The organism is Duganella dendranthematis (assembly GCF_012849375.1).
Lineage (GTDB): Bacteria > Pseudomonadota > Gammaproteobacteria > Burkholderiales > Burkholderiaceae_D > Rugamonas > Rugamonas dendranthematis.
This window is the reverse complement of the sequence record NZ_CP051684.1, coordinates 5943548-6000285: the sequence shown is the minus strand read 5'-3', so window position 1 is coordinate 6000285 and position 56738 is coordinate 5943548. Positions and strand designations below refer to the sequence as shown.

The window sequence follows — 56738 nt, the reverse complement described above, 5'->3', positions numbered from 1 at the left end:
ATAGACGCGGCAGCACGGTCAGAAAGGCGACCACCGCCCAGATGTCGTCATCGGCCAGATGATATTCCCACGCCGGCATGCCGCTCATCTTGATGCCGTGGCGCGTGATCCAATAAAGTTCATTCGGATTCCAGCGGCGCGCGGCGTCGGCCAGCGGGCCGGGAATCGGCTGCATGCTTTTGCCGATGTCGCCTTGCGCCACGCCGGGCGCGCCGTGGCACACCACGCAATTGTCGCGATACATGCCGGCGCCGCGCAGCGCCAGGCCGGAGTTGGCGTCGGCGTTTGTATTGGCGTTGGCGTTGGCGTTGGCCGCGGCGGTGACGGCGGCAGGCACGGTGACGTCGCGCGCATGGTGGCGCACCGACTGCTGCAAGCCCAGTTCCAGCAGGCTGTGGACCCACTGAAAGTGCGAACGCGTGGCGGCGACGTTGTAGTAGCCGCCATACAGCACCAGCGTGCCGCCGGCTGCGCCGAGCACCGCCAGCGCCGCCATGGTGGCGACGACCGTAAGGGCGATCTGCTGGCGGCGGGGCGTGGTCATACCTGCGTCCTGTTGAAACGACAAGAAGATTGCAATTCTTTTATTATATCGAGACGACAGGCAAAAGCAGGTTCCAATCGTGCGCATCCTTCTTCTCGTTCCACTGGCATGGCTGGCCGCTTGCGATAGCGGCGGGCCGGCGCCCGCGCGCGTGGCGGGCGGCGAGGCGTTGCGCGGCAAGCTGCTGCTGGCGCAATACCAATGCGGCGCCTGTCATCAGATCGAGGGCGTGGCGGCGGCACGTGGCCGCAACGGGCCGCCCCTCGACAGTTTTGGCCGTCGCAGCTACATCGCCGGCAGTGTGCCCAATACGCCGGAGACGCTGGTGCGCTGGATCGTCGATCCGGCCGTCGTCAAGCCCGGAACGCCGATGCCGGCCATGGGCGTGTCGGCGGACGATGCGCGCCATATGGCCGCTTATCTCTATTCTTTGCCATGACGGCGCCGCAGCAGTCCGCGTTGCACCCGGCCGGCCAGGATGCAGAGGTCATTCATCAACTGACGTGGATACTGAGCGGCGGCGCGGCGCTGGTGTTTGTTGGCGTGATGGTGTTGTGCGTGATGGGCCTGCGCGCACGGCGCGAGGTGAACATCCGCACGTGGCTGCTGGGCGGCGGCGTGCTGCTGCCGGTGCTGGTGCTGTCCGCGCTGCTGGCGTTTTCCACCTGGCGCAGCGCGCAACTGAGTACGCTGTCGTCGCAGCACGCGGTGAAGATCGCGGTGGTCGCGCACTTGTGGTGGTGGGAGGTGCGCTATACCGACCCTGCCGGCGGGCCGGATATCGTGCTGGCCAATGAGATACGTCTGCCGGTCGGGCAAACCGTGTATCTGGGCTTGAGCAGTGCGGATGTGATTCACAGTTTCTGGGTGCCGGCGCTGGCGGGCAAGGTGGATATGGTGCCCGGCCGGCTTCACGGTCTGACGGTGCGGGCGGACAAGCCGGGCGTGTATCGCGGGCAGTGCGCCGAATACTGCGGCGAGCAGCATGCGCGCATGGCGTTGCACGTGGTGGCGCAGGGGGAAGGGGAATTCAACGCATGGCTGGCGGCGCAGGCCAGGCCGGCCATCGGCGCGAACAGCGCGACCAGCGAGCCCGCCGCGCAGCAGGCGGCGATGGGCGCTGGCGGGGCGGAGCCGATCGCCGTGGGGCGGAAGGCGTTCGCCGCGCAGCGCTGCGCGGCGTGCCATGTGGTGCGCGAAGGCGCGCGCATGGCGGGCGCCGGTGCTGGATCGGGCGGTGTGCCAGGCGAGCAGGCGACGCTCGGGCCGGATCTCACGCATGTCGGTAGCCGCCTGTACATCGGCGCTGGCACGCTGCCGAATAGCCGTGCCGCGCTGGCGGCATGGATCACCAATCCGCACAGCGTCAAGCCGGGCGTGCGCATGCCGGCCGGCGCAGACATGGATGCGGCCACGCTGGACGCGTTGGCGGCCTATCTGGAGCAGCTTAAATGACGGCGCCGCGCAACGACCTGCCAAGCTCCGTGCCGCGCCCGGACGGCGAACTGGAACAACTGGAGCGCGTGTGGCGCACGCCGCGCGGCCTGCGCTTCCTCACCACCGTCAACAACACCAGCATCGGCCTGCTGTACATCGGCACCGCGTTGCTGTTCTTCCTGCTGGCCGGGATACTCGGCCTGATGATCCGCGCGCAACTGGCGCTGCCCGATAGCAGTCTGCTGAGTCCCGGCGTGTACAACCAGGTCTTCACCATGCACGGCACGGTGATGATGTTCCTGTTTGCGATCCCGGTGGTGGAGGCGATTTCGGTGTTCCTGCTACCGGGCATGCTAGGCGCGCGCGACCTGCCGTTTCCACGCCTGTCGGCCTATGCTTTCTGGGCCTACGCGGCCGGCGGCATCGGCTTCTTTGTCAGCCTGTTCGCCGGCCTGGCGCCGGATGGCGGATGGTTCATGTATCCGCCGCTCAGCGGCAAGGAGCATTCCCCCGGCATCAACGCCGACTTCTGGCTGCTGGGGATCGGCTTTATCGAAATTTCGGCCATCGCCGGCGCCATCGAGCTGATTGTCGGCATCCTGTTTACGCGCGCGCCGGGCATGACGCTGCGCCGCATGCCGGTGTATGCCTGGGCCATGCTGGTGATCGCGCTGATGATCGTGTTCGCCTTCCCGGCGATCATCGCCGGCACCGCGCTGCTGGAACTGGAGCGCGCCTATGACTGGCCGTTTTTCATCGCCGCGCGCGGCGGCGATCCTGTCTTGTGGCAGCACCTGTTCTGGTTCTTCGGCCATCCGGAGGTGTATATCATCTTCCTGCCGGCGGCCGGCATGGTGTCGACCATGATTCCGTCGCTGGTCGGCGCGCGGCTGGTCGGCCACAAGGCGGTGGTGATCGCGCTGGGCGCGGTCGGCGTGGTCAGTTTTGCGTTGTGGGCGCACCATATGTTCACGGCGGGCCTGAGCCTGTGGTCGTCGACGCTGGTGTCGGCAGCCAGCATGACTGTCGCGGTGCCAACGGCGGTGCAGGTGTTCGCGTGGATCGCGACCTTGTGGCGTGGCGAAGTAAGGTTTAATGCGCCGATGCTGTTCGTGCTTGGCTTCCTGTTCATCTTTGTGCTGGGCGGGCTGACCGGCGTGATGGTGGCGGTGCTGCCGTTCGACTGGCAGGCGCATGACAGCTACTTCATCGTCGCGCACCTGCACTATGTGTTGATCGGCGGCCTGGTGTTCCCGATGTTCGGCGCGCTGTATTACTGGCTGCCGCTGGTGAACGGCCATCGGCTGTCGGAGCGGCTGGCGCGCTGGGTTTTCGGCCTGATGTTCGCCGGCATGAACCTGGCGTTCTTCCCGATGCATATCAGCGGCTTGCTGGGCATGCCGCGCCGCGTCTATACCTACTCGACCGAAATGGGCTGGGATGCGCTCAACCTGGCTTCCAGCATCGGCGCCTTCATTCTTGCGCTGGGCGTGCTGGTGTTTATGGTCGACGCCGCGCGCACGCTGCGCCGCCCCAAGCGGGCGCACGGCAATCCGTGGCAGGCGCCGACGCTCGAGTGGCTGCCGGCCGAAGACTATGCCACCCGCAGCATTGCCGACGTGCGCTCGCGCGAGCCGCTGTGGGATCAGCCGCAGCTTGCCGGGGAAGTGGTGGCCGGTGCGCACTGGCTGCCTGGCACGGCCACCGGCCGGCGCGAAACCATCGTCACCAGCCCGGTGCAGGCCACGCCGCTGTACGTGCAGGTGCTGCCCGGCGACAGCTGGTGGCCGTTCGCCGGCGCGCTCGGCACCGCCGGCTTCTTCCTGCTGCTGACGGTGCACATGACGCTGGCCGCGTGGCTGTGCGGCGCGGTGGCGATCGCGTCGGTGCTGGCGTGGATGTGGCAGTCCGACAGTCTGCCGGGGCTTGCCGAGTCACGCCAGGCGCGCGTGGCCGATGACGTGGTGCTGCCGGTCGGCGCGACAGGCATGCGGTCGCACTCGTGGTGGGCGACCATCATCATGCTGGTGGTGGACGCGACGATTTTTGCCTCCTTCCTGTTCGCGCATATTCATACGGCGATGCGGCTGGACGTGTGTCCGCCACCCGGCAACAGCCTGCCGGCGACGGTATGGGGCTGGGTAGTGTGCGGCGCGCTGGCGGCGGGATCGATGCTGATGGAATGGGCGCGGCGCCAGTCGGCGCATGGCTGGCAGCGGCTGGCGTTTGCGCTGGCCGCGATCTGCATGCTGGGCGGCGTCAGCGCGGAGGTGGGCAGCCATGTGGCGGCCGGACTCGATCCGGTAACAACGGCCTGGGGCGCGACGGTGGCGGCGATGCTGGCGTATCAGGGCTTGCACGGCGTGCTGCTGGCGATTCTGGCGGTGTATCTGTGGCTGCGCTCCTGGTGCGGGCGGCTGACGGCGACCAATCGCGCCACGCTGGATAACTGCACGCTGGTGTGGCACTACGCCACGCTGCAAGGCGTGGCGCTGGCGGCGGCGCTGCGGATAATCAGTGGGTCTTGAAGAAGTTGCGGGCCACGGCGTCCATTTCGCCGGTGCGCTTCATCAGTGAGATAGCGTTGTCGAACTGTTTGACGAAGTCGTTCTTGTAGGTGTACTTGCCGTTGTCACGGTCGGTAAAGCCGAGGAAGCCTTGCTTCACCGCGATCACCGCCGCTTCGGCGACGCCGGCGTGCACGCCACCTTCATCGTACTTGCCCTGGGCCTTGAGCTGGTTGAGCGTCCACTGGATCGACAGGCGATCGTTGATGTAGCAGTCGATGCGCCGCAGTCCCAGTTTGACGATATTGGTTTCGCTGTCCTTGGCTTCTTCCACGCGTAGCTGGCGCGCGCGGACGGCCTGGTCGAATGCTTCGCCGCCGACGATGAAGCCGGCGTTGTTGCCGATGGTGAGGCCATAGAAATCCTCCGGCCAGCGCTTGCGCGGTTTGGCGGCCAGCACGTCCTTGCGGCACACGGCCACCACATGCTCTTCATACAGCGGCAGCGAATACGGCCAGGTCCACGGTTCGTCCTTGGTGTTCATGTAGGGCGGGTAGAGGGCGAAGCCGGTGCCGGTGCGCAGCAGCGCCATGCCGCGCTTCCAGGGCACCGGCTGGATCTCGACTTTGTAGCCCTGCATGTGGCCGACGGCGGCGCGCACGATGTCGTAATACAGGCCGGCGGGCTTGCCGTTTTTTTCGTAGGCGTAGGGAGGATAGCCGGCGTCGGCGTAGATCGTGACCGGGATGTCGGCCGCCTGCGCGCTCGCGCATAGCACAGAGATCAACGAGGTTAGCCAGAATTTCATGTCAGTCATCCTAACATGATAGTCAGGGATGGAGATAACTTCCTGCCCATTCCATGATCTGGGCACTTGTATATAACACCAGGCCAATCATGCCGCCGACCAGCGTGCCGTTGACGCGGATGAATTGCAGGTCCTTGCCGATATTGAGTTCGATCTGGCGCGACATATCCTGATTGTCCCAGGCCTTGACGGTGTCGCTGATATGGCGCGTGAGGAAGCTGGAGAAGGCCGGTGCCAGCGTGCGCGCCATGCCGGCCATGTGCTGGTTGAGCGAGGCGCGCATGCCGGGATGGCGCAGCAGTTCTTCGCTGAGCCACTGGCTGGCCTGGATCACGCCGTCGTTCAGCTTCGATTCGCCGCTGGCGATATCGGCCTTGATCCAGTCACGCACGCTGCCCCACAGGTCGGCGATGTAGTTGTTGAAGGTGTCGCCGTCGCGCAGGTAGCGCTTGAAGTCTTCGCCGCGGGCGATGAAGGCCGGGTCGGATTCCAGCCGCACCAGGAAGCGCTGCACCATGTCGTCGAACTTGAGGCGCAGCTTGTGATCGCGGTCGGCTGCGATATCGAGCATCAGGTTGTTGAGCGCCCTGGCGATCATCGCCGCGCCGTTTTCGCTGATCCATTCGGTCGGCAGCACCAGCTCCATGGTGGCGTGCTCGCGTTTCAGCCAGGCGACGATCTGGCCGGCGATGGCGTCGCGCGTGGCGGGGCGGTTGATCACGCCCATTAGCGCCACCATGCCGTCGTCCAGCAGTTCCTGGTGGCGGCCGTCCTTGGTCAGCGCCGCCAGCAAAGCGCCGAGGGAGCGCGACATATCGAGCTTGCCGATGGCGGAATTCAGGGCGTCACGCAACAGTAGCTGGATGCGGGCATCGTCCACGGTGGCGAGGATTTCGGGCAGCAGTTGCAGCAGGTGGCTGGCGAGGTAGTTGCGGTTGGCCGGTTCCTTCAGCCATTCGGCGACGCTGGTAGCAGGGTCGGTGCGCAGAATGACGGCCGCCAGCGACTCGGGTTTGAGGAATTTATCTTCGACGAAGCCGGCCAGGTTGTCGGCGATGCGCTCCTTGTTGTTGGGGATGATGGCGGTGTGGCGCGAGATGAACGGAATCGGCACCTTGCGGAACAGCGCCACCACGGCGAACCAGTCGGCCAGCGCGCCGACCATGGCGGCCTCCGACACGGCGCGCAGGCCATCGGTCCACAAGCCGCGCGGCATCAGCGAAGTGACGACAAATACCGCCGCCGCCGCAGTCAGCAACGACAGCGCCAGCCGCTTGGAGCGTTTCAGTTCTTCTTCCTTGGTCATGTCCCGCTACCCCTGAGTCGATCATCAGGGCAGTGTATGCCAAAGATGCCAGGTAGCGGCGCTAGTCTGCCGCGACATCATCGGCGCCGCCGAACAGGCGCGCGATAGCGGCTTTTTGCTTCGCCCTGCAGACGTCGGCCAGCACCCACTGCTCATTACCGGGGAAGCGTAGCCAGACGGCTTTCCATGCATTGCGGTTGCCGCTGCCGTACAGGTTGGCAAAGCCCGAAGGCGTGAGTGCCAGATCGCCGGATTTGATCTCGGTGCCAGTGACGGTGGCGAAGTGGGGTTGGCCGCCAAAGCTGGCGCGTAGCCGGGTGCCATCCGGCAGATAAACCTGTTTCCATTGATAGCCTGCGTCGCTGGTGGTGCTGGTCTGCTCGCGCGCGGGGGCGGCCGGAGGATGCATGTAGCGGCGGATGGCTTCGCAGATGATGGGTTCCAGTTCCCAGCTGTTCCAGCGAATCCCCGTGAGTTCGCCCAGTTCCACCAGCAGGTCAGCCGGCAGGCGCGTGGGGAATTGAAGGGTAGACATGTGGGGGGCTCCTAAAAAGGGTTTTTACTAAAAGCTGCTAGCTCTTACTAAGCGGTGCTAGAGCACCCTAACACTTACTAAAGTTAGAGTGTCGGCACGGCTTTTTAGTTCCCGAAACGGTCCATTAGCACGAATTAGTAAAGGCTACCATCATCTAGCACGGTTTAGGCAATTTTAGTAAAGCGACCAAAAATGACACCCCCTTAGCAAGTCCTCGTGTGCGGCGGGCCAACCGGTGCAGCATTCTTGTTTCCACTGCCAGTGCCCGGTTGGCATATCGGCGTCTCGTCTTCTTCAGGAGCGTTCTATTCTTGCCAGCGCCACGGAGGCGGCGGAGGTGCGGGTCTCCACGCCCAGTTTGACGAAGACGTGTTCCAGGTGCTTGTTGATGGTGCGCGGGCTGGTGCCGAGGATGTCGCCGATGTCGCGGTTGGTCTTGCCCTTGATGACCCAGTTGAGCACTTCCGATTCGCGCTGCGTCAGCTTGAAGGAGGCCATCAGCTTTTCGATTTGCGCGGTGTCGGATTCCTCGCGCAGCACGATCATCCACTGTTCGTTTTCGCTGAACTCCGCCGCCGAGAAGATCAGGCGCCGCGCGCCGCGCGCGAGCGTCAGCGGCGGATGCGACAGGCCCTGGCTATGCGCCAGCTGGGTCGCCTGCAACCAGGCCGGCAGTTCCGCATCGACCATATAACCCTGCATCAGCGTGCGCGCCAACGGCGTTTGCCAGACCACTTTGCCGTCGCGCGGCGTCATGGCGATGACGGCGTTGCCGAAGGCGTCCAGCGCGCTGCGGGCCTGGTCGACCAGCTTCGCGGTCTGCAGGTGGGCGGCGATGCGGGCCAGTACCTCGCTGGTGCGCAGCGGCTTGGTGACGTAGTCGTTGCCGCCGGCGGCAAACGCGGTGACCACGTGTTCGGCCTCGGTCAGCCCGGTCATGAAAATCACCGGAATGTGGCGCGTGGCCAGATTGGCTTTCAGCTGGCGGCAGGTTTCAAAGCCGTCCATGCCGGGCATGATGGCGTCCAGCAGGATGATGTGCGGCTGTGCCTCGGCGGCGCGCAGCAGGGCCGCTTCGCCGTTGTTCGCCACCAGCACCGTGAAGCCCGATTCGTCCAGCGCGTCGTGCAGCACCGCCAGATTCTCCGGGACGTCGTCCACCACCAGCACAATGCCGGCGTCAGTGTTGAAGTTCATCGTTGTTGTTCTCTCTGACAAAGTCCGCCATCGCATCCAATTGGAAGCGGGCGGCAAAGTTGCGCATGGTTTGCGTGAAGTGCTGGTAGCGCGGATCGAGCGCGCCGATTTCGTCCAGCTTGTTCTGGATGCCGCGCACGTAGCCGATGCGTATCAGCTCGCGCAGCGACGTCATGACGGCGGCCGGCGGGAACACCAGCAGCGGCGGCGCGGCCGGGGCAATGGGTGCCGCTGGCGTTTGCGTGATCCACTCCAGCGACAGACGGGCGCCGATCCAGTCCAGCAGCTCGCCCACGTTGACCGGCTTGATGAAGAAGTCCTCGGCGCGGATGCCGGCCGGATTGTCCATGCCCTTGTCGAAGGCGTTGGCCGAGACGATGGCGATCGGCACCGCCGACATCTGCCTGCGGCGCAGGATGTAGCTGGCTTCCCAGCCATCCATGCCCGGCATGGCGAGGTCCATCAGGATCAGGTCCGGCTGGAAGCTGGCATACAGGTCGAGACACTCCAGCCCCGATGCGGCCTGCGCCACTTCAAAGCCCAGTGGTTGCAGGATGTTGTGCAGCAGTTCGCGGTCGACGTTTTCGTTATCGACCACCAGGATGCGGCGGCGCGGACCGCGATAGCCGCTGCGTTGCCGCGCCTCGCCGGCCAGCAGCGCGTCGCGCGCGGCGCGGCCGGACGGCGCGTGTACGCTGGGCAGGAACAGCCGCACCTGGAAGGTGCTGCCTTGCGGCGTGGTGCGGACTTTCAGTTCGCCGCCCATCAACTGCGTCAGCATGCGCGCGATTGGCAAGCCAAGACCGGTGCCGCTGGCGTTGGCCTGGGCACTGGCGCTGCCGCGCGAGAACGGTTCGAAAATGTGATCGATTTCTTCCTGCAGGATACCCGGGCCGCTGTCCTCGATTTCCACCGACGCCATCTCGCGCGCGTATTGCAGCCGCATGACAATGCCGCCATGGCTGGTGAACTTGACCGCGTTGCCGAGGATGTTGATCAGGATCTGGCCGAGCCGCTTGCGGTCGGCGCGCACGCAGGCCGGCAGCACGCCGGTCAGCTCGTAGCGGAAGCTCAGCCCCTTGTTGGCCGCCTGCAGTTCGAACATGCGCACCACCTGGCCGATAAAGTCGGGGAAATCCAGCTCCTTCATGTCGAAGTTGAATTTCCCGCCCTCGATGCGGGCGATATCCAGCGTGCCTTCGATCAGCGACAGCAGGTGCTCGCCGCTGTTGCGGATCACGCGCACGGCCTGCTGCCGGTGCGCCGGAATCGCCGGATCGTTGTCCAGCAGCTGGGCGTAGCCGAGGATGGAATTGAGCGGCGTGCGGATCTCGTGGCTGATGCCGGCAATGTAGCGGCTCTTGGCCTGATTGGCCAGGTCGGCGGCCTGCTTGGCCTGTTGCAGCTGGGCGTCGGTCTGCTGGTGCAGCTCGATCTCGCGCGTCAGCAAACCGGTCTGGCGGTTGGATTCTTCCTGCGCCACGCGGCGGCTCTCGCTGGTCAGCACCAGCCACCAGGCGACAATGCCGCTGGCCAGCAGCATCGCCGCAAAGATCTTGAAGAACACCAGCCGCAATTGCGGCAGCAACGCCTCGGAACCAGGCGGCAGCACCGACTGCTCGTGGTAGTAGATCAGCCCAAGCAGTGCGCCGAGCGACAGCACGGTGACGATCATCAGCAGCAAATAGTGTCCGAGGCCGCTGCTCAGATAGCGCCACAGCGATTGCGGCAGCAGCGCGCGCATCGCTTCCTGCCACTGCACGGCGACGCGCGCGTGCGGCTTGCAGGTGTCGTTGCAGCGCGCGTCCAGGCAGCAGCACAGCGAGCAGATCGAGCCCTGGTAGGCCGGGCAGTGCGCCATGTCTTCGGCTTCGTACTCCTTTTCGCAGATCACGCAGGTCTTGCTGTGGATGTGCTCCGGCTGGCGCGCCATGTAGTACTTGCCGCGCGTGGCGAGCGCGATCAGCGGCGACGCCACCAACGCCGTCAGCAGCGCGATGAAGGCCGAGAAGGCGTGCGCCTGCTGGCCGAACAATCCCATGAAGGCGGCGATTGACAGCGCCGACGCCAGCAGCATGGCGCCGACGCCGACCGGGTTGATGTCGTACAGGTAGGCGCGGCGGAACTCGATGCCTTTCGGGCTCAGGCCCAGCGGCTTGTTGATCACCAGGTCGGCCACCACCGCCGTGATCCACGAGATGGCGATGTTGGAGTACAGACCGAGCACCTGGTCCAGCGCCTGGAACACGTCCAGCTCCATCAGCAGCACGGCAATCAGCGCATTGAACACGGCCCACACCACGCGGCCCGGGTGGCTGTGCGTCAGCCGCGCGAAGAAGTTGGACCACGCCAGCGAGCCGGCGTAGGCGTTGGTCATATTGATTTTCACCTGCGACACCACCACCAGCAGCGCGGTGGCCGCCAGCGCCGCCTGCGGCTGCGAGAACACCAGCCCGAAGCCGACCAGGTACATATGGGTCGGATTGACCGCCTGCTCCAGCGGCACCGCCACGCTGATAGCCAGATACGCCAGCAGCGCGCCGCCCAGCATCTTGGCGATGCCCAGCACGATCCAGCCGGGACCGGCCACCAGCACGCCAAGGTGCCAGCGCAGCCGGTTCGCGCGGGTCTGCTGCGGCATGAAGCGCAGGAAGTCGACCTGCTCGCCGATCTGCGTGATCAGCGCCACGCCGACCGCGGTCGCCGCGCCGAACATCAGCACATTGAACTGGCCGTTGGCGCCATCGCGGCCGGCATAGTGCAGCAGTGCGGCCGGCAGCTCCGGGCGTTTGAGCCAGATGGCGATGAAGGGCAGGGCCATCAGCACCAGCCAGACGGGCTGCGTCAGCATCTGGATGCGGCTGATCAAGGTCACGCCGTGCGTCACCAGCGGGATCACCGCCAGCGCGCTGACCATGTAGCCGAGCCACAGCGGCATGTGGAAATACAGCTCGAGCGCATAGGCCATGATGGCTGCTTCCAGCGCAAACAGGATGAAGGTGAACGAGGCGTAGACGAACGACGAAATGGTCGAGCCGATGTAGCCGAAGCCGGCGCCGCGCGTCAGCAAGTCCATGTCGACGCCGTAGCGCGCGGCGTAGTAGCTGATCGGCAGGCCGGTCAGGAAGATGATCAGGCCGACCGCCATGATGGCCCACAGCGCGTTGATGAAGCCGTAGTTGACGCTGATGGTGCCGCCGATCGCCTCCAGCACCAGGAACGAGATGGCGCCGAAGGCGGTGTTCGAGACGCGGAACACCGACCACTTGCGGAACGCGCGCGGCGTGAAGCGCAACGCGTAATCCTCGATGGTCTCGTTGGCCACCCAAGTGTTGTAATCGCGGCGGATTTTGACGATGCGCTGTGTGGTGGTCATAAAAAAAAGCAGCTAGTGAACTAGCTGCTTTTTAAGCAAGAAACGTGCCGCCGTTAATGCTCAACGGTGGTGCTTGCTGTTCAGTTTTTCGAGCATGCGCCGCAATTCTTCTTCCATGGTCGGCGACAGGTTGGCGAACTGGCAGCCGATCTGCACCTGTTCGCCCAGCAGGAAGGAGCGGAACGTGCGCGCCAGGCGGATCTCCAGGTCGGCGATCATCACCGAATCCGGACCCAGTTCCAGCCGCACGCGCTGCAGCTTGCGGCCGACGTGCAGGCCGACCGCGTCGCGCGGCGAGGCGCGCATGCCGACGCCGCCCGCGGAAAAATCATACAACTGCAATTCATATGGCTTGCCGTTCAGTACAAACGAAGCCATGTAGTAGACGCCCAGCGGGGTTTCCAGCCGCGCCGAGGCGCGCCGGTTCAGCACCAGACACTTGAGCGGGAATTCCAGTGGAATCAGGGTCGGCTCGTTGGGTTTGGAGGCCCAGTCGGCCGAACTGAGGGTGAACTGCAACTTGGCCGAACGCATCCACACCACAAACACCGCGTCGCCCGGCGGCAGGAATTCGCCTTCGTTGAGTTCCAACACAAAATGCGGGTGTTCCGGATCGACCCACTTGATGCGCGCCATCACCACATTGGTGGCGCTTTGCGGATAGACGGACACCGGCTCGCCGCTTTCGGCCAGCAAGGTCAGGGCATCACCGATGTCATGTTCATCGGTCATGTCATGCGGCTTCGAACCCGTCGCGATTGGCTCCACAGCATCTTTTAGGGTGGGAGGCCCGCGACGGAATTCATTGGGTATAGGATCGTTCACGACGGCATATCTCTTTGGCAATGACTTCTCTAATGCGAGGTCGATCTGTGCAGTTTACAGCGGATTGCGGTTTTTGGCTTGCAAAATAGCAAGAAATTTTGTCTGCCTGTGGTCAGAAGCGTTCATCCGGGCGCAAATAACGCCACTGGCCGACCGGCAGATCACCTAGTTTCACCTTGCCGATCCGCACGCGTTTCAAACCGACAACTTTCAAGCCGACCATGTCGCACATGCGGCGGATCTGGCGCTTCTTGCCTTCGCGCAGCGTGAAGCTGAGCTGGTCGTCATTCTGCCAGCGCACCTTGGCCGGCAGCAGCGGCTTGCCGTCCATCCACAAACCGTGATTGAGTTTTTTCAGGTCGCTGTCCGGCAGCTTGCCCGGCTTGGTGTACTCGACCCGCACCAGGTATTCCTTGTCGACATCGGTATGCTCGCCGATCAGCTCCTTGGCCACGCGGCCATCCTGGGTCAGCACCAGCAGCCCGACCGAGTCGATGTCCAGGCGGCCGGCCGGCACCAGCGAGCGCAGTTGCGTCGGATGGAACAGCTCCGGCGACGGATCGTCCGGCCAGCGGTTTTCCGGCTTGATCAGCACCACCGCCGGCTGGTAGCCGTCTTCGGCCTGGCCGCTGACATAGCCCATCGGCTTGTTGATCAGCACCGTCACCCGCTTGGACTGCTCGGCCGCCGCCTGGCGCTCGACCGTCACATGCTGGCTCGGATAAATCTTGGTGCCCAGCTCGGAGATGACTTTGCCGTCAACCCGGACCCAGCCGCGCGCGATCCATTCGTCGGCCTCGCGGCGTGAGCACAGTCCCAGTTCGGACATGCGTTTGGACAGGCGGAGTAATTCTTCAGACATGGGGGACTCTTTGAAAACAGGGTTAAACTTTGATGGCGTCCAGCAGGTCGGTTTCCAGCTGGATCTGGTTGCGGGCGTTGTTCAGCGCCGGGCCGTCGATCAGGAACACGTCCTCCACCCGCTCGCCCAGGGTCATGACCTTGGCCGTGTGCAGGTTGAGCTTGTATTTGGTCAGCACATTGGCGATCGCATACAGCAGGCCGGTGCGGTCGTTGGCCGCCACCGACAGCAGGTAGTACTGGCCGCGCTCATCGGGACGCAGGTCGACCGTCGGCTGGATCGGGAAGGTGCGCGACAGGCGCGACAGCCGGCCCTTGTTCGGCGCCGGCAGCGGCTCCGGACGGGTCAGCAGGCCGCACAGCTCGTGCTCGATCAGGCTGATGATGTCGCGGTAGTTCTTGGCGAAATTCTGCTCGGTGACCAGGAAGGTGTCGAGCGCATAGCCGTGGCGCGTGGTGTGGATCTTGGCGTCGAGGATGGAGAAATTCTTGCGGTCGAAATAGCTGCAAATACGCGCGAACAGGTCCGGCTGATCCTTGATGTAGACCGCGATCTGCAAGCCTTCGCCGATCGGCGCCAGGCGGCACTTGACCACCGGCGACTCGCTGTTGAAACGCTCGTACAGCGCGCGCGTCTGCCAGGCGATGTCGGAGGCGTCGTGGCGCAGGAAATAGGCCACGTCCAGCTGCTTCCAGAACGCTTCGTGCGCGTGGGCGTCCAGGCCGTACAGGCGTAGGGTGGCGAGCGCCTCGTCCTGGCGGTTGCGCAGCTCGTTGGCGGCGCTGTGCGGTTCGCCGCCCAGCACCCGCAGCGTGATCTTGTACAGGTCTTCCAGCAGCTTGGCCTTCCAGGCGTTCCACACTTTCGGGCTGGTGCCGCGAATGTCGGCCACCGTCAGCAGGTACAGGCCGGTCAGGTGGCGCTCGTCGCCGACCAGTCTGGCAAACGCCTGGATCACATCCGGATCGGACAGATCCTGCTTCTGCGCCACCTGCGACATGGTCAGATGGTTCTCGACCAGGAACACCACCAGTTCGGTGTCCTCGTCGCTCATGCCGTGTTCCAGGCAGAACTGTTCGGCGTCGGCCATGCCCAGCTTGGAGTGGTCGCCGCCGCGGCCCTTGGCGATGTCATGGAACAGCGCCGCCAGGAACAGCACCCACGGCTTGGGGAAGTTGGCCATCAGCTGGCTGCAGAACGGGTATTCGTGCGCATGCTCGGCCATCGTGAAGCGGCGCATATTGCGCACCACCATCAGGATGTGCTGGTCCACCGTGTAGACGTGGAACAGGTCGTGCTGCATCTGGCCGACGATCTTGCGGAAGTTGGGCAGGTAGCGGCCCAGGATCGACAGGTCGTTCATGCGGCGCAGCGCGTGGATGATGCCGCGCGGCGCCTGCATGATCTGCAGGAACAGCGAGCGGTTGGCCGGATCGGCGCGGAAGGCGGCGTCGATCTGGAAACGCTCGTGCCACAGCGCGCGGGTGGTGCGCGCCGTCATGCCCTTGATCGCCGGCCGCTCGGTCATCAGCAGGAAGATTTCCAGCATGGCCGACGGCGTCTTCTCGAAGGTGTCGTCCTCGGCGATGTCGATCAGGCCGTTGACATCGTTGAAGCGGGCGTTGATCGGCGCCGCCACGCCGCCCTGCGGGAACAGCCGTTCCTCGATGTTTTGCAGCAGGATGGTGTTGAGCTGGGTGACGGTCTTGGCGGCCCAGTAGTAGCGCTGCATCAGGTACTCGCTGGCGCGGCGCATGCTGGCGCCGCTGCCGGTGGCGGTCAGGCCCAGCGACTCGGCGATCGCGGTCTGGACGTCGAACACCAGCCGGTCTTCGCGGCGGCCGGCGTGCAGGTGCAGGCGCACGCGGATGTCCTTGAAGGCGCGCTCCTTTTCCATCAGCTGGCGCGCCTCGGTCTGCGTGATCAGGCCGCTGGTGGCCAGCGTGCGCCACGAGCTGGCCAGGCCGGCCGCCTTCACCAGCCACAGGATCACCTGCAGGTCGCGCAGGCCGCCCGGGCTTTCCTTGCAGTTCGGCTCCAGGCTGAAGGCGGTGTCCTCGTACTTGGCGTGGCGCTGGTTCATCTCCAGCAGCTTGGCGTGGTAGAAGGCGCGCGGGTCCATCGCCGCGTCGTAGCGGTGCTGCAGTTCGGCGAACAGCTGCTCGTCGCCGCAGATGATGCGCGCTTCCAGCAGGCTGGTTTGCACCGTGATGTCGGCCGCCGATTCGGTCAGGCACTCATCGACCGTGCGGATGCTGTGGCCGATTTCCAGGCCCAGATCCCACAGCAGCTGCACCAGCTCTTCCAGTTTTTCCGTGGTGGCCGCGTCCGGCGCTTGCTGCAGCAGGATCAGCAGGTCGACGTCGGAATAGGGGAACAGCTCGCCGCGGCCATAGCCGCCGACGCCGACCAGCGCGGTCTGCTCCGGCAGGCCGGCCACATGCCAGGCGGTGGTCAGCACCGCGTCGACGCTCTGGCGCAGGCTGCGCAGCAGCTTTTCCGGCTTGCCGTCTTCCTTGAAGGCGGCAATGACGACCTGGCGGTCGGCCTTCAGCTGGCGCTTGAGCTGCTCGCGCAATTGGTTCCGCATCACGGCCGCGTTCACGGGATTACGCTGCCTTGGCAGGGTTGGCCGCACCCTGGCCGGCCATGCCGGTGACGAACGCCGGCGGCGGCGGGCTGCCGGCCGACAGCGTCAGCACCTCGTAACCGGTATCGGTCACCAGCAGCATGTGTTCCCACTGCGCCGACAGGCTGCGGTCCTTGGTTTTGATGGTCCAGCCGTCGCCCATTTCGCGGATTTCGCGGCGGCCGGCGTTGATCATCGGCTCGATGGTGAAGATCATGCCGGCTTCCAGCGTGACGCCGGTGCCGGGCTTGCCGTAGTGCAGCACCTGCGGCTCTTCGTGGAACACCTTGCCGATGCCGTGGCCGCAGAATTCGCGCACCACGCTGTAGCCGGCTTTCTCGGCGTGCTGCTGGATGGCGTGGCCGATGTCGCCCAGCGTGGCGCCCGGCTTGACCTGCTCGATGCCCAGCCACATGCATTCATAGGTGATGTCCGACAGGCGCTTGGCCAGGATCGACGGTTCGCCGATGAAGAACATGCGGCTGTTGTCGCCGTGGTAGCCGTCCTTGATGACGGTGATGTCGAGGTTGACCACGTCGCCGTTTTTCAGCACTTTATCGCCCGGAATGCCGTGGCAGATAACGTCGTTGACCGAGGTGCAGATGGCCTTCGGGTAGGGCGTGTAGCCTGGCGGGCTGTAATTCAGCGGCGCCGGGATCGTGCCCTGGACGTTGACCATGTACTCATGGCACAGGCGGTCCAGCTCGCCGGTGGTGACACCCGGCTTGACGAACGGGGTGATGTAGTCCAGCACTTCGGAGCCGAGGCGGCCGGCGATGCGCATGCCTTCGATATCTTCGGCGGTTTTGATGGTAATAGACATAGTGGATCGCAATCAGCTAGGTAAACGGTGAACGCGCCAGCCGCGCCGGCCGCAACGGAAGCGGGGCGCGTGGCGTGCAATATATGGAAATTATAAACGACGCCGGGGCTGGCGGTGTGGCGCCGGCAGAGGGAAGCTTCAGGTCGCAGCGTTGGCGGCGGCTTTGGCGGCCGCACTGGCGCGGCGGCGGGCCAGCCAGCCCATCATGCCCAGGCCGCTCAGCAGCATGGCCCAGGTCTCGGCTTCCGGCACTGGTGCGGCTACACTGTCGATGCCATCCGCGCCCGCGCCTCCGGGGCCGAAGCGGTGCGCCATGTCGCGGGCCCGCTGGTCGGCGTCAGCCAGAGTGGCGCCTTCGGGCACGAAATCGTCCAGGCCCAGGTCGGACATGGTGCGGGCCAGGCGGCTCGTCACGTCATCGAGATCGGGCGCGTCGGCGTCGACCAGGCTGATGTCGGAAAATTCCTGCGGTTTCTTGGGCGGCTTGGCTTGCGCCACGGCCGGCGCCAGGCGCGTGATGCGGCTGACGTTGCCGCAGATCTTGGGCACCAGGATGCAGTGTTCACCCTCGCAATACACGGCGGCCGGTTCGGCGCGCAGTTCGTCCCACTTGTTGCGGGTCACGGTGCCGCAGACCGACGCGGCGCCGAAATGCATGTCGCGGATGGTGGTGTCGTACTGGCTCTTGCCGGCGATATGGTCGCGGGTGATGCTGACGGTGTCGTCCGGCTGGCGGTCTGCCAGGCGGCGCTTGAGCGTGCTGCGCACGCTTGCCGGAATGTCGGTGTAGCGGTCGATGGCGGCAGCCGGGCTGCCGGTGTACGGATTGCGGCCAGGATGATCCCAGGAGCAACTAGGCTGAATGGCAGCCGCGAGCGCGGTAGCTAAGAGTAACGACATGATGGCGATCTTTCGAAAACGACGCTATCGCATGGGCTGGGCGCAACGAATATTAAATCATCGGAATTAATAACTGCGATGATATTACAGTTTCTGCATCTTTTGAGCATGGAAGGCGAGATTTTTTGATGTTTCGCAACATCTTGGTGCGGTCGCACACATATGGGGCAGGTGCTGTCAGAGTCAGAAATCTTGCGCAAGTGGCTGTTTTTAGGGTAGAATCTCGGGTTGCTTGAATTCGGTTTAAGCAATGTTGTTAATTTCATTTATAAACTCGAATCCGGTCAACAAGGGTGCCAGGCTTAGCCAGGTCACAGATCGGATTCCGGAACTAACCCTGGAGTAATATTATGTCCGTAACTATGCGCGAAATGCTGGAAGCCGGTGTCCACTTCGGTCACCAAACCCGTTTCTGGAACCCAAAGATGGCGCCGTTCATCTTTGGTCACCGTAACAAGATCCATATCATCAACTTGGAAAAGACGATGGGTATGTATCAAGAAGCGATGAAACACGTGAAACAGGTTGCCGCCAACCGTGGCACCATCCTGATGGTAGGCACCAAGCGTCAAGCACGCGATATCATCGCCGCTGAAGCCCAGCGCGCAGGCGTTCCTTTTGTTGACCAGCGTTGGCTGGGCGGCATGCTGACCAACTTCAAAACCATCAAAACCTCGATCAAGCGTCTGAAAGACATGGAAGCGGCGATTGCGGACGGTTCGGCTGAGAAGATGTCGAAAAAAGAAGCGCTGATGTTCCAACGCGAAATCGTCAAGCTGCAAAAATCGATCGGCGGCATCAAAGACATGGGCGGCGTTCCTGACGCTATCTTCGTCGTTGACGTTGGCTACCATAAAGGCGCCATCACCGAAGCCGCAAAACTGGGCATCCCAGTGATCGGCGTGGTCGATACCAACCACTCGCCAGAAGGCGTGCAGTACGTAATTCCAGGTAATGATGACTCGTCGAAAGCCATCACGCTGTACGCCCGCGGCGTGGCAGATGCCATCCTGGAAGGCCGTGCCGCTGCCGGTAACGAAGTAGTTGAAATGGTGAAAGCCGCAGCCGGCGACGAATTCGTCGAAGTCAGCGAACAAGCGTAAGCGTTCCTGATTGGCTGTAAGGAAAAAGGGGTGGCCAACAGCTCCCCCTTTTTTTTAACGTAAATGGTTAGAGCATCTTGCTCACCACCCCGAATACCGATTATCAGATCGAAATACAGGAGAAACACATGGCAGCTATTACCGCAGCAATGGTAGGCGAACTGCGCGCGAAAACCGACGCGCCGATGATGGAATGCAAAAAAGCACTGACCGAAGCCGAAGGCGACATGGGTCGTGCGGAAGAGATCCTGCGCGTCAAGCTGGGTGGCAAGGCTGGTAAAGCCGCCAGCCGCATCACCGCCGAAGGCGTGGTCGCGACCTACATCGCCAACGGCGTCGGCGCCCTGGTGGAAGTGAACTCGGAAACCGACTTCGTGGCGAAAAACGACGATTTCCTGAACCTGGCCAACACCGCCGCCCGTCTGGTGGCTGAAAAGAACCCGGCCGACGTGGCTGCCCTGCTGGCCCTGCCAGCTGGCGACGACGGCAAAACGCTGGACGAAGTGCGCGCTGCCCTGATCGGTAAAATCGGCGAAAACATGTCGATCCGCCGCTTCCAGCGTTTCGAAACCACCGCCAAGCTGGCCTCGTACCTGCACGGCACCCGCATCGGCGTGATGGTCGAATTCGACGGCGCCGACGAGCAAGTCGGTAAAGACGTGGCCATGCACATCGCCGCGATGAAGCCAGTGTCGCTGTCGGCTGACCAGGTTCCTGCCGAACTGATCGAAAAAGAGCGTTCGGTGGCCAAGCTGAAAGCCGACGAAGATGCAGCTGCCGCCGTGGCTGCCGGCAAACCAGTACAGCCTGCCGACATCGTCGCCAAGCGTCTGGAAGGCTCGGTCCAGAAGTACCTGAAAGAAGTATCGCTGCTGAACCAGGCTTTCGTGAAAAACGACAAGCAATCGATCGAGCAGATGCTGAAAGAAAAATCGACCACCGTCAAAGCGTTCGTGATGTACGTGGTGGGCGAGGGCATCGAGAAGAAGGTGGACGACTTCGCCGCTGAAGTGGCTGCGCAAGTAGCCGCTTCCAAAGGAGCGTAATACAGAAAACGGGCCGAGAGGCCCGTTTTTTTAAGCCCGCAGCAGTGCCCGGCGTCGGGCGAGGTATCATAGGCGCCGGCAGACTTACCCCGAACAACCAATCATTAGGAGCCCCGTCTCATGTCCAAACCAGCCTACAAGCGCGTCCTCCTCAAATTGTCCGGCGAAGCCCTGATGGGCGATGATCCTTACGGCATCAATCGCGCCACGATCGAACGGACGGTGGCCGATGTGGCCGAGGTCGCGAAACTGGGCGTGGAACTGGCGATCGTCATTGGCGGCGGCAATATCTTCCGTGGTGTGGCGCCGGGCGCCCAAGGCATGGACCGCGCCACCGCCGACTACATGGGCATGCTGGCCACCGTGATGAACGCGCTGGCCCTGGCCGACGCCATGCGCCATGTTGGTGTCACCGCGCGCGTGATGTCGGCGATCGGCATCGAGCAGGTGGTCGAGCCGTATGTGCGCCCGAAAGCGCTGCAGTACCTGGAAGAAGGCAAGGTCGTGGTGTTCGCGGCCGGCACCGGCAACCCGTTCTTCACCACCGACACCGCCGCGGCCCTGCGCGGTTCGGAAATGAGTGCCGAGATCGTGCTGAAAGCCACCAAGGTCGATGGCGTGTACACTGCCGATCCCAAGAAAGACCCCAACGCCACGCTGTACCACTCGATCAGCTTCGATGAAGCGATTGCCAAGCACTTGCAGGTCATGGACGCCACCGCCTTCGCGCTGTGCCGCGACCAGAAACTGCCGATCAAGGTGTTCTCCATCACCAAGCCGGGTGCGCTGATGCGCGTCATCATGGGCGAGGATGAGGGTACACTGGTTCACGTTTAAATTTAGATATTTCAGATATACAGGAGAGCAGCAATGTCCGCAGCTGACGTTAAAAAGAACGCCCAAGAGCGCATGACCAAATCGCTGGAAACCCTGCGTGGTGACCTGGCCAAAGTCCGTACCGGCCGTGCCCACACCGGCATCCTCGATCACGTGACGGTCGACTACTATGGTAGCCCGACCGCCATCAGCCAGGTGGCCAACCTGACCTTGGTCGACGCCCGCACCATCGGCGTGCAGCCGTTTGAAAAGAAAATGGCCGGCGCAATTGAAAAGGCCATCCGCGACGCCGACCTGGGCCTGAACCCGGCCGCGCAGGGCGACATGATCCGCGTACCGACCCCGCCGCTGACCGAAGAGCGCCGCAAGGAAATGGTCAAGCTGGCCAAAGGCGAAGCGGAAGACGCCAAAGTCGCCGTGCGCAACATCCGCCGCGATGCCAACGAAGGCTTGAAAAAGCTGGTCAAGGACAAGGCGATTTCGGAAGACGACGAGCGCCGTGGCACCGATGAAGTGCAAAAACTGACCGACAAGTTCATTGCCGATATCGACAAGATGGTTGGTGAGAAAGAAAAAGAAATCCTGACGGTATAAAACCCATCGACGCCAGCAGCGGAATCAGCACCTCGGCCGCAGGGTCGGACCCCGAGCGGGGTCCGACCCTGCACCACGCCGCCGTGCGGGTTCGGTTGACTGGCGTCTTGTCTTTTTGTCTCACACCTGCAATACTTTATACTTTGGCATCGACGTTTTCATGAAATATACGAGTTCGACTACCGAGGTTCCAGACGCACCTGCCGTGCCGCGCCATGTGGCCATCATCATGGATGGCAACGGACGCTGGGCAACCAAGCGCTTCCTGCCGCGGGTGGCCGGACACGCCAAGGGCGTGGACGCCGTGCGCACTGCCGTCGAGTCCTGCGCCCGCCGTGGCGTCGACTATCTGACCTTGTTCGCCTTCAGCTCCGAAAACTGGCGCCGCCCGGAAGAAGAAGTGTCCCTGCTGATGCGCCTGTTCGTGACGGCGCTGGAACGCGAAGTCTCCAAACTGCATACCAATAACATCCGCTTGCGCGTCGTGGGCGACCTCAGCCGCGCCGACCAGAAGCTGCAAGGCATGATCGCCGCCGCCGAGCGCAAGACCGCCGCCAACACCGGCATGACCTTGACCGTCTGCTTCAACTACGGCGGCCGCTGGGACATCATGCAGGCCGTCGCGCAGATGGTCAAAGCCCATCCGGGCGCGAGCGACTTCAGCGAAGAACAGCTGGCGCCGCACCTGGTGATGGCCTACGCGCCCGAGCCCGACCTGTTCATCCGCACCGGCGGCGAACAGCGCATTTCCAATTTCCTGCTGTGGCAGCTGGCGTATACCGAGCTGTTCTTCACCGACACGTACTGGCCGGATTTCTCCGCCGCGTGTCTTGACGAGGCGATCGCCTCCTACCAGCACCGAGAGCGGCGATTCGGCCGCACCGGCGCGCAACTGGCTGAAAAGACAAACTGATGCTGAAAACGAGGATTATTACCGCTCTGGTGTTACTGGCGGTGCTGCTGCCGGTCCTGTTCTTCAACTATTTCCCCGCGTTTGCCCTGGTGGTGACGCTGTTTGTCGGCGCCGCCGTGTGGGAAGGCGCCCGCCTGTTCGGCCTGGGCGAAAGCCGCGCGCGCGTGGCCGGCTTCATCGGCGGTGCGCTGTTCATCGCGCTGATGTACTCTGCCAAGCCGGGTGCTGTCAACGCGCTGTATGGCGTGGCCGCCTTGCTGTGGCTGATCCGCTATGCGCCGACGCTGGGCCTCGGCCTGCCGCCGCTGGCCGGCGCCGCCAACTGGTCGCTGGCGATTACCTTCACCTTTGCCGTGTTTGCCGCCTTCTTCGCGCTGGTCGGCCTGTACCTGAAATCGCCGCTGTATTTGCTGTCGGTGATGGTGCTGGTGTGGATCGCCGACATCGGCGCCTACTTCTCCGGCAAGGCCTTCGGCAAGCGCAAGCTGGCGCCTAGCATCTCCCCGGGCAAGTCGTGGGAAGGCGCGATCGGCGGCGCGATCGCGGTGCTGGTGCTGGCCTCGCTGTCAGTTATCCTGGCCAACGGCGCCGCGCCATGGCTGCAGGACACCTTCGCCTGGAAGCTGCAGGCCCGCTTCGGCTGGGTTCCGGCGCTGCTGGTGCTGCTGGTGATCGTGATCTTCTCCGTGATCGGCGACCTGTTCGAATCCCAACTCAAGCGCCGCGCCGGCATCAAGGACAGCAGCAACCTGCTGCCTGGCCACGGCGGCGTGCTGGACCGCGTGGACGCATTGATTCCGGTGCTGCCGATGGCTGCGCTGGTCACGTCCTGGCTCTGAAAGAATTCCCATGCAACGTATTACCGTTTTAGGCGCCACCGGCTCGATCGGCGTATCCACGCTGGACGTGGTGGCGCGCCATCCTGGCCGCTACGCCGTCTACGCGCTGTCAGCGCACAGCCGGGTTGAAGAACTGGCCGCACAGTGCGTGCAGTTTCGTCCGGCGCGCGCGGTGGTCGGCACGGCCGCCGCCGCCGAACGCCTGGCGGCGCTGCTGCGCGCGGCCGGCGTCAAGACCGAAGTGGAGTGGGGCGAGCAAGCCTTGTGCAGCATCGCCAGCGCGCCGGAAGTCGACAGCGTGATGGCCGCCATCGTTGGCGCGGCCGGCCTGGCGCCGACCCTGGCCGCAGCCCGCGCCGGCAAGAAAATCCTGCTGGCCAACAAGGAAGCACTGGTGATGTCCGGCCAGCTGTTCATGGACGCCGTGCACGAATCGGGCGCCGTGCTGCTCCCGATCGACAGCGAACATAACGCCATCTTCCAGTCGATGCCGCAATTCGGCGGCCGCGTGCCGGCGGTGCGCGAGCAGGCGGCCGGCGTCGCCAAGATCCTGCTGACCGCTTCCGGCGGCCCGTTCCTGACGCGCGACGTCGCCACGCTGGACGCGGTGACCCCGGAGCAGGCCTGCAAGCACCCCAACTGGTCGATGGGCCGCAAGATTTCGGTCGACTCCGCGACCATGATGAACAAGGGCCTGGAAGTGATCGAGGCGCACTGGCTGTTTGGCGCGCCGGCCGACCAGATCGAAGTGGTGATCCATCCGCAGTCGGTGATCCACTCGATGGTGTCCTACGTCGATGGCTCGGTGCTGGCGCAGCTGGGCAACCCGGACATGCGCACGCCGATCGCCCACGCGCTGGCCTACCCGGAACGCATCGCTTCCGGCGTGGCCCAGCTGGACCTGACCCAGATCGCCACGCTGCAATTTGAAAAACCGGACTTCACCCGCTTCCCCTGCCTGGCACTGGCATTCGATGCGCTGCGCGCCGGCGGTACCGCGCCGGCGCTGCTGAACGCGGCCAACGAAGTGGCGGTGCAAGCCTTCCTCGACCGCAAGATCGGCTTCCGCCAGATCGACCGCGTGATCGCGCAAGTGGTGGACACGCTGCCGCACGGCGCCGCCCACAGCATCGACGCGGTGCTGGCACAGGACGCCGCCGCGCGCGCCGCTGCCCAAGCCTGCATCGCCGGACTGGCCGCATGATCTTCCTGCAAAAAGTGCTGGCGTTTGTCTTCTGCCTGGGTTCCCTGGTGGTGCTGCACGAGCTGGGACATTACCTGGTGGCGCGCTGGTGCGGCGTCAAGGTGCTGCGCTTTTCGGTCGGCATGGGACCGGTGGTGTGGTCGCGCCGCTTCGGCAAGGACCAGACCGAATGGGCGATTTCCGCGCTGCCGCTGGGCGGCTACGTCAAAATGCTGGACGCCCGCGAAGGCGAGTTGACCGGCTTGCCGGAGGCCGACTTGCAACGCGAATTCACGCGCCAGAACGTGTGGAAGCGCATCGCCATCGTGGCCGCCGGCCCGATCGCCAACTTCCTGGTCGCCATCGCGCTGTACGCCGGCCTGTTCATGCACGGCGTCGAAGAACCCACCAGCAAAATCAGCGTCAAGGCCGAGAGCCAGGCCTGGCAGGCCGGCCTGCGCAGCGGCGACAACGTGGTGTCGATCAACGAACAACCGGTGCACGTCTGGTCCGAGCTGCGCTGGCAGCTGGTGCAGGCGGCCATCGACAAGCAGTCGGTGCGCGTGGCGCTGGAACGCGCAGGGCAGGGCCACGTCAATCTGACGCTGGCCGCCAGCGCGCTGCAAGGCTTGAACCTGGAAGGCGACGTGCCGGGCCAACTGGGCCTGGACGTGGCGCGGCCGTTGCCGGTGGTGCTGCGCGTGCTGCCGGGCGGTCCGGCCGAACGCGCCGGCCTGCAGGCTGGCGATCTGCTGACCGCGGTCGACGGCGTGGCGGTCGACAACAGTCCGGCCTTCATCGAAAAAATCAGCGCCGCGCCAGGCAAGCCGGTACTGCTGGCGATGCAGCGCCACGGCCAGCCGCTGACGGTGAGCGTGGTGCCGGCGGCGGTGGAAGCAAAAACCGCTCAAGGAACTGTAACAGTCGGTAAGATCAACGCCGAGATTGCAAACCGCCCGGATATGATCAAGGTGCCATCATCCCCTCCCGCAGCAGTCGCCAAGGCGGTCGCGCGGGTCTGGGAGACTTGTACGATGACGCTGAAAATGATCGGCAAAATGGTCACCGGCGAGGTCTCGCTGAAGAATGTGACGGGCCCAATCACCATCGCCGATTATGCCGGCCAGACCGCGCAGATGGGCATGGAGTATTACCTGAGCTTCGTCGCCTTCATCAGCATCAGTCTGGGCGTGATGAATTTGCTTCCGATTCCCGTTCTAGACGGGGGGCATTTGCTGTATTATTCGCTGGAAGTTTTAACTGGGCGTTCTGTGCCGGAGCGCGTTGGAGACATCGCGCAGCGTCTCGGCATGGGCTTGTTATTGAGCCTGATGCTGCTGGCGGTGTTTAACGACGTTGCCCGGCTGCTGTAGCTGTACTGTGTAGTTCTCGTTGATTAGCCATTGAAACCGATGAAAAGATATTCTGATCGTATTACCTCTACTTCCTTGCGCCGCAGCCTGATCGGCGCCGCTGTCCTGGCACTGTGCAGCGGCAGCGCGCTTGCCGTCGAGCCCTTCGTCATCAAAGATATCCGCATCGAAGGCATCCAGCGTACGGAAGCCGGTACCGTCTTCAGCTATCTGCCTGTGCGTGTCGGCGAAACCTTCAACGACGACAAATCGGTCACCGCCATCAAGGCGCTGTACGCCACCGGGTTCTTCAAGGACGTCAAGCTGGAACAGGACGGCCAGGTACTGGTGGTGCTGGTCGAAGAACGTCCGGCCATCGCCAAGGTGGACTTCACCGGCACCAAGGAATTTGAAAAAGACACGCTGATCAAGGCGCTGAAAGACATCGGCGTCGGCGAAGCCAAGACCTTCGAAAAAGCCTCGGTCGATCGCGCCGAGCAGGAATTGAAGCGCCAGTATCTGTCGCACGGCCTGTATGGCGTCAAAGTGGAAACCACCGTCACGCCGCTGGAACGCAACCGCGTCAACATCAACTTCGTGGTGGATGAGGGCGAGATCGCCAAGATCAAAGAGATCAACATCGTCGGCAACAAGGTGTTCTCCGACAAGGAGCTGAAAGAAAACCTGGCGCTCAATACCGGCGGCTGGTTCAGCTGGTACACCAAGGCCAACCAGTATTCCAAGACCAAGCTGACCGGCGATATCGAGTCGCTCAAGTCCTTCTATCTGAATCGCGGCTACATCAGCATGAACATCGACTCCACCCAGGTGTCGATCACGCCCGACAAGAAGGACATCTACATCACCATCAACATCACCGAGGGTGAGCAGTACAAGGTCAAGAACATCAAGTTCGAAGGCGAGACCTTCGGCCGCGAAGAAGAACTGCGTTCGCTGGTGCTGCTGCGCAGCGGCCAGACCTACTCGGGCGAGCTGCTGACCGCCACCAACAAGCTGATTTCGGACCGCCTGGGCACCTTCGGCTACGCGTTTGCCAACGTCAACGCGTCGCCCGACATCGATGTCGAGAAACGCGAAGTGTCGTTCACCTTCTTCATCGATCCGGGCAAGCGCGCCTACGTGCGCCACATGAACATCGCCGGCAATACCTCGACCCGCGACGAAGTGATCCGCCGCGAGTTCCGCCAGTTCGAGTCGAGCTGGTACGACGCCAACAAGATCAAGCTGTCGCGCGACCGCGTCGACCGCCTGGGCTACTTCAAGGACGTCACCGTCGATACGCCGGAAGCGCAAGGCACCTCGGACCAGGTGGACGTCAACCTGACCGTGACCGAACGTCCGACCGGTAACTTCCAGATCGGCGGCGCGTTCTCGCAGTCGGAGAAGTTCTCGTTCCAGGCAGCGGTCCAGCAGGCCAACTTCGCCGGTTCCGGCACCACCGTGGGCCTGGAGCTGAATACGTCGAAATACAGCCGCACGATTTCGTTCTCGCAGACCGACCCGTACTACACCGACGACGGCGTCTCGCGCGGCTACGAGCTGTATCTGCGCACGCAACAACCGCCGGCGCTGAACATCGGTTCCTACACGATTAAACAGCAGGGCGGCCGCATCAGCTACGGCGTGCCGTTCTCGGAAGTCGACACCGTGTTCTTCGGCATCGGCCTGGAACGCTCGAAGATCACCACCGACGCCACCTCGCCGACCCGCTTCCGCGAATACGTGACCACCATTACCGGCATCGCCAACGGTATCGGCACCGCCGCCACCAACGCCGTGCCGCTGACCATGGCGTGGGCACGCGACAGCCGCGATTCGGCAGTCACGCCAACCATCGGCCGCTACCAGCGCGCCAACCTGGAGCTGGATCTGGTCGGCCAGCAGAAATACTACCGCGCCGTCTACGAGCAGCAGTGGTACAAGCCGCTGTTCTCGAAAGTGACGCTGGCATTGAAGGGCGAGTTTGACTACGGCCATGGCATCGGCAACAGCAGCTACCCGGTGTTCAAGAACTTCTATGCCGGCGGTATCGGTTCGGTGCGCGGCTATCTGAGCTCGTCGCTGGGTGCGGTCGACTACACCTACGGCGATGCCCTGGGCGGCGCGTCGCGTATCATCGGCAATGCCGAGCTGCAGCTGCCGTTCCCAGGCTCCGGCCAGGACCGCAGCCTGCGCTGGTTCGGCTTCCTCGATACCGGCCAGGTCTACCAGGAAGGTCAGAAAATGCGCGCTTCCGAGCTGCGCTACTCGACCGGTCTGGGCATCAGCTGGATTTCGCCGGTCGGTCCGCTGAAACTGAGTTATGCTAAGCCGTTGAACGCCAAGACCGGCGACCGCCTGGAACGCTTCCAGTTCCAGATGGGTACCGGCTTCTAAGCTGCGTATTAATGCATAACGGTAATATTTTTTATTTCGGAGAAATAAGTTGAAGACTGCATCTGCAACCATGACCAAATATTTCGCCATGCTGGCACTGGGCTGGTGTGCATTGGCGCCGGTGCAGGCCCAGACCTCGGCCTCGCCGTCGTCGTCCCGTATCGCCTGGATTAGCCCGGAGCGCATCTACAACGAATCCAAGCTGGCCAAACTGGCCGAAGAAAAGCTCAAGGAAGAGTTCAAGAGCCGCGAAAAGGCGATGAGCGAAATGGCGGCGCGCCTGAAGACGGCGTCGGACAAGCTGGAGGCCGATGCGCCGACGCTGACCGAAGCCGACCGCATCAAGCGCCAGCGCGACGTGTTTGAACTGGACAAGGAATACCAGCGCCGCCAGCGCGAATTCCGCGAAGACGTCAGCCAGCGCACCAACGAGGAGCGCCAGGCGATTTCGGAAAAGGCCACCAAGATCATCAAGCAGCTGGCCAATGTCGAAGGCTTCGACATCGTGCTGCAGGACGCCGTCTGGGCCAGCAGCCGCATCGACATCACCGAAAAGGTGCTGGCTGCGCTGGATAAAGACAAGTAACCCTCAAGATTGGATCACCCGATGGGCACTCGACTAGGAGCATTGGTCGAACGCTTGGGCGGACAGCTGGTCGGCGATGCGAACCTGGAAGTCTCCGGGATCGCGCCACTGGCCGATGCCGGCGTTTCGCACATCAGCTTTCTCAGTAATAGCAAACTGCGCGCCGAGGCGTTGCAGAGCAAGGCGGCGGCACTGATTGTGTCGGCCGCCGATGACGCATTTATCGCCGCCGGCTACCACGGCGCGCGCATCGTCGTCCCAAATCCGTATGTGTACTTCGCCCGCGCGGCGCAGTATTTCGAATCCCTGACGGCGATCGTGCCGCCGGCCGGCGTGCATGCGTCGGCGGTGGTTTCCGACAGCGCGCAGGTGGCGGCATCGGCCCACATCGGCGCGCGCGCGGTGATCGAAGACGGCGCCGTGATCGGCGAGCACGCGGTGATCGGCGCCGGCTGCTATGTCGGCCGTGAGGCGGTGGTGGGCGAGGGCACGCAGTTCTTCGCCAACGTCACCTTCCACGCGCGCTGCCAGATCGGCAAGCGCGGCATCATTCATTCGGGCGCGGTGATCGGCACCGACGGCTTTGGCTTTGCCAACGAGGGCGGCGTCTACATCAAGATTCCGCAGACCGGGCGCGTGATGATCGGCGATGACGTCGACATCGGCGCCAACACCACCATCGACCGCGGCGCGCTGGCCGATACGATCATCGAAGACGGCGTCAAGCTGGATAACCAGATCCAGATCGGCCATAACTGCCATATCGGCGCGCACACGGCGATGGCCGGCTGCGTCGGCGTGGCCGGCAGCGCCAAGATCGGCAAATACTGCACTTTCGGCGGCGCCGCCATGGTGCTGGGCCACCTGACCATCGTCGACAAGGTGCACGTGGGCTCGGGCTCGATGGTGTCGCGCTCGATTCTGGAACCTGGCCAGTACACCGGCTTCTACCCGCTGGCGAAAAACGCCGACTGGGAAAAATCGGCGGCGATTGTCCGCAATTTGTCCGCCATGCGCGATAAAATCCGCGCGCTGGAAAAAACCATTAAAACACGAACTGAAAACGAATCATGACCACTACCCCAGACACCGCCGCCGCCAAGACCATGGATATCTGCGAGATCAAGGCCTACCTGCCGCACCGCTATCCGATGCTGCTGGTCGACCGCGTGCTCGCGTACGAAGAGAACAAGTCCATCACCGCCATCAAGAACGTGACCGTCAACGAAGAATTCTTCAACGGCCACTTCCCGCACAAGCCGGTCATGCCCGGCGTGCTGATGATCGAAGCGATGGCGCAGACGGCGGCGCTGCTGTCGTTCAAGACCATGGGCATCAAGCCCGATGAGAACTCGGTGGTGTACTTCGTCGGCATCGACGGCGCGCGCTTCAAGCGTCCGGTCGGTCCTGGCGACCAGCTGAAAATGGACATCGAGATCCTGCGCGTCGCGCGCGGCATCTGGAAATACAAGGCGGTCGGCTCGGTCGACGGCCAGGTGGCGGTGGAAGCGGAACTGATGTGCACCATCCGCAGCACCAGCGACGCCTCGCAGCCAGCCGCAGGACAGTAATCATGGCCAAGATACACGCCACCGCTGTCGTTGACAGCAAGGCCGAACTGCACGACAGCGTGGAGATCGGCCCGTATTCCGTGGTCGGCCCGAACGTCGTCATCGGTTCCGGCACGGTGGTCGGCCCGCATGTGGTGATCGAAGGCCACACGACCATCGGCAGCGACAACAAGTTCTTCCAGTTCTCGTCGATCGGCGCCGCGCCGCAGGACAAGAAGTGGAGCGGCGAGCCGACCCGCCTGACCATCGGCGACCGCAACACCATTCGCGAATTCTGCACCTTCAATACCGGCACGGTGCAGGACAAGGGCGTGACCTCGCTCGGCAACGACAACTGGATTTCGGCTTACGTCCACCTGGCGCATGACTGCGTAGTGGGCAGCAACACGATCTTCTCGAACAACGCGCAGATCGCCGGCCACGTGGAAATCGGCGACTGGGTGATCATGAGCGGCTTCGCCAACGTGCACCAGTTCTGCAAGATCGGCGCCCACGCGTTTGTCGGCATGAGCACCTCGCTGACGCAGGACGTGCCGCCGTTCGTGCTGTTGAACGGTAACCCGGCATCGGCGCATGGCGTCAATATCGAAGGCCTGAAACGCCGCGGCTTCTCGCGTGAGCAGATCAATGGCATCCGCGCGGCCTACAAGATCATCTACCGCTCCGGCCACACGCTGGAAGAAGCCAAGGCGGCGCTGATTGCGGAAGAAGCCACCGTGCCGGCCGACGTCGCGCTGCACATGCGCGCCATGCGTGAATTCCTCGATACCGCGAGCCGTGGCATCGTCCGCTGACACGCCGCTGTCCCTGGCCCTGGTGGCCGGCGAGCCGTCCGGCGACATGCTGGCGGCTCGTTTGCTTTCGGGCCTGCGTCCGCACCTGCCTGACGCGCGCTTCCACGGCATCGGCGGACCGCAGATGATGGCGCAGGGCTTCGAGTCGCACTGGCCGATGGACCAGCTGACCGTACGCGGCCTGCTGCCGGTGCTGCTGCGCTACCGCGAACTGAAAGGCATCCAGAGCGCGCTGCGCGACCAGTTGCTGGCCGACCGGCCGGCGGCCTTCATCGGCGCCGACTATCCGGGCTTTAATCTCGGGCTGGAAATGCAGCTGAAGGACGCCGGCATTCCGACCGTGCATTACATCGGGCCGCAGATCTGGGCCTGGCGCGGTGGCCGTATCAAGAAGATCATCAAGGCGGTGTCGCACATGCTGGTAGTCTTCCCGTTCGAGGAAGAGATTTATAAAAAGGCCGGCGTGCCGGTCAGCTATGTCGGCCATCCGCTTGCCGAACTGATTCCGCTGGCGCCGGACGAAGGCGCCGCGCGGCGCGCGCTCGGTTTGCCGGAAGACGCCAATGTGGTCACCGTCATGCCGGGCAGCCGCATGTCGGAGATCAAGTACAACACCGTGGCCTTTGTGCAGGCGGCCCGGCTGCTGAAAATCCGCGACCGCTCCTTGAAGTTTGTCGTGCCGATGGCCGGCGAACGCCAGCGCGCTTACTTCCTTGAGCTGATCGCGCAAGCGGGCTTGCAGGACATCGAACTGCAACTGCTGGACGGCCAGTCGCACACCGCGATTGCGGCGGCCGATGCGGTGATGGTGGCCTCCGGCACAGCGTCGCTGGAAGTGGCGCTGTTCAAGAAGCCGATGGTCATCGCCTACAAGATGGCGGAACTGGAATGGCAGATCCTGCGCCACTTCGGCTACCAGCCGTGGATCGGCATGCCGAATATCCTGGCGCGCGAATTCCTGGTGCCGGAACTGCTGCAGCACGCCGCCAGCCCGGAAGCGCTGGCGGAAGCGATGTGGAAGCAGCTGAGCGACGCGCCGCACCGGCTGATGCTGGCGCAGCGCTTCACCGACATGCATCACAGCCTGCTGCGCAACAGCGCGGAGGAGAGCGCGGCGGCGGTGCTCCAAGTTATAGAAAGATCAAAGTGAATAACCAAAACCTCGGCCTGTTTGACGACCTGCCGGCATCGCCCGACGAAATCATCTGCGGCGTGGACGAAGCGGGCCGCGGCCCGCTGGCCGGCCCGGTGTTCGCGGCTGCCGTCATCCTCGACGTGTCGCGCCCTATTGAGGGATTGCGCGATTCGAAAAAGCTGACCGAAGCCAAACGCGACATGCTGGTGCCGCTGATCAAGCAACACGCGCTGGCGTGGGCGATCGCCGAAGCGTCGGAAGAAGAAATCGACAAACTGAATATTCTGCAGGCGTCGATGCTGGCCATGCGCCGCGCGGTGGAAGCGCTGAGCACCGTGCCGACGCTGGCCCTGATCGACGGCAATCGCTGCCCGGTCATGAAGATCCAGAGCATCGCCGTCATCGGCGGCGACGACAAGGTGGACGCCATCTCGGCCGCCTCAATCCTGGCCAAGACCGCGCGCGACGCCGCGCTGGTGCTGCTTCACGAGCGCTATCCGGAATACTGCTTCGACCAGCACAAGGGCTACGGCACCGCGCTGCACCTCGAGCGCCTGCGCGCGCATGGCCCGTCGCCGGTGCACCGCCGCTCGTTCGCACCGGTGCGCGCGCTGCTGGAGGTGAGCCTGTGAAGACGATTACCTCGCGCGACAACGCGCAATACAAGGAGCTGGTCAAGCTGGCCGGCAGCCAGTCGGCGCGCCGCAAGGCCGGCCGCACGCTGCTCGACGGCGTGCACCTGTGCCAATCGTTCCTGCAGCTGCGCGGCATGCCGGAGCAGTGCGTGGTCAGCGAAAGCGCATTGCAAAATCCGGAAGTGATGGAGATCGTCGGCCAGCTGGAAGCGCAACGCGCGCACGTGCTGGCGCTGCCGGATGCGCTGTACAACGGCATCAGCCAGGTCGAACACGGCGTCGGCGTGATGTTCTCGATCGCCACGCCGGAACGCGAGGTGACGGCGCCGGTGAGCGTATCTGCGGTGCTGCTGGACGGCGTGCAGGACCCCGGCAACGTCGGCTCCATCCTGCGCAGCGCGGCGGCGGCGGGCGTGACGCAAGTGTATTGCAGCGCCGGTACCGCATTCTGCTGGTCGCCGAAAGTGCTGCGCGCCGCAATGGGCGCGCACTTCGTGCTGGATATTTTTGAAAACGTCGACCTGGCGGACCTGGTCCGCAACGCCAAGGTGCAGACGCTGGCCACCAGCGGCTATGCGACCCAGCGCCTGTACGACGTCGACCTGCGCACGCCGACCGCCTGGCTGTTCGGCCACGAAGGCCAGGGCGTGGCGGACGATTTGCTGTCCATGGCCACCCACCAGGTGGTGATCCCGCACCTGGGACAGGTGGAATCGCTCAACGTGGCCGCCTGCGCGGCAGTATGCTTTTTCGAGCAAGTCAGGCAGAATCTGACGTAAGCACACATTGGAGCCGTCATGGATATCGCGCAGTTGCACTTTCTGGTAGCCGAAGGGGATCAGGTTCAACGCCATGCGCTGGCCGATATCCTGGTGCACCTCGGTGTTGGGCGGATCACGCAGGCGCCGGACGGCCACACGGCGCTGCGCCACTTCAGCGCAGGCATCACGCCGCCGGTGGACATCGCCATCATCGATCTGGCCTTGCCGGGCATGGATGCGCTGGAATTGATACGCCGCCTTGGCGAAGCGCACTGCAAGGCCGGCGTGATCGTGGTCGGCGCGCAGACCAATGCGGTGCTGTTCTCGGTGGAGACGATGGCCGACGCGTATGGCGTCAACGTGCTGGGCGCGATCGGCAAACCGGTGATCGGCAGCCGGCTGGTAGCGCTGATCCAGAACTTTCTGCAACCGTCGGAAGCGCACGCCTTGCACGAGGCGCCGCCGACGCTGTCGTTCACGCAAGTGGGGCAGGGCTTGCAGAACCGCGAATTCGATCCCTACTTCCAACCCAAGATTGAGCTGGAAACCGGGCAGGTAAAAGGCCTGGAGATGTTCGCCCGCTGGCGCCATCCGCTGTATGGCGTTCTGGGACCGGCATCCTTCATGCCGGCGCTGGAAGAGGCGCGGCGCGTGGACTTCCTCGACTGGACCATGATCGAAAAATCGGTGCTCGCATGCCGCAAGCTGCACGACCTGGGCGTCCCGATCTCGGTGTCCATCAACGTGGACCACAGCACGCTGGCGCACCCGCAATTCATGGACCAGATCAGCTCCTGCCTGGAGCGCCACCAGATCATGTCCGACTACATTACCTTCGAGATGACCGAATCGGCGGTGCTGAGCACCGATGCACATTTCCTCGAACGCCTGCTGCGCTTGCGGATGAAAGGTTTCGGCCTGGCCATCGACGATTACGGGACTGGCCGCAGCAACCTGCAACTGCTGGCGCGCATTCCGTTTTCCGAACTGAAGATCGACCGCAGCTTCGTTGACGGCGCCTCCAAGCGCGCGCCTATCGGCACCGTGCTGCGCTCCTGCCTGAATCTGGCGCGCAGCCTGGATCGCCGTTCGGTGGCGGTCGGTGTCGAGACCAAGCAGGATTGGGACTTCCTGCAAGGCCTGGGCTGCACCTACGCCCAGGGCTACTACATCGCCAAGCCGATGCCGGTGGAAGACTTCCCGGCCTGGCTGGCCGACTGGCAGCATTTCTTCTGACCGCCATCAAATACAGCTAGCGGCAACCGCGCACACTCGACCTCTGCCCACAATGGAGGTCGACATGGCTAAACGTAAATCCAACGGCGGCGCGCTGGACGGCGCCGGTTCCATCCTGAGCACAGTCGCCGGACCGGCCGTCGCGCCGCATCCGTCGCGCCTCGGGCCACCCACTCCGATTGCAGACCAGTTGCTGGAGAAAGTCACCGGCGACGAGAAGCTTGCCGCCGAGATGCCGTTCAATCCCACCAAACCGCTGGAGTATGGCGAAGCGGCCTACACGCCGCATGCCGGGGCCACCCACGCGCCGCCGACGCCCATCGCCACCGCCAGCACCAGTACCGAAATCGTTGGTTCGGAGAAGGTCGGCGACGGCCAGCCGGACATCGGCGACAACGCCATCAACCGCCCGCTGGACCGGGTGCGCGTCGATGACACTGGCCGCGAACTGACCACCAACCAGGGCGTACCGGTAGCCGACAACCAGAACTCCCTGAAAGCCGGCCTGCGCGGCCCGACGCTGATGGAGGACTTCATCCTGCGCGAGAAGATCACCCACTTCGACCACGAACGCATTCCGGAGCGCGTGGTGCACGCGCGCGGCTCGGCGGCCCATGGTTATTTTGAAAGCTACGAGGATCTGCGCGGCCTCACGCGCGCCGCGCCGTTTGCCGCCGCCGGCAAGCGCACGCCGGTGTTCGTGCGCTTTTCCACCGTTGCTGGCGAGCGTGGTTCCGCCGATACCGTGCGCGATGTGCGCGGCTTCGCGGTCAAGTTCTACACCGACGACGGCAACTGGGATCTGGTCGGGAACAATATTCCCGTCTTCTTCATCCAGGATGCGATGAAGTTCCCGGACCTGATCCACTCGGTCAAGCCGGAACCGCACAACGGCATGCCGCAGGCGGCCAGCGCGCACGACACGTTCTGGGATTTCGCCTCGCTCAGTCCCGAAATCGCGCACATGCTGTTGTGGCATACGTCCGACCGCGCCATCCCGCGCAGCTACCGCATGATGCAGGGCTTCGGCGTGCACACCTTCCGGCTGGTGAACGACAAGGGCGAATCGGTGTTCTGCAAATTCCACTGGACGCCGATGGCGGGTACTCATTCGCTGGTGTGGGACGAGGCGGCGCGGCTGGCGGGCGCCGATCCGGACTATCACCGGCGCGATTTGTGGGAAGCCATCGACGCCGGCCAGTTTCCGGAGTGGGAGCTGGGCCTGCAAGTCTTCACCGAAGAACAGGCGGCGCAATTCCCCTTCGATATCCTTGACCCGACCAAGATCGTGCCGGAGGAGATGGTGGCGCTGCGCGCGGTCGGCAAGCTGGTACTGGACCGCAATCCGGACAACTTCTTTGCCGAGACCGAGCAGGTGGCATTCTGCGCGGCGCATGTGGTGCCGGGCATCGACTTCACCAACGACCCGCTGCTGCAAGGCCGTATTCATTCCTACATCGATACCCAGATCAGCCGCCTGGGTGGCGCCAATTTCCACGAGATCCCGATCAACACGCCGGTGGCGCAGATTCATAACAACCAGCGCGATGGGTTGCATCGCCAGCAGATCAACCGAGGTCGGGTCAGTTACGAGCCCAATTCGCTGGCGGGCGGCTGTCCGTTCCAGGCTGGCGCGCGTGGCTTTGTCAGCGTGCCCGAGGTGTCGCAAGGCAGGGAGGTGCGCGGCAAGCCGGAGCTGTTTGCCGACCACTACTCGCAGGCGCGCCTGTTCTGGATCAGCCAGAGCGTGACCGAGCAGCGGCACATCATCAACGCCTTCCGCTTCGAGTTGACGCGGGTGCAGACGCCGGCCGTGCGCAAGCGCGTGATGGCACTGCTGGCCAATGTCGACGCGGCGCTGGTAGCGGGCGTGGCCGAAGGCCTGGGCATGGAGGTGCCGCCGCCGCTGCCGCTGGCCACAGACCGGCCGCCATACGATTATCCGGCGTCGCCATCGTTGTCGCTGTTTGCGCGGCCGGGCAACGCCGGCATTCGCACGCGGCGCGTGGCGCTGCTGGTGTGGCCTGGCGTGGACGGGGCGCAGACGCGCAAGCTGTATGCGGCGTTGCTGGATCAGGGCGCGGTGCCGCGTCTGGTGGGCCAGAAGATAGGCGCGCTGGCGTCGTACACCGATGCGCCGCTGGACGTCGAGATCAGTTTCGAGACCGGGCCGTCCGTGCTGTGGGATGGCGTGATGATTCCCGATTGCGCCGACGCGCGCGACGCCTTGAGCCGCGATGCAAATGTGCTGGAGTTTGTGAAGCTGCAGTACCGGCACGGCAAGCCGCTGCTGGCGTTGGGCAGCGGCGCCGAACTGCTGAAGGCGGCCAGGATCCCGCGCAAGCTGCCGCATGGCGTGCCGGACCCCGGCGTGATCATGGTGGAGTCCAGCGACGCAGCGGAGGGGCTGAACCGCTTTGTGTCAGTGCTGGGCCAGCAGCGCATCTACGCGCGCGAGACCGATTCCGCGCGCGTCTAACCCGCGCGATTTTGCCTTGACGCCGGCGTTATAGCTTAGGGGTCTGACCCCGCACGGGGTCAGACCCCGTCCGGCGGTGCGGGTCAATACTCGCGGCGATCCGGCTTAATCTCCTGCAGGATCGTCGTCGAAATCTCTTCGATCGATTTGGTGGTGGACGACAGCCACCGAATACCTTCGCGCTTCATCATCGCCTCGGCCTCGTTGACCTCATAGCGGCAGTTTTCCAGCGATGCATACTTGCTGCCCGCGCGCCGCTCATTGCGAATCTCGGACAGCCGCTCCGGCGTAATGGTCAGCCCAAAAATCTTGGTCTTGAACTCATACAGCGACGACGGCAGCCGGCCGCGCTCAAAATCTTCGGGAATCAGCGGATAGTTGGCCGCCTTGATCCCATATTGCATCGCCAGATACAAGCTGGTTGGCGTCTTGCCCGAGCGCGACACGCCGACCAGGATCACATCCGCCTCGGCCAGATTCTTATGCGACTGCCCGTCATCGTGCGCCAGCGAGAAGTTAATCGCCTCGATGCGGTTTTTGTACTCCTCGCTATCGACGATGTTGTGCGAGCGGCCAATCGTGTGCGTCGACTTGACGCCTAGTTCTTGTTCCAGTGGGGCAACGAATGTCTGGAACATGTCCATATACATGCCCTTGCACTTGCGGATCACGTCCGACAGCTCGGTGTGCACCAAAGTCGAAAACACGATCGGCCGATGACCATCGTTTTCAAACGCCTCGTTGATTTTGCGCAGCGCGTCGTAAGCCTTGTCCAGCGTATCGATGAACGGCAGCCGCACCTGGCGGAAGCGCAATTCGAACTGGGTCAGTACCGAATGACCGAAGGTTTCCGCAGTAATCCCGGTCCCGTCGGAAACAAAAAAGACGGTGCGGGCGGCGGACGGCAGGGGTGGTCGTTGTTCTTGTGTCATGTAGAGGAGGCTATCGGTATTGTGAATCGTCAATTCGCTTCGCAGGCTGTAGAATGAGCGCCAACAGGATGCATTGTGCGACACGGCCACCAGAATGACAAGAACATGGGCCTGTCGCCCGCCGGAAAGATTTCTATCTCAAAAAGGTGTAATTATGTCCAACGTAGCATTGAAGGAGCAAAACAACGAAGCAGTCTATGTTGCCTCGTTTGAACATTTGCGCATGACGGATGTTGAATCCGTCGGCGGCAAAAACGCCTCGCTCGGCGAGATGATCAGCCAATTGGCGGGCGCCGGTGTGCGCGTGCCAGGCGGCTTTGCGACCACCGCGCAAGCGTTCCGCGACTTCCTGTCGCACAGCGTGGATGGCGGCAAATCGCTGGCCGATCGCATCGCCGATCGTCTGGCCGATCTGAACATCGACGACGTCCGTTCGCTGGCGCAGGCCGGCGCCGAGATCCGTCAATGGATCATCGAGACGCCATTCCAGCCGCGCCTGGAACAGGAAATTCACACCTACTACGCACAACTGGTGGCTGATTCGTCGACCGAAATGTCGTTCGCGGTGCGCTCTTCGGCCACCGCCGAAGACTTGCCGGACGCTTCGTTCGCCGGCCAGCAGGAGACCTTCCTCAACGTGGTCGGCATTGAAAATGTGCTGGACGCGATGAAGCACGTCTTCGCCTCGCTGTACAACGACCGTGCGATTTCATACCGCGTGCACAAAGGCTTCACGCACGCCGAAGTGGCGCTGTCGGCCGGCGTGCAGCGCATGGTGCGCTCGGACCTGGGCGCCGCCGGCGTCATGTTCACCATCGACACCGAATCCGGCTTCAAGGACGTGGTGTTTGTCACCTCCAGCTATGGCCTGGGCGAGACGGTGGTGCAGGGTGCGGTCAATCCGGACGAGTTCTACGTCCACAAGCCGATGCTGGAAAAAGGCAAATCGCCTGTTATCCGCCGCAACATCGGCTCCAAGCTGCTGAAGATGGAATTCACTGCGGAAGCCAAGGCTGGCCGTTCGGTGAAGACCGTTGACGTGCCGGTTGAACTGCGCAACCGCTACTCGTTGAACGACGAAGAAGTGGTGGAGCTGGCCAAGTACGCCGTCATCATCGAAAACCACTACGGCCGTCCGATGGACATCGAGTGGGGGAAGGATGGCCGCGACGGTAAACTGTACATCCTGCAGGCGCGTCCTGAAACCGTGAAGTCGCAGCAGAAGGCGACCGACGTGCAGCAGCGCTTCAAACTGAAATCGAGCGGCACAGTGCTGGCTTCGGGCCGCGCCATCGGCCAGAAGATCGGCGCCGGTCCGGTGCGCGTGATTCACGACCCGGCCGACATGGAACGCGTGCAGCCAGGTGACGTGCTGGTGGCCGACATGACCGACCCTAACTGGGAACCGGTGATGAAGCGCGCTTCCGCCATCGTCACCAACCGTGGCGGCCGTACCTGCCACGCGGCGATCATCGCGCGTGAACTGGGTGTGCCTGCGGTGGTCGGCTGCGGCGACGCGACCGAAGTGCTGAAAGACGGCACTTTCGTCACCGTATCGTGCGCTGAAGGCGACGAAGGCAAGATCTACGACGGCCTGCTGGAAACCGAAATCTCGGAAGTGGCGCGCGGCGAACTGCCCAAGCTGCCGACCAAGATCATGCTCAACGTCGGCAATCCGCAATTGGCGTTTGACTTCCAATCGGTGCCGAATGCCGGTGTCGGCCTGGCGCGTCTGGAGTTCATCATCAATAACAATATTGGTGTGCACCCGAAAGCGATCCTGGAATATCCGAACATCGATGCGGACCTGAAGAAAGCCGTGGAGTCGGTCGCGCGCGGCCACGCTTCGCCGAAAGCCTTCTACGTCGACAAGCTGGCCGAAGGCATCGCCACCATCGCTGCCGCGTTCTGGCCGAAACCAGTGATCGTGCGCCTGTCGGACTTCAAGTCCAACGAGTACAAGAAACTGATCGGCGGCTCGCGCTACGAGCCGGATGAAGAAAATCCGATGCTGGGCTTCCGCGGCGCGGCGCGTTATCTGGCGGCCGATTTCGCCGGCGCGTTCGAAATGGAATGCGCCGCGATGAAGCGCGTGCGTAACGACATGGGCCTGACCAACGTCGAGATCATGGTGCCGTTCGTGCGCACCTTGGGCCAGGCTGAAAAGGTCGTCGACCTGCTGGGTAAAAACGGCCTGGTACGCGGCGAGAACGGCCTGCGCCTGATCATGATGTGCGAAGTGCCGTCCAACGCGATCCTGGCGGAGCGCTTCCTGGAGCATTTCGACGGCTTCTCGATCGGCTCCAACGACCTGACCCAGCTGACACTGGGCCTGGACCGCGATTCCGGCATGGCGCTGCTGGCGGCCGACTTCGACGAGCGCGACGACGCTGTCAAGGCGTTGCTGTCGCAGGCGATCCAGGCTTGCCGCAAGCAGGGCAAGTACATCGGCATCTGCGGCCAGGGTCCATCGGATCATCCGGACTTTGCCGCCTGGCTGATGGAGCAGGGCATCGAGTCGATGTCGCTCAATCCGGACTCGGTGATCGACACCTGGCAGAAACTGGCGTCGCTGCAGAAGTAGTTGACGTTAACGGAAAATGGTATAGACTGGGGTTATCGAATTAAGTAGCAAAAAACTCTATCAATACCATCTGTCCAGCAGCAAAAACCCTCGCAGCCCATCTCGGGACGCGGGGGTTTTTGCATTTCGAAAGGAGACAATCATGAGCGACTGGAGCTACTGGCTGGCTGCCGCCGGCGTCACGGTGATACTGGAACTTTTCAGTGGCACTTTTTATTTACTGATGATTGCCATCGGCCTGGTGGCCGGTGCGGTTGCCGCGTTCTTCGGCCTGGGTGAAGTGGTGTCGCTGCTGGTGGCGGCCGTGGTGGGCGTGGCGGCCACCGTCGTGCTGCGCCGCAGCCGCTATGGCAAGCAGCAGCTACGCGTGCAGGCCGAACGCGACCCTAACGTCAATCTCGACATCGGTCAAACCGTCAATGTGCCGGCATGGCAGGATGGCGCAGCGCGCGTCATGTACCGCGGCGCGTTGTGGGATGTGGAATTGGCGCCCGGCAGTAACGCCGCACCGGGCCCGTACACGATACGCGAAGTACGCGGCAGCCGCCTGATTGTGGCGGCTTAAGATCAACTCACGGAGAAATTCATGGACATCAGTATTGGCAATGTCACCTTCATTCTGTTTATTCTGGCTTTGGTGTTTGTTTTTAAAACCATCAACGTGGTGCCGCAGCAGCACGCGTGGGTGGTTGAGCGTCTCGGCAAATACCACGCTACGCTGGGGCCGGGTCTCAACATCGTGATTCCGTTTGTCGACCGCATCGCCTACAAGCATGTGCTGAAGGAGATCCCGCTCGACGTGCCGCCGCAGGTCTGCATCACCAAGGACAACACGCAGTTGCAGGTGGACGGCATCCTGTACTTTCAGATTACTGATGCGATGCGCGCCTCGTACGGCTCATCGAATTACATCGCCGCGATTACCCAGCTGGCGCAGACCACGCTGCGCTCCGTCATCGGCCGCATGGAACTGGACAAAACGTTTGAAGAGCGTGACCACATCAACACCGCGATTGTGAATGCGATCGACGAATCGGCCGCCAACTGGGGCGTGAAAGTGCTGCGCTACGAAATCAAGGACCTGACGCCGCCGAAGGAAATCCTGCACGCGATGCAGGCGCAGATTACCGCCGAGCGCGAGAAGCGCGCATTGATCGCGGCGTCGGAGGGTCGCAAGCAGGAACAGATCAACATCGCCAGCGGCGAACGCGAAGCGCAGATCGCCCGTTCGGAAGGCGACAAGCAGGCCGCCATCAACCGCGCGCAAGGCCAGGCGGCGGCGATCATCGCGCTGGCGGAAGCCAACGCCAATGCGCTGCGTCAGGTCGGTTCGGCGATCCGCGAACCGGGCGGCGAGGACGCGGTCAACCTCAAGGTGGCGGAGCAATACGTCGGCGCTTTCGGGCAGCTTGCCAAGACCAATAATTCGATTATCATACCGGCCAATCTGGGCGACATGAGCGGCCTGATCGCCACGGCGATGCAAGTGGTGAAAACCCAAAAAGACGCGCCGCTCGTCAAGCCCGCCAAAGCATAAAGGAGCAGGTATGGGTACATGGGCGGTAGACGCATTCGGCAATGACTACGCGCAGGACTGGGCGCAGGATTTGCACGAAACGAGCAACCTGGACGCGGTGGCGGACACCCTCAACACTGCACTGGATACGCCGGGCGAACTGGACGCGCCGTTCGCTGCCGAAGCGCTGGTGGCGATCGAAGTGCTGGCCCGCCTGCAAGGCAAGGGTGGACCGCGTACCGACGACAGCGCCTCGGTGGACGAGTGGGTCGAAGCCCGCAAGCCCAAGACTAAGCCGCGCGCCGACCTGGCCGAGAAAGCGGTGCGCGCACTCGACCGTATACTGTCCGAGGAGTCCGAACTGCGCGCGCTGTGGGAAGAAAGCGAGCATTACGCCGAGTGGCTTGCCTCGGTCGAAGACCTGCGCAGCCGCCTCTAAACCGGCCTCTAAAACGCGTAGCTGGCGCCCATGGTCCAGGCCTTGGCCGGATGGACCGGGTAGCTGTGGTAGCGCAGGCCGTCATCCGAGCTGTGTTCGCGCGCCAGTTGGACGGTCCAGTTGCCGAACGGGATGGCCACGCCCAGCTTGACGTCGTAACGTGCTCGGGCCGGTATGCCGGGCCAGACGCCGTCGCTCAGGTTGTACAGCAGGCCGGCGTGGGCGATCAGGTTGAAGCGCGGATCGATCGGGTAGAAGCTGCTGATTTCGCCATACACCACCTTGGCCCGAAAGCCGAGGTAGCGCGGTGCGTAGGATAGCCGCGCGCTGGTGCGTTCACCGCTGATGCCCGCATAGCATTCGTGGAAATCGTTGAAATGCGACTGGGTGTAGGTGATCTGGTTGCAGCCGGCGTCCCAGCTCTGTACGGAGTTCAGACGCTGCGCGTAACCGGCGTAGCCTTGCAGCTTGTAGCCGTAGTTGTCGCCAATGTGCATGCCGCTGGCGAAGCCTCCCACATACCATCCGCTGGCGTCGTCCAGGTTAAGCGTTAATTGCGGCGCGGGATTGCTTTCGCCCGCCGCCTGGCCGCGGAAGGTGTAGGTCGATTGCAGTGCGACGCTGCCGCTGATGTCGATCTGCGCTGCGGCCGGCGCCGCAGCGAGCGCGGACAGCAGCAGAACGGTGGCGCGTTGCGTCACGGTGCGGCGCCGTGTTGGCTGATTTGACGGGCGCAACTGAGGTCGCGCACCAGGCGGGAGATGGCGGAGCATGCGTCTATAGTAGCAGTATGCAGGGCCACGCCCGATTGCAGCAGGGTGCGCATTTGTGCCGGCGCGGTGTCGGGACGTAGTTCGTCCAGCAGCGCCAGCATGCCGCTGACGTGGGCGGCGGCGTAGGAGCTGCCGCTGACGAAGGACCAGCGCCCGCCTGGCGCACTGCTGGGGATATCGTTGCCGGGGGCAAGCAGGGCTGGCTCGGCGGTCGTGGCCGCGCTGGCGTCGCTGCCGGCGCGCGTGGCGCTGCCAGGCTGCGCCAGGGCGATTACGCCGGCCAGGTTGCTCGGGCCAGCCGGGCCGGCGGACGCGTTGGCGCTGCGTGCTTGCGCCGCTACCGCCAGTACGCCGTGATGGCTGGCCGGGAAGGTCGGGCTGGTGGCGTGCGGGTCGATGGCGCCGACGACGCTGATGCCGCGTTCGAGCGCCACGTCCAGCAGACGGTCCAACAGCCTGTCGGGCGGGCCGGACAGGCTGAGGTTGATGACTTGCGCGCCGTTCAGGATCGCAAAATTGAGGGCCTTGCTGAGCGTAAAGCTATTACATCGGGTCGCCAGGTCGCGCTGTTGCCAGCAGGCGCGCAAGCCCATGACCCTGGCCTGCGGCGCGATGCCGATGATGCCGCCGCTGCCAGCGCGCGCGGCAATGATGCCGGCCACCGCCGTGCCGTGGTTTTCAGCCGGCGTTGGGCCGGCGTCGACGAAGTTGTTGTTGACGGCCAGCTGGCCTTGCAGGTCGGGATGGCTGGCGTCGATGCCGCTGTCGACCACGGCGACGGTGACGCCGCGTCCGCGCGTGTAACGGTGCAGTTCGGCCAGATGCCAGTAGCGGGCGGCGGGCTGGACGCTGTAGAGCGGGTCGCCGCTGGACTCGGCATCGGCAAGCAGGGCGGCCTTGCCCACCGCTGCCGGGCTGGCGCCTGCGGCTTGCGCCATGCCTTTGAAGCGGGCCACAGGCTGGGCCCATTCCACTTGCGGGTCGCGGGATAGTTGGGCGATCAGGTGGTCGGCGTCGGTGCTGTCCGGGTAGCGCATGACGTAGCAGTCGATGCCGAGGATCGCCATCGGCCAGCCTTCCACCAGCGTCAGGCCGTGCTGGCGGGCCAGGTCTTCGGCACGGCGCTGGCGGGCGCTGCGGCTGTTGTCATCGATGTAGCGGCCGCCGTAGGTGGCGTCTGGCCGGTAGTGCGTGGCGGGCAGGCGCAGCATCACCAGCAGTTGATGGTCATCGCGGTATTCGTCTGCGCTGGCGCTGACGGTGGCTTCGGTGGTCGGCAGGTCACTGTCCGGCCGCGCCGTGGCAGACTGGTGCATGGCGCCGAGCGTGAGCGCCATGCAGACGGCCAGAATGCGCAGCAGCTTCACGGTGCGGTGTCTCCATCCAGCGGCTCGGCCAGCTTTACGGCGGCGTTGGCGCGCAGCGCCTGCAGGATTTGGGCGTGGCGGTCGGTCGGCACGTTCAGCAGCCAGGCGTCGGTGACGGTGGGGCCGTCGACGATGCGGGCGTTCTGGGCTTGCAGGATGTGGCGCAGTTCGCGTTCGCTGGTGGTGGGCTGGAAGACGACGACCATGTTGCCGCCGGCGGCGACTCCGGCGCCTAGCACGCGGTAGGCGGGCGTTTCGTCGGGATGCACGAGCAGCGCGCCCAAGGCGACGATTACCAGCCACTGCGCAGCCACTGCCCAGCGCAGCCAGGAGGATTGGTTGGCTGCCTTTGCGCCCCACCATGAGATGCGGCGCGGCGCGCTGACGTGCGTGTCAGCCACTCCAGCAGCAGCGTCAGCATCGGCGTCGGGACCAGCGGACGTCGGCACGGCGGGGCGCTCCTGCGGGCCCAGCGCTGGAAGCAGCTTGGCTAGCGCGCGCTCCATGTCGATGCCGTCCGGCAGCGCGTCTGCCTCGGCGGTTGCCTCGGCACGCATGCCATGTTCCCATTCCAGCTCATGACGGCACTGTGCGCAGGCTTGAAGATGCTCGTGCACACGCCGCGTCTCATCCGCCGACAGCTGCGCCGACGCATACCACGGCAGCAACTCCTGCACCGCCTGGTGCACCGGGATATCCAGTCTGAACACGCGCCCGTTCATTGGCTGTTCTCTCTTTCGTTCCACAACAAATCCTTCAATCGGTGCCGCGCATGAAACATGCGGGTCTTGACCGTGTTCAATGGGCATTCGACAATCTCGGCGATGTCGGCATACGCCATATCGTGATAATAAGTCAGCACCATCACCGCCCGTTGCGCCGGTGGCAGCGCGTCCAGCGCGTCGGCCACGGTCTGCTGCAATTGCTGGCGGCTCAGCACTTGTTCCGGCTGCCGGTCGCCCTCATCTTCGTACAAGGAGGCATCCGACTCGACCGGGTCGTCGGTCAGCTTGAGGCCTTTCAGCGTCTTGCGGTAGGCAATCGCGAAAATCCAGGTGGAGGGCTTGCAGCTGCCGTCAAAGCTGGCGGCCTTTTGCCAAACGACCAACATGGTGTCATTGACCACTTCTTCGATCAGCGCCGGATTGCGCGCCATCCGGCCGGCAAAACGCGACAGGCGGGGAAAATACGCGCGATACAGCGTTTCGAAGGCGTGCCTGTCCCCAGCGGCGATCCTGCCTAGCAGTAGTGCGTCATCTGAATCCAAGGCCATCCACTTTCTCCATTTGTCCGGTTAATACCTTGCCGGACGCAAATGGTTCTACAAATCGGGAAATAATTTTTAGGCTACCATGCGCATATGAACCTGAACCAGCAAATCGACCATTTGAGCACTTTCCTGCAGCGCCATGAGCGCGTGCTGGTGCTGACCGGCGCCGGCCTGAGCACGGCGTCCGGCATTCCCGACTACCGTGACAAGGACGGCGTGCGGCGCGGCCGCAGTCCGATCCAGGGCCCGGATTTCCGCAAATCCGAGGCCGTGCGGCGCCGTTACTGGGCCCGCAGCATGGCCGGCTATCCCACCCTGGCCGGCGCCGCGCCGAATGCTGGCCACCATGCGCTGGCGGCGCTGGAGCAGGCGGGCCGCATCCATAGCATCATTACGCAAAACGTCGATGGGCTGCACACGGCTGCCGGCAGCCGCAAGCTGATTGAGCTGCATGGCAATATCCACGGCGTGCTGTGCCTGGATTGTCGCACTGTCCATCCGCGCGCCGCGATCCAGGATTGGCTGGCGCGCGCGAATCCGTCGCTGGTGCCGACCGGGCCGGCCGGCGAGGTGGTGCCGGAAGCCCGTCCGGACGGCGACGCGGAAGTGGAACTGGACGAATTCCAGGATTTCCAGCTGCCGACCTGCGTGGCCTGCGGCGGCGTTTTGCAGCCGGACGTGATCTTCTTCGGCGACAACATCCCGGCGCAGCGCACCGCCGACGCCCTGCAATGGGCCGACGAGGCCGACGCGGTGCTGGTGGTCGGCTCGTCGCTGATGGTGTTTTCCGGGTATCGCTTCGCCAAGCTGGCGGCACAAACCAACAAGCCGATCGCAGCCATTAACCTGGGCAAAACCCGGGCGGATGACTTGATCGGCTTGAAAGTGGAGGCGTCGGCAGTGGAGATCCTGCCGCTGCTAGTTTAATTCCGCTGCAACATCGAGCGGACGATGGCTTCCTTGGCCAGCACGTAATCGGTCCCGGCCAGCACGAAGTTGGTGTTCGGCTGGATCACCTTGATGTTGATGAACACCATATCGCTGGTTTCCGCATACGAACCGACCACGATGGCCTGGGCGTTGTGACTGGTCGCCACTTCGCCGATTTCGCGCGTCAGCATCAGCTCGCCCTGGTTGCGCTTCAGGTAGACACTGTTGCGCAGCTTCATTTCCAGCATGCTCAGGCCGCCTTGCGCCATGCGGGTCGACACCTGTTCCGACACCAGCCGGCCCAACGTGGCGGTCTGGTCCAGTGCATCGATGTTGACCATGGTGGCGACGATCAGCGGCTTGTCGGCCACCAGCTTGCCGCTCAGTTGCTGCAATAGCGAATCGGCGGCTTTGTAGTTGGCGTTGATGAACTGGTTGGACGAAATGGTGGAGTAGTTGCCTTCTTCACTTTTCGGTGTCGAGGAGCAGGCCGCCAGCACTAGCGGCAGCAGCAGCACGCCAGCGCGGGCCAAAAATTTCGTCAGCATTAAATATCTCCGCGTACCTGGAAGGTACGGGTCAGTTGAGGTTCTTCGGGCTTGGGATCGACGATGCCGTACAGAGTACGGTCAGTGTCGGCCACGTAATAGGCGGAGGTGTTGCGCGCCAGGTAGCGGTACTGGTCGGACACGGAGACGGTCACGATGATCTCGGTCTTCGGCGTGTCGCCCGGCGAAAACTGGGCATTGAACCAGTCGTGCGCATCGAGCGCGCCAACCGCCACCGCGACATCCGCCACGGCCGGTGCTTCGACTTCGCTCAGCAGCCAGACGCCGCTGCCGAGCACGGCGCGTTCGCCGTGATAGCGGTATTGCGGACGGTTGGCGCTGAAGGTGACGGCCTGTACATCCAGATCGATCTTGAGGGAGCCGGCCGCAGTGCGCGACACCACGTAGCCGTCGTTCACCAGCGACGTGGTCAGCTGGGTCGCCAGCGCGCGCTGGAAGGCCGACGGCTCTTTCGGCTCATTGATGTAGACCGGGCGTGGCGGGCTTTTCTTGAGCTCGGCCACCACGCGCTTCTCGATGCTGTCGGAAATCACGCCCCAGTGGTAGGCGGCTTGCAGCTTGGCTTGCTTGGTGGTGGGGAAGTTGGCGGCCAGCGGCGTGGGCGTGTAGCGAGACGCGCATCCCGCCAGCAGCGTTAGCCCGGCTGCCAGAGCCATTGCAGTTTTCAGCGCCATGATAGCCTCGTCCTCAAAAATCCAGTCTGCTCGCGGCCAGCCGCTGGCCGCGAATGTAAAATCATTCAGCGCCCAGTTTAGCATGGATGTTTCTGATTAGAAATTCTAAGGGCGATAAAAAACCCGGTTCGGGACCGGGTTGTGTACGGGGCGCGCAACAGTTTTAGCGGCGATTGGTCTTCATTGCCGATTCGACCTCGCGCTTGCCGTCGCGATCTTTCTCTGTGGCACGCTTATCATGCATCTTCTTGCCCTTGGCGAGGCCGATTTCACATTTGACGCGGCCACCCTTGTAATGCAGGTTGAGCGGCACCAAGGTGTAGCCGGAGCGTGTCACGCGGCTGATCAGCTTGTCGATCTCCGAGCGGTGCAGCAGCAGCTTGCGGGTCCGTACTGCTTCCGGGCTGATGTGGGTGGAGGCGGTCGGCAGGGCGCTGATGTGGGCGCCGAACAGGTACAGCTCGTCGCCCTTGATGGTGACGTAAGCTTCCTTGATCTGGACGCGGGCATCGCGGATGGCCTTGACTTCCCAGCCTTCGAGCACGATCCCGGCTTCGAAGCGGTCTTCGATGAAGTAGTCAAAAAAGGCTTTTTTGTTGTCGGCTATGGTCATGAGTGGGTATCGGTTAAACTACTGCTGCGCGCCGTGAGACGCGAATAATTCAACATCATAGCAAATGGTTAGACAATGGCAGTAGTACACAAATCAGTTTTCCTCGGTTATAGCGCTCAGCAAATGTTTGATCTGGTGGCCAGGATCGAGGACTATCCCAAATTCCTGCCCTGGTGCGGTGGTGTCGAGATCCGTGAACGCAATGGCAATACGGTGGTGGCCAGCGTCGGCATCAACTATCACGGCGTCAAGCAGAGTTTTACCACGTCGAACGAAAACACGCCGCCGGATCAGATTAAGATGAAGCTGGTGGACGGACCTTTCAAGTGCCTGGACGGCGTGTGGACGTTTAAAGCGCTGCGCGACGATGCCTGCAAGATCGAACTGGACCTGCGCTACGAGTTCTCCAGCGGGCTGCTGGACAAGCTGGTGGGGCCGGTGTTTGGCATGATTGCCAACAGCATGGTGGATTCCTTCTGCAAACGGGCGGAAACGGTGTATGGCGGCTGAGACTTTCGCGATCCAGGTGTGCTATGCCAGCGACGGCGCGCAATTCCTGCGCGACCTGCAGGTGCCGGCCGGCACCACGCTGGAGCAGGCGATCGGCCTGAGCGGCGTGTTGCAGGAAGTGCCGGGCCTGGACCTGAGCCAGCTGCAAACTGGCATCTACGCCAAGAAAAAGCCGCTGGACACCATGCTGCGCGCCCACGACCGCATCGAACTGTACCGCCCCCTGATCGCCGACCCCAAACACGCGCGCCGCCGCCGCAAGGCGCCCGGGCCGGTCGTCGAGTAACTGTACCCCGAGTGCGCCGCTAATTCAGGTTGTGCAACACGAAATCGCGGGTGGCTGCCTGGCGGAAGAAGTCGGTGTGCCAGACAGCGGTTTGTTTTTGTTCGGCGCTGCCGAAGCTCAGCATGTGGCCGGTGTCGGGCGCGGCGTTTGGCAGCAGCACGCTGTCATACGGCACCACCATGTCGTTGGCGCTGTCGATCAGGACGTTGCTGAGCAGGGAACCGGCGCGTTCCAGCACCGAGTCGCCGTAGTCGAAGTTGGCGCGAGCGTAATAGTTGCTGGCGCTGGTCAGCAGCGTGTTACTGCGATTCAGCAGGCCGATCAGCGCCGAGTCGCTGGCCAGGGCCTGCACACTAGGCTGCGCAAACCCCAGCGACACCACCATCCGCGCCAGTCCGATCACCAGATCCAGCGCCATGCTGCCGCTGAACGACGCCAGCAGCGCTGCGACGTTGAGAAAGTGCTTGATTTCATCCGGTGAAGCCAGCGGCGATCCCTGGTTGGCCGCCGCCACAAACATCACCTTGCCAACCTTGGCGATGCGTCCGGCGCGTGCCCGCGCGATGTCGGCCATGCCGTCGGTCAGCAGCGAGCGCACCACCAGCCCGCCACGGCTATGGCACAGGATGTCCAGCTCCCAGCCCGCATTCGCCGGCAGCCGGTGCAGCAGGTTCATGGCGTTCTGCTGCGGCGTGCGGCCGATGGTCCAATGGTCGTAGCCGAAGACGCGGCCTTCGTAGCGCTCCAGCAGCGGTTGCAGATCAAGGTCGCCAAACGCGCCTTGTGTCGAACTGAACACGCCATGCACCAGCAGTAATACCTTGCGCCCGCGCGCCGCATTCAGTTCGGCCGGCGTCGCGGTCTGGCGGTTGCCGTGACGCAGCGCCAGCAGACGCTCCGGCTGGTGGTGGGCCTCGATCTTGTCGATCATCGCCTGTGTCATCTGGGCGGCGGTATTGACCGTGGCTTGCACGATCCAGTCCCAGCCCGACTGCCGCGCCAGTGGCATTCCGGGTAGCGGCGCCGGCGAGGCGTCGCCCGGAAATACGAACTGCACGCAGCCGCTGTCCTTGTGCCGCACGATGTGCAACTCGCTGTCCGTGATCAGGCCGGCCGGCAGCGGAGGCGTACCCAGCATCGGCTGCAAGTCCGGCATCGCCGCCAGCAGGGCGTGATCGTCCATCGCGTCCTGTAAAGCGCGCTGCAATTCGGCTTGCTTGTTGGGAGTGAGTGGCATGCGCCAAGTGTACCGCTGTCTTCGAGCAGCGCCTTGCACTGTTGCAAAGAAGGTTTGCAGGCGTGAGGCTTTCTCGCGCCATTGCGCGGGCATAAGATACACTCATCGTTATCCACCGCAAGAGTTAATGATGAAACGCAAGCAGTTGCTCCTGATCGCCAGCTTCTGGTTCAGCCTGCCCGCTGCGCAAGCGGAGCCCGTGTGTCCACCCGTCACACGTGTCGGCTTGAGCGATCTCGGCTACACCTCCTATCGCGAGCAAGGCCGGATTGGCGGCATTGCCGTCGATATCGCCAACGAGATGGCGCGCCGCACTGGCTGCAAGTTTGAATTCCATTGGTATCCGCGCCAGCGCCTGTTCATCGAGCTGGCGGCCGGCCACGTCGACATGACGATGGGCTCGTTGCGCCTGCCGGAGCGCGACGCTTACGCCAACTACCTGCCTTACGCCTGGCTGCAATACGATCTGGTGCTGACGCAGTCCGGCGGCCAGCAATTCAGCAGCTTGGGCGACTTTGTCGCGCGCGGTACGGGACGGCTCAACGTCACGCGTGGCGTGGCCTACGACAGCGCGATCGAAACCCAGCTGGCGCTGCTGGCCGCCGCCGGGCGACTGGAAGTGGTGAACGATTTCGAGACCGTGTTCGGCAAGCTGGAAATGGGCCGCGCGGAAGGCACATTGGCCTCGCCGCCGATCTATAGCAAATACCTGAAGCAGATCCACCTGCCAACGCCGGCCGTGATTGTGCCGTTGCCGGAATCGGCGCCGCAGTTTACCGGTATCTATTTGTCGAAGCAGACCGTATCGCCGGCGGTACGCCGGCATTACGCAGCGGCGCTGAAGGCCATGACGGAAGAGCAGCGCGTACGCGCCATCTATGCCAAATATTTTGATGAAGCCACCGTCAGGCGGCTGTTCCGGCCAGGACCGGCAACGCTGGTGACGGCGTTGTCGGCGGCGGAGTAGAAACGCTGCACGGCCCGCAAGCCGTGCAGCATGCGCCGCGATTAGCGGCCGTTGACGTCCACCGTCTTTGCAGCCAGCTTGACCTTGACGCTGGCGGCGGGCTTGGCGCCGGCCGATTCGGCCAGCGTGACCAGGTATTCGCCGGCGGCGATCTTCCAGGTCTTGCTGGCGCTGTCGTACACGCCCAGCAGACGCGGATCGATCTTCACCGTGGCCTTGCCGCTGGCGCCGGCCTTCACGGCCAGCTTGTCCCAGCCGCCCAAACGCTTAGGCGCTTCCCAGCCGCCGCTGACCGGCGACACGTACACCTGGCCCACCGACTTGCCATCGCGCTTGCCGGTGTTCTTGATGCTGAAGCTGACCTCGATACCGTTGCCGGCTGGCTTGGCGCTCAGGCCTTCCAGCGCAAAGCTGCTGTAAGACAGGCCGTAACCGAACGGGAACAGCGGCTTGTGGCCCTTCAGATCAAACCATTTGTAGCCGACCGCCGCGCCTTCGATGTTGTAGTCGGTGGTGACCTTCTCGATGATGTTCTCATCCTTGGTCTTGGCATCGCCATCCAGAGTTGGACGCGGCAGCTGCGCCAGCGAAGCAGGGAAGGTGGCGGGCAAACGGCCGGACGGATTGACTTCGCCACTCAGCACGCGCGCAATCGCGGCGCCGCCGTTGGTGCCCGGGTACCAGGCTTCCAGCACCGCGCCGACGTCGTTCAGCCATGGCATCACCACCGGACCGCCGGTTTGCAGCACCACCACGGTTTTCGGATTGGCCTTGGCCACGGCGGCGATCAGGTCATCCTGCTTGTTCGGCAGATTGAGGTCGTCGCTATCGAAGCTCTCGGCCATCCACTGGTTACCGAATACGATGACGACATCGGCGCCGGCTGCCAGCTTGGCGGCGGCTGCGACGTCCTTGCCGTCGTTGTAGGTCAGCTTGGCCTTGGTCAGCGCAGCCAGTTCGCCCATTGGCGACGAGCGGTGATAGACGATCGGGCCAGGGAAGTATGCCGGGCCTTCATTCGGCACCGCCGAACCGCCTTTTGGATACACCTGCGCCGAACCGCCGCCCGACAGCACGCCGACATCCGCGTGGCCGCCGATGATGACGATGTTGCGCGCGCTGGCCGCCAGCGGCAGCAGGTCGTTCTGGTTCTTCAGCAGCACGATGGCTTCTTCTGCGTCGGCCTGCGTTACCTTGCCGTGCGCGGCGAAGTCGATGCCGGCATCGGCCGACGTTGGCGTCGACACTGGATGCTCGACCACGCCGTGCGCGAACATGGTGCGGGTGATGCGCTTGACCATGTCGTTCAGGCGCGCTTCCGGCACGTGGCGATTGACCACTGCTTCCTTCAGCGCCTCGTTGAAGTAGCCGGATTTATCGAACGGGAAGCCGGACTGCTGGTCCAGGCCACGGTTGGCGGCCGGGATGGTGGAGTGGGTCGCGCCCCAGTCGGACATCACGTAGCCGGTGTACTTCCAGTCCTTCTTCAGCACTTCATTGAGCAGGTAGTCGTTCTCACAGGCGTAGTCGCCGTTGACGCGGTTGTACGCGCACATCACCGAACCCGGATCGCCACGCTCGATGGCGAATTGCAGCGCCAGCAGATCGGACATGCGACCGGCTTTGTCGGCGATCTTGACGTTGATGTGATTGCGATTGGTTTCCTGGTCGTTGAAGGCGTAGTGCTTGACCGTCGAAATGATGTGGTTCGACTGGATGCCGCGAATCTGTTCGCCGACCATCACGCCGGCCAGCAGCGGATCTTCACCGCCGTATTCGAAGTTGCGGCCATTGCGCGGTTCGCGCATCAGATTGACGCCGCCGGCCAGCAGCACATTGAAGCCGGTGCTGCGTGCCTCGCTGCCGATCATGGCGCCACCGGCGAAGGCCAGTTGCGGATTCCAGGTGGCGGTGGTGGCCAGGCCGGAAGGCAGGGAAGTGCGCTCATACGGTTTCTTGGAAACGGCTTGCGTGGCGACGCCAACGCCGGCATCCGATTGCCACTGCGGCGGCAGGCCAAGGCGGGCGATGCCCGGCACATAGCCGGCCGAATCGGGACGGCCTTCTTTCGGTTGTTCGTATTTCTTCGGCGAGAATTCGGTGGAGAAGTAGGCGAACACGGTCTGGATTTTTTCATCCAGCGTCATCGCCTTCACCAGCTGGTCGGCGCGGGCGTCGGGCGACTGCTTGGCGTCGAGCCAGGGTTGCGGTGCGTCTGCGGCGTGGGCGCCGGTCAACATGAGTGGATAAGCCAGTGCCAGAGACAGCCAGAGACGCTTCTTCATACGATACAGTGTCCTTATAATTTTAAGTTAATTTAGCGTGGGATCAGAACCTCCAACGCGTATGCTCCGCCCGCAACGATACCTTTGATAACGTTTTCAGTCAAACGCTTACCGTCTTGCCACACCTGTATTTCGTTGACGTCGGCGCGTTGTATAGACACGTTGAAGGTCGCGTGGCGGAACTGGCGGACCACCTTGATGCCATCCCAGTGCGACGGCAGCTGCGGCTTGACGGTCAGGCCATCGCTGCTGCCCTTCAAGCCGCACAGCCCTTCGATGAAGCACAGGTAGACCCACGATACGGTGCCCGTATTGAACAACTGGCTGGAACGCCCGGCGGTGCGTGGATACTCGTGGTACGCGCCGCGATAATAATTGGGGATGAACACCGGCAGCTGGCCGCGTTGCAGGTAATCGGCCTCGCTCGGGCCGGGCAGCATGCGGCGCAGCAGTTCGTAGGCGCGGTCGCTCTCGTTGATCGTGTACAGGCTGTAGATGTAGAAGATCGCCGCGTGGTTGTACACCGCGCCGTTCTCCGCCGATCCCGGATGCTTTTGCGTGACGCGGCCGACATCGTCGCGCATGGCACTGAACGGCGGCGCAAACATCTGCACGCCGTACGGCGTCACCAGCTGCTGCTCCACTTGCGACACCATCGATGCACGCTGGCCGGCATTGGCGGCGCCGCCGAGGATGGCCCAGGCTTGCGGGTTGAGCCAGATGCGGCCTTCCTTGTCCTTGCGGATGCCGAAGGTGACGTTGTCGTCGGTGATGCCGCGCGCGAACCAGTCGCCGTCCCACAGGTGTTCGTTGGCGGCGCGATTGACGCTGCGGGCGCCGGCGCGGAAATGCTTGGCGCTTTCCGCCAGCGAGGAGCTGGCGCCGCTGGTCTCGCAAATCTCGGCCCACAGATTGAGCGCGTAGGCGGTGGCCACGGTCAGCCAGCCGGACACGCCACGGCCCTTGTAGCCGACCATGTTCATCGGATCGCACCAGTCGCCCTGCGCGATGTAGCTCAGACCACGCTTGTCGCGCGACTGCAGCAGCCAGTCCATGGCGCTGCTCACGCGCTCGGACACGGTGAGGGCGATGCCGGTCTCCGTGCCCACCACGTCTTCATTGAGGATGTCGTAGTCGGCGGTTTCGTCGAGGTAGACCTTGAGCGCCACCGGCAGCCAGACACAATGGTCGGTGTGCGGCACCTGGTTGATGTATTTGAGTTCCGCGCCTTCGGTGAGCAGAATCCCGTCCGGCATGGCGCCTGTGGCTTCCTGCTGCGACAACGCGTGCAGGAAAGCTTTGCGCATCACACTGGGCTTGATGAAGCTCATGCCCATATTGTCCTGCAGGTAGTTGCGGGTTTGCGGATCGGTGCTGAGGCGATTGACGTCGCCATGGTAGAACACCTGGCGCGGCAGCCAGTGGTTGACGAAGTTGTCGAGGTCCGCGTCCGGCGTTTCGATGCGCAGGCATCCGTGGCCGCTGGCGACGTAGGCGGCGTAGTCGTCGGCAGTGGACTGGAACGCCTCGGCGCTCAGGTATCTGGCGCGCACCGCCTGGATTTCGGCATCGTCAAACGCGGGGCCGAACAGGAAGCGGTAGTCGCGCGCCTCGCCTTCGGCCAGCGTCACGCGGTACTGCACGGCGGCGGTCGGCGTTTCGTAGCGTGCGTCGCTATTGCCCATCTGCTGCGCGGTGACGGCTGACGGCGCATGCAAACCGCCTTCGCCTTCAAACGCCGACTGGCGCACTTCCCACGCATCCGGCGCCTGCTCGCACAGGAAGTAGGTCTTGTCCTTGAAGTCCTTCTGCTTGAAGTAGTCCGCCACTTTTTGATACGGCGTGACGCTGCTGGCCACCACGCCGCCCAGGTCCGCGCGATATTCGCCCGACTGGTTCATCCACGACATATACCCGATCGGGAAGTAGGGATAGACGCTCAGCTTGCGCGCGCGGCCCGACAGATTAGTCACGCGCAGCGACCATAACTCCACCACATCCGCCACAGGCAAACCGAGAGTCAGTTCCAGCCGTATGCCCAGGTGTTCGATGGTCCATGCCAGATTGGCCTTACCGACCGAGAAGGCGTAGCTGTCCACCGGCGCGCGCACCGGCTCATATGGCGCCGAGAACAGTTCGCCGGTTTCTTCGTCCTTGATGTAGAAGAAGCGGCCCGGATGATGGGCGTAGTAGTTCTGCTCCGGCTGCATGAAGGTCTTGGCCTCCAGGTTGGGCGCATGCGCATACTTGGCCGGCTCCGGCTGCATGAATTGCGCGGTGGCGTAGCCGCGGCAGGTCACCTGTATCATCATCTTCTGATTCCACAGGAAGCCGGCGGCTTGCGGCATCGCGGTGGGGCTGTTCAATTCGTAGCGGTCGCCGTTGTGGGTTGGGCGTAGCATCATCACTCTCCGTCAGATCTTGCGCGCGTCCAGATCGGCCTGGATCTGCAGCAGCTTGTTGTTATCGAGGTTATAGAAGAACATCACGGCTACCGCAAGCAGCGCGAAGGCGGCCGGAATAAAGGACATCAGCCACACAATACCCGCCTGCGAGCCGGCGCTTTGCACGGCGTT

52 protein-coding genes (2 of these 52 running past the window's edge) are annotated in these 56738 nt (G+C 63.3%); 29 read left to right on the top strand and 23 right to left on the bottom strand.

The window, feature by feature from the left end:
* Window positions 1-544 carry the 5' portion of a c-type cytochrome gene (locus HH213_RS27445; protein WP_169114391.1) on the bottom strand. Its footprint begins 350 nt before the window's first position, so the window shows 544 of its 894 coding nt (coding positions 1-544); the start codon lies at window positions 542-544; the stop codon falls past the left edge of the window.
* Between the two features lie 79 nt (window positions 545-623).
* Between HH213_RS27445 and HH213_RS27440 the strand changes: the two genes are divergently transcribed.
* The 3 genes from HH213_RS27440 to ctaD are packed head-to-tail and all read left to right on the top strand — an operon-like array spanning window position 624 to window position 4509.
* Window positions 624-983: a c-type cytochrome gene (locus HH213_RS27440; RefSeq protein ID WP_308494517.1), complete on the top strand. Its 360-nt coding sequence runs from the start codon at window positions 624-626 to the stop codon at window positions 981-983.
* Complete coding sequence (locus HH213_RS27435; RefSeq protein ID WP_169114390.1) at window positions 980-1999, top strand: cytochrome c oxidase subunit II; 1020 nt, start codon at window positions 980-982, stop codon at window positions 1997-1999. The genes HH213_RS27440 and HH213_RS27435 overlap by 4 nt, the downstream gene beginning before the upstream one ends.
* Window positions 1996-4509 carry a cytochrome c oxidase subunit I gene (ctaD, locus tag HH213_RS27430; protein ID WP_169114389.1) on the top strand — a complete coding sequence of 838 codons (2514 nt, stop codon included), beginning with the start codon at window positions 1996-1998 and terminating at the stop codon, window positions 4507-4509. Before HH213_RS27435 ends, ctaD begins: the two co-directional genes overlap by 4 nt.
* Here the strand turns inward: ctaD and HH213_RS27425 are convergent.
* The 10 genes from HH213_RS27425 to HH213_RS27380 form a co-directional block, all read right to left on the bottom strand.
* A complete protein-coding gene (locus HH213_RS27425; protein WP_169114388.1) occupies window positions 4496-5296 on the bottom strand; it encodes a substrate-binding periplasmic protein in 801 nt (266 codons plus the stop codon). The two genes, ctaD and HH213_RS27425, sit on opposite strands and share 14 nt — an antisense overlap.
* Window positions 5297-5318: 22 nt before the next feature.
* The gene (locus HH213_RS27420) at window positions 5319-6602 is read right to left on the bottom strand and encodes a DUF445 domain-containing protein (protein WP_169114387.1); all 1284 of its coding nucleotides are present in this window, start codon (window positions 6600-6602) and stop codon (window positions 5319-5321) included.
* A 61-nt stretch (window positions 6603-6663) separates the two neighbouring features.
* A complete protein-coding gene (locus HH213_RS27415) occupies window positions 6664-7137 on the bottom strand; it encodes a hypothetical protein (RefSeq protein WP_169114386.1) in 474 nt (157 codons plus the stop codon).
* Between the two features lie 294 nt (window positions 7138-7431).
* Entirely contained in the window at window positions 7432-8334 is a 903-nt protein-coding gene (locus HH213_RS27410; RefSeq protein ID WP_169114385.1) for a response regulator transcription factor, read from the bottom strand.
* Window positions 8318-11710, bottom strand: a complete 3393-nt coding sequence (locus tag HH213_RS27405; protein WP_169114384.1) for a hybrid sensor histidine kinase/response regulator — start codon at window positions 11708-11710, stop codon at window positions 8318-8320. Before HH213_RS27405 ends, HH213_RS27410 begins: the two co-directional genes overlap by 17 nt.
* Before the next feature lie 60 nt (window positions 11711-11770).
* Window positions 11771-12442: a flagellar brake protein gene (locus tag HH213_RS27400; RefSeq protein WP_169114383.1), complete on the bottom strand. Its 672-nt coding sequence runs from the start codon at window positions 12440-12442 to the stop codon at window positions 11771-11773.
* 205 nt (window positions 12443-12647) lie between these two features.
* The gene (locus tag HH213_RS27395) at window positions 12648-13397 is read right to left on the bottom strand and encodes a pseudouridine synthase (protein ID WP_174864439.1); all 750 of its coding nucleotides are present in this window, start codon (window positions 13395-13397) and stop codon (window positions 12648-12650) included.
* Window positions 13398-13419: 22 nt separating this feature from the next.
* The gene (locus HH213_RS27390) at window positions 13420-15987 is read right to left on the bottom strand and encodes a [protein-PII] uridylyltransferase (RefSeq protein ID WP_169114382.1); all 2568 of its coding nucleotides are present in this window, start codon (window positions 15985-15987) and stop codon (window positions 13420-13422) included.
* Between the two features lie 19 nt (window positions 15988-16006).
* Window positions 16007-16849: a type I methionyl aminopeptidase gene (gene map / locus HH213_RS27385; protein WP_169114381.1), complete on the bottom strand. Its 843-nt coding sequence runs from the start codon at window positions 16847-16849 to the stop codon at window positions 16007-16009.
* Between the two features lie 138 nt (window positions 16850-16987).
* Window positions 16988-17749, bottom strand: coding sequence for an MHFG family PEP-CTERM protein (locus HH213_RS27380; RefSeq protein WP_169114380.1), 762 nt, complete (start codon window positions 17747-17749; stop codon window positions 16988-16990).
* A gap of 350 nt (window positions 17750-18099) precedes the next feature.
* Here HH213_RS27380 and rpsB point away from each other — a divergent pair, with 350 nt between their 5' ends.
* The 18 genes from rpsB (at window position 18100) to HH213_RS27290 (ending at window position 37210) form a co-directional block, all read left to right on the top strand.
* A complete protein-coding gene (gene rpsB / locus HH213_RS27375) occupies window positions 18100-18852 on the top strand; it encodes a 30S ribosomal protein S2 (RefSeq protein WP_110849720.1) in 753 nt (250 codons plus the stop codon).
* Window positions 18853-18980: 128 nt separating this feature from the next.
* Window positions 18981-19898, top strand: a complete 918-nt coding sequence (tsf, locus tag HH213_RS27370; RefSeq protein WP_110849721.1) for a translation elongation factor Ts — start codon at window positions 18981-18983, stop codon at window positions 19896-19898.
* A gap of 120 nt (window positions 19899-20018) precedes the next feature.
* Window positions 20019-20735 (top strand): UMP kinase, encoded by a 717-nt coding sequence (gene pyrH, locus HH213_RS27365; protein WP_110849722.1) that lies wholly within the window; start codon window positions 20019-20021, stop codon window positions 20733-20735.
* Window positions 20736-20768: 33 nt separating this feature from the next.
* Window positions 20769-21329 carry a ribosome recycling factor gene (gene frr / locus HH213_RS27360; protein WP_110849723.1) on the top strand — a complete coding sequence of 187 codons (561 nt, stop codon included), beginning with the start codon at window positions 20769-20771 and terminating at the stop codon, window positions 21327-21329.
* A 160-nt stretch (window positions 21330-21489) separates the two neighbouring features.
* Window positions 21490-22242 carry a polyprenyl diphosphate synthase gene (gene uppS, locus HH213_RS27355; protein ID WP_110849724.1) on the top strand — a complete coding sequence of 251 codons (753 nt, stop codon included), beginning with the start codon at window positions 21490-21492 and terminating at the stop codon, window positions 22240-22242.
* On the top strand, window positions 22242-23081 hold the full coding sequence (locus tag HH213_RS27350) for a phosphatidate cytidylyltransferase (protein WP_169114379.1): 840 nt from the start codon (window positions 22242-22244) through the stop codon (window positions 23079-23081). The genes uppS and HH213_RS27350 overlap by 1 nt, the downstream gene beginning before the upstream one ends.
* A 10-nt stretch (window positions 23082-23091) precedes the next feature.
* A complete protein-coding gene (gene ispC / locus HH213_RS27345; RefSeq protein ID WP_169114378.1) occupies window positions 23092-24285 on the top strand; it encodes a 1-deoxy-D-xylulose-5-phosphate reductoisomerase in 1194 nt (397 codons plus the stop codon).
* Window positions 24282-25637 (top strand): RIP metalloprotease RseP, encoded by a 1356-nt coding sequence (gene rseP / locus HH213_RS27340; RefSeq protein WP_169114377.1) that lies wholly within the window; start codon window positions 24282-24284, stop codon window positions 25635-25637. Before ispC ends, rseP begins: the two co-directional genes overlap by 4 nt.
* A 39-nt stretch (window positions 25638-25676) precedes the next feature.
* Window positions 25677-28013 (top strand): outer membrane protein assembly factor BamA, encoded by a 2337-nt coding sequence (bamA, locus tag HH213_RS27335; protein WP_169114376.1) that lies wholly within the window; start codon window positions 25677-25679, stop codon window positions 28011-28013.
* A gap of 70 nt (window positions 28014-28083) precedes the next feature.
* On the top strand, window positions 28084-28599 hold the full coding sequence (locus HH213_RS27330; RefSeq protein ID WP_169114375.1) for an OmpH/Skp family outer membrane protein: 516 nt from the start codon (window positions 28084-28086) through the stop codon (window positions 28597-28599).
* Between the two features lie 21 nt (window positions 28600-28620).
* Window positions 28621-29673, top strand: coding sequence for a UDP-3-O-(3-hydroxymyristoyl)glucosamine N-acyltransferase (gene lpxD, locus HH213_RS27325; RefSeq protein ID WP_169114374.1), 1053 nt, complete (start codon window positions 28621-28623; stop codon window positions 29671-29673).
* Window positions 29670-30170, top strand: a complete 501-nt coding sequence (fabZ, locus tag HH213_RS27320) for a 3-hydroxyacyl-ACP dehydratase FabZ (protein WP_110849731.1) — start codon at window positions 29670-29672, stop codon at window positions 30168-30170. Before lpxD ends, fabZ begins: the two co-directional genes overlap by 4 nt.
* 2 nt (window positions 30171-30172) lie before the next feature.
* Entirely contained in the window at window positions 30173-30964 is a 792-nt protein-coding gene (lpxA, locus tag HH213_RS27315; RefSeq protein WP_169114373.1) for an acyl-ACP--UDP-N-acetylglucosamine O-acyltransferase, read from the top strand.
* The gene (gene lpxB / locus HH213_RS27310) at window positions 30948-32114 is read left to right on the top strand and encodes a lipid-A-disaccharide synthase (RefSeq protein ID WP_169114372.1); all 1167 of its coding nucleotides are present in this window, start codon (window positions 30948-30950) and stop codon (window positions 32112-32114) included. Before lpxA ends, lpxB begins: the two co-directional genes overlap by 17 nt.
* Window positions 32111-32731, top strand: coding sequence for a ribonuclease HII (gene rnhB, locus HH213_RS27305; protein WP_169114371.1), 621 nt, complete (start codon window positions 32111-32113; stop codon window positions 32729-32731). The genes lpxB and rnhB overlap by 4 nt, the downstream gene beginning before the upstream one ends.
* Complete coding sequence (locus tag HH213_RS27300) at window positions 32728-33513, top strand: TrmH family RNA methyltransferase (RefSeq protein ID WP_169114370.1); 786 nt, start codon at window positions 32728-32730, stop codon at window positions 33511-33513. The genes rnhB and HH213_RS27300 overlap by 4 nt, the downstream gene beginning before the upstream one ends.
* Before the next feature lie 18 nt (window positions 33514-33531).
* Window positions 33532-34731 carry an EAL domain-containing response regulator gene (locus tag HH213_RS27295; RefSeq protein ID WP_169114369.1) on the top strand — a complete coding sequence of 400 codons (1200 nt, stop codon included), beginning with the start codon at window positions 33532-33534 and terminating at the stop codon, window positions 34729-34731.
* A 64-nt stretch (window positions 34732-34795) separates the two neighbouring features.
* Complete coding sequence (locus HH213_RS27290; protein WP_169114368.1) at window positions 34796-37210, top strand: catalase; 2415 nt, start codon at window positions 34796-34798, stop codon at window positions 37208-37210.
* 83 nt (window positions 37211-37293) lie between these two features.
* Here HH213_RS27290 and ppsR read toward each other — a convergent pair whose 3' ends face one another.
* Complete coding sequence (gene ppsR / locus HH213_RS27285; protein WP_169114367.1) at window positions 37294-38142, bottom strand: posphoenolpyruvate synthetase regulatory kinase/phosphorylase PpsR; 849 nt, start codon at window positions 38140-38142, stop codon at window positions 37294-37296.
* A gap of 154 nt (window positions 38143-38296) precedes the next feature.
* Between ppsR and ppsA the strand changes: the two genes are divergently transcribed.
* The 4 genes from ppsA (at window position 38297) to HH213_RS27265 (ending at window position 42681) form a co-directional block, all read left to right on the top strand.
* Window positions 38297-40726, top strand: coding sequence for a phosphoenolpyruvate synthase (ppsA, locus tag HH213_RS27280; RefSeq protein WP_169114366.1), 2430 nt, complete (start codon window positions 38297-38299; stop codon window positions 40724-40726).
* 142 nt (window positions 40727-40868) lie between these two features.
* The gene (locus tag HH213_RS27275; RefSeq protein WP_169114365.1) at window positions 40869-41291 is read left to right on the top strand and encodes an NfeD family protein; all 423 of its coding nucleotides are present in this window, start codon (window positions 40869-40871) and stop codon (window positions 41289-41291) included.
* Window positions 41292-41312: 21 nt separating this feature from the next.
* Entirely contained in the window at window positions 41313-42263 is a 951-nt protein-coding gene (locus tag HH213_RS27270; protein ID WP_110849739.1) for an SPFH domain-containing protein, read from the top strand.
* Window positions 42264-42273: 10 nt separating this feature from the next.
* On the top strand, window positions 42274-42681 hold the full coding sequence (locus tag HH213_RS27265) for a DUF4259 domain-containing protein (protein ID WP_169114364.1): 408 nt from the start codon (window positions 42274-42276) through the stop codon (window positions 42679-42681).
* 8 nt (window positions 42682-42689) lie between these two features.
* Here HH213_RS27265 and HH213_RS27260 read toward each other — a convergent pair whose 3' ends face one another.
* The 4 genes from HH213_RS27260 to HH213_RS27245 are packed head-to-tail and all read right to left on the bottom strand — an operon-like array spanning window position 42690 to window position 46094.
* A complete protein-coding gene (locus tag HH213_RS27260; protein WP_229263191.1) occupies window positions 42690-43382 on the bottom strand; it encodes a TorF family putative porin in 693 nt (230 codons plus the stop codon).
* Window positions 43379-44821: a S8 family peptidase gene (locus HH213_RS27255; protein WP_229263190.1), complete on the bottom strand. Its 1443-nt coding sequence runs from the start codon at window positions 44819-44821 to the stop codon at window positions 43379-43381. Before HH213_RS27255 ends, HH213_RS27260 begins: the two co-directional genes overlap by 4 nt.
* On the bottom strand, window positions 44818-45531 hold the full coding sequence (locus HH213_RS27250; protein WP_229263189.1) for a zf-HC2 domain-containing protein: 714 nt from the start codon (window positions 45529-45531) through the stop codon (window positions 44818-44820). The genes HH213_RS27255 and HH213_RS27250 overlap by 4 nt, the downstream gene beginning before the upstream one ends.
* Window positions 45532-45539: 8 nt before the next feature.
* Entirely contained in the window at window positions 45540-46094 is a 555-nt protein-coding gene (locus tag HH213_RS27245) for an RNA polymerase sigma factor (RefSeq protein WP_161056242.1), read from the bottom strand.
* A gap of 87 nt (window positions 46095-46181) precedes the next feature.
* On the opposite strand from HH213_RS27245, the gene HH213_RS27240 reads away from it, so the two are divergent.
* Window positions 46182-47018 carry an NAD-dependent protein deacetylase gene (locus tag HH213_RS27240; protein WP_169114361.1) on the top strand — a complete coding sequence of 279 codons (837 nt, stop codon included), beginning with the start codon at window positions 46182-46184 and terminating at the stop codon, window positions 47016-47018.
* Here HH213_RS27240 and HH213_RS27235 read toward each other — a convergent pair.
* The 3 genes from HH213_RS27235 to smpB form a co-directional block, all read right to left on the bottom strand.
* A complete protein-coding gene (locus tag HH213_RS27235) occupies window positions 47015-47569 on the bottom strand; it encodes a FlgO family outer membrane protein (RefSeq protein ID WP_110849745.1) in 555 nt (184 codons plus the stop codon). The genes HH213_RS27240 and HH213_RS27235 overlap by 4 nt on opposite strands.
* A complete protein-coding gene (locus tag HH213_RS27230; RefSeq protein WP_229263188.1) occupies window positions 47569-48246 on the bottom strand; it encodes a hypothetical protein in 678 nt (225 codons plus the stop codon). Before HH213_RS27230 ends, HH213_RS27235 begins: the two co-directional genes overlap by 1 nt.
* Window positions 48247-48427: 181 nt before the next feature.
* Window positions 48428-48877 (bottom strand): SsrA-binding protein SmpB, encoded by a 450-nt coding sequence (gene smpB, locus HH213_RS27225; protein ID WP_110849746.1) that lies wholly within the window; start codon window positions 48875-48877, stop codon window positions 48428-48430.
* A 75-nt stretch (window positions 48878-48952) separates the two neighbouring features.
* Here smpB and HH213_RS27220 point away from each other — a divergent pair, with 75 nt between their 5' ends.
* Window positions 48953-49387 carry a type II toxin-antitoxin system RatA family toxin gene (locus HH213_RS27220; RefSeq protein ID WP_110849747.1) on the top strand — a complete coding sequence of 145 codons (435 nt, stop codon included), beginning with the start codon at window positions 48953-48955 and terminating at the stop codon, window positions 49385-49387.
* Window positions 49377-49673 (top strand): RnfH family protein, encoded by a 297-nt coding sequence (locus HH213_RS27215; protein WP_169114359.1) that lies wholly within the window; start codon window positions 49377-49379, stop codon window positions 49671-49673. Before HH213_RS27220 ends, HH213_RS27215 begins: the two co-directional genes overlap by 11 nt.
* Before the next feature lie 19 nt (window positions 49674-49692).
* Here the strand turns inward: HH213_RS27215 and HH213_RS27210 are convergent, their stop codons facing one another.
* Window positions 49693-50910, bottom strand: coding sequence for an esterase/lipase family protein (locus HH213_RS27210; protein ID WP_169114358.1), 1218 nt, complete (start codon window positions 50908-50910; stop codon window positions 49693-49695).
* 127 nt (window positions 50911-51037) lie between these two features.
* Here HH213_RS27210 and HH213_RS27205 point away from each other — a divergent pair, with 127 nt between their 5' ends.
* Entirely contained in the window at window positions 51038-51877 is an 840-nt protein-coding gene (locus tag HH213_RS27205) for a substrate-binding periplasmic protein (protein WP_169114357.1), read from the top strand.
* Between the two features lie 41 nt (window positions 51878-51918).
* Here HH213_RS27205 and HH213_RS27200 read toward each other — a convergent pair whose 3' ends face one another.
* The 3 genes in view from HH213_RS27200 to HH213_RS27190 are tightly spaced (at most 32 nt apart) and all read right to left on the bottom strand, a layout consistent with a single transcriptional unit that may run on beyond the window.
* On the bottom strand, window positions 51919-54162 hold the full coding sequence (locus HH213_RS27200; protein ID WP_110849751.1) for a beta-glucosidase family protein: 2244 nt from the start codon (window positions 54160-54162) through the stop codon (window positions 51919-51921).
* A gap of 32 nt (window positions 54163-54194) precedes the next feature.
* Window positions 54195-56567, bottom strand: coding sequence for a GH36-type glycosyl hydrolase domain-containing protein (locus HH213_RS27195; protein WP_229263187.1), 2373 nt, complete (start codon window positions 56565-56567; stop codon window positions 54195-54197).
* A 9-nt stretch (window positions 56568-56576) separates the two neighbouring features.
* A protein-coding gene (locus HH213_RS27190) for an MFS transporter (protein WP_169114356.1) crosses the window boundary here: on the bottom strand, window positions 56577-56738 show its end. It continues 1182 nt past the right edge of the window; 162 of the gene's 1344 nt are visible here — the last part of the coding sequence; the start codon falls outside the window, past its right edge; it ends in the stop codon at window positions 56577-56579.

What these genes read in the sequence shown, in the direction of transcription:
- HH213_RS27435 (WP_169114390.1), top strand. Translation starts at nt 980, where the DNA reads ATGACGGCGCCGCAGCAGTCCGCGTTGCACCCGGCCGGCCAGGATGCA.
- ctaD (WP_169114389.1), top strand. Translation starts at nt 1,996, where the DNA reads ATGACGGCGCCGCGCAACGACCTGCCAAGCTCCGTGCCGCGCCCGGAC.
- HH213_RS27425 (WP_169114388.1), bottom strand. Translation starts at nt 5,296, where the DNA reads ATGAAATTCTGGCTAACCTCGTTGATCTCTGTGCTATGCGCGAGCGCG.
- HH213_RS27420 (WP_169114387.1), bottom strand. Translation starts at nt 6,602, where the DNA reads ATGACCAAGGAAGAAGAACTGAAACGCTCCAAGCGGCTGGCGCTGTCG.
- HH213_RS27415 (WP_169114386.1), bottom strand. Translation starts at nt 7,137, where the DNA reads ATGTCTACCCTTCAATTCCCCACGCGCCTGCCGGCTGACCTGCTGGTG.
- HH213_RS27410 (WP_169114385.1), bottom strand. Translation starts at nt 8,334, where the DNA reads ATGAACTTCAACACTGACGCCGGCATTGTGCTGGTGGTGGACGACGTC.
- HH213_RS27405 (WP_169114384.1), bottom strand. Translation starts at nt 11,710, where the DNA reads ATGACCACCACACAGCGCATCGTCAAAATCCGCCGCGATTACAACACT.
- HH213_RS27400 (WP_169114383.1), bottom strand. Translation starts at nt 12,442, where the DNA reads ATGACCGATGAACATGACATCGGTGATGCCCTGACCTTGCTGGCCGAA.
- HH213_RS27395 (WP_174864439.1), bottom strand. Translation starts at nt 13,397, where the DNA reads ATGTCTGAAGAATTACTCCGCCTGTCCAAACGCATGTCCGAACTGGGA.
- HH213_RS27390 (WP_169114382.1), bottom strand. Translation starts at nt 15,987, where the DNA reads ATGCGGAACCAATTGCGCGAGCAGCTCAAGCGCCAGCTGAAGGCCGAC.
- map (WP_169114381.1), bottom strand. Translation starts at nt 16,849, where the DNA reads ATGTCTATTACCATCAAAACCGCCGAAGATATCGAAGGCATGCGCATC.
- HH213_RS27380 (WP_169114380.1), bottom strand. Translation starts at nt 17,749, where the DNA reads ATGTCGTTACTCTTAGCTACCGCGCTCGCGGCTGCCATTCAGCCTAGT.
- rpsB (WP_110849720.1), top strand. Translation starts at nt 18,100, where the DNA reads ATGTCCGTAACTATGCGCGAAATGCTGGAAGCCGGTGTCCACTTCGGT.
- tsf (WP_110849721.1), top strand. Translation starts at nt 18,981, where the DNA reads ATGGCAGCTATTACCGCAGCAATGGTAGGCGAACTGCGCGCGAAAACC.
- pyrH (WP_110849722.1), top strand. Translation starts at nt 20,019, where the DNA reads ATGTCCAAACCAGCCTACAAGCGCGTCCTCCTCAAATTGTCCGGCGAA.
- frr (WP_110849723.1), top strand. Translation starts at nt 20,769, where the DNA reads ATGTCCGCAGCTGACGTTAAAAAGAACGCCCAAGAGCGCATGACCAAA.
- uppS (WP_110849724.1), top strand. Translation starts at nt 21,490, where the DNA reads ATGAAATATACGAGTTCGACTACCGAGGTTCCAGACGCACCTGCCGTG.
- HH213_RS27350 (WP_169114379.1), top strand. Translation starts at nt 22,242, where the DNA reads ATGCTGAAAACGAGGATTATTACCGCTCTGGTGTTACTGGCGGTGCTG.
- ispC (WP_169114378.1), top strand. Translation starts at nt 23,092, where the DNA reads ATGCAACGTATTACCGTTTTAGGCGCCACCGGCTCGATCGGCGTATCC.
- rseP (WP_169114377.1), top strand. Translation starts at nt 24,282, where the DNA reads ATGATCTTCCTGCAAAAAGTGCTGGCGTTTGTCTTCTGCCTGGGTTCC.
- bamA (WP_169114376.1), top strand. Translation starts at nt 25,677, where the DNA reads ATGAAAAGATATTCTGATCGTATTACCTCTACTTCCTTGCGCCGCAGC.
- HH213_RS27330 (WP_169114375.1), top strand. Translation starts at nt 28,084, where the DNA reads ATGACCAAATATTTCGCCATGCTGGCACTGGGCTGGTGTGCATTGGCG.
- lpxD (WP_169114374.1), top strand. Translation starts at nt 28,621, where the DNA reads ATGGGCACTCGACTAGGAGCATTGGTCGAACGCTTGGGCGGACAGCTG.
- fabZ (WP_110849731.1), top strand. Translation starts at nt 29,670, where the DNA reads ATGACCACTACCCCAGACACCGCCGCCGCCAAGACCATGGATATCTGC.
- lpxA (WP_169114373.1), top strand. Translation starts at nt 30,173, where the DNA reads ATGGCCAAGATACACGCCACCGCTGTCGTTGACAGCAAGGCCGAACTG.
- HH213_RS27295 (WP_169114369.1), top strand. Translation starts at nt 33,532, where the DNA reads ATGGATATCGCGCAGTTGCACTTTCTGGTAGCCGAAGGGGATCAGGTT.
- HH213_RS27290 (WP_169114368.1), top strand. Translation starts at nt 34,796, where the DNA reads ATGGCTAAACGTAAATCCAACGGCGGCGCGCTGGACGGCGCCGGTTCC.
- ppsR (WP_169114367.1), bottom strand. Translation starts at nt 38,142, where the DNA reads ATGACACAAGAACAACGACCACCCCTGCCGTCCGCCGCCCGCACCGTC.
- ppsA (WP_169114366.1), top strand. Translation starts at nt 38,297, where the DNA reads ATGTCCAACGTAGCATTGAAGGAGCAAAACAACGAAGCAGTCTATGTT.
- HH213_RS27275 (WP_169114365.1), top strand. Translation starts at nt 40,869, where the DNA reads ATGAGCGACTGGAGCTACTGGCTGGCTGCCGCCGGCGTCACGGTGATA.
- HH213_RS27270 (WP_110849739.1), top strand. Translation starts at nt 41,313, where the DNA reads ATGGACATCAGTATTGGCAATGTCACCTTCATTCTGTTTATTCTGGCT.
- HH213_RS27265 (WP_169114364.1), top strand. Translation starts at nt 42,274, where the DNA reads ATGGGTACATGGGCGGTAGACGCATTCGGCAATGACTACGCGCAGGAC.
- HH213_RS27245 (WP_161056242.1), bottom strand. Translation starts at nt 46,094, where the DNA reads ATGGCCTTGGATTCAGATGACGCACTACTGCTAGGCAGGATCGCCGCT.
- HH213_RS27240 (WP_169114361.1), top strand. Translation starts at nt 46,182, where the DNA reads ATGAACCTGAACCAGCAAATCGACCATTTGAGCACTTTCCTGCAGCGC.
- HH213_RS27235 (WP_110849745.1), bottom strand. Translation starts at nt 47,569, where the DNA reads ATGCTGACGAAATTTTTGGCCCGCGCTGGCGTGCTGCTGCTGCCGCTA.
- HH213_RS27230 (WP_229263188.1), bottom strand. Translation starts at nt 48,246, where the DNA reads ATGGCTCTGGCAGCCGGGCTAACGCTGCTGGCGGGATGCGCGTCTCGC.
- smpB (WP_110849746.1), bottom strand. Translation starts at nt 48,877, where the DNA reads ATGACCATAGCCGACAACAAAAAAGCCTTTTTTGACTACTTCATCGAA.
- HH213_RS27220 (WP_110849747.1), top strand. Translation starts at nt 48,953, where the DNA reads ATGGCAGTAGTACACAAATCAGTTTTCCTCGGTTATAGCGCTCAGCAA.
- HH213_RS27215 (WP_169114359.1), top strand. Translation starts at nt 49,377, where the DNA reads ATGGCGGCTGAGACTTTCGCGATCCAGGTGTGCTATGCCAGCGACGGC.
- HH213_RS27210 (WP_169114358.1), bottom strand. Translation starts at nt 50,910, where the DNA reads ATGCCACTCACTCCCAACAAGCAAGCCGAATTGCAGCGCGCTTTACAG.
- HH213_RS27205 (WP_169114357.1), top strand. Translation starts at nt 51,038, where the DNA reads ATGATGAAACGCAAGCAGTTGCTCCTGATCGCCAGCTTCTGGTTCAGC.
- HH213_RS27200 (WP_110849751.1), bottom strand. Translation starts at nt 54,162, where the DNA reads ATGAAGAAGCGTCTCTGGCTGTCTCTGGCACTGGCTTATCCACTCATG.
- HH213_RS27195 (WP_229263187.1), bottom strand. Translation starts at nt 56,567, where the DNA reads ATGATGCTACGCCCAACCCACAACGGCGACCGCTACGAATTGAACAGC.